Raw genomic sequence first — 56,622 nt, 5'->3', positions numbered from 1 at the left:
GGTGGGCGAGGGTCATGATGCGGGCTGTGTGGAATGGCACGGTGATCGCGGAAGCGCCGCGCACGGTGGTGGTGGAGGGCAACCACTACTTCCCGCCGGAATCGCTGCACGGGGAGTACTTCACCGAAACCCGGACCAGGTCATTGTGCTTCTGGAAGGGCGTCGCCCGTTACTACAGCCTGGAGGTCGGGGGCTGACCAATCCGGACGCCGCCTGGTACTACCCGAAACCCAGCCCGTTCGCCCGGAAGATCAAGGGCCATGTGGCGTTCTGGCAGGGGGTGCGGGTCGAGGGCACTCCCGAGACGGTGCGGGAGAGCGGTCCGAGCAGCCTGTGAGAGCGGTCGCTGGTCAGCGGCGCCGGAAGTGCCGCAGGGCAACGACGCCTTGCGTCGTGGCCGCCGGTCGCGCAACGTGAGCGCGCTCACCGATCTCCGGGCGGGTCGGCCGTAGCGTCACTCCTGGACGGCAGGATCAGCGCACCGGAGAGGGACTCGGAGATGACATGGCGGACGAAGCTGATGGCCGTGGCCGCGATGGGCGGCGGCGCTGCGGCCGGGTACCTCGGGCTGGTCAGCGGGGCGCTGCCCCTGGATGTGGGCGTCGGCCGTAGGACCCGCCTTCTGGGTCCCCAGGTCGTCGACATCCGGGCCCCTCGGGAAGCGGTCTTCGACGTGATCGCGCAGCCCTACCTCGGGCGGGCCACCCGGGCGATGCGGGAGAGGATCCGGGTGCTGGAGCGCGGCAGCGACATGGTGCTCGCCGCCCACTCCACACCGGTCGCGGGCGGGAGGCTGACGGCGGTGACGGTGGAGACCGTGCGCTTCACCCGGCCCGAGCGGGTGGATTTCCGGCTGGTGCGCGGACCGGTGCCCCACGTCGTGGAGTCGTTCACCCTCACCTCGTCCGGGGCGGGTACGCGTCTGGTGTACGAGGGAGAAATGGGCACGGACCTGTGGGCGCTCGGGGAACGCTGGGGTCATCTGGTGGCCGCACGCTGGGAACAGACGGTCGCCGCCTCCCTGGCGTCGGTCAAGCAAGAGGCAGAGAGGCGCACGACGCTGCGCTGAGCCGATGTCGGATACGCGGGCCGACAGCCGCGTCGGCTGCGGCTGAGCTGGTTCGCCCTGCTCCAGGACGCCCTGACCCTGCTCTGTGCGGGACTGCTGCTGCGTGCCGCCCGTACATCCGCCCGTCGTGGTGGCGATCCAGGGGTGGTACGCCGTGATCTCCGCACCCCGTGAGCGCTCCGGATCTCGTGGCACGGCGGCCGTCGTGGGCGCGGCACTGCTGATGGTGGTGTTCCGCGCGGCCCGGGCAGCCGTGGCGGACAGCGTCCTTGGGTACGCCTTGCTGATCGTGGAAAGGACATCCTCGCGACGCCTGATCCGAGCGCCGCTCCGCACGCCTCGGCGGTTGCGGGTGGAATCTTCAGGAGCCGCCCAGACGCGCCGACGGCCGCTGTGACCCATCCCGTTACCGCCTCTGCTCGTCACTTGGGTGGCAGGCCGGCTGCGAACGCGCGACCTTGGTCGATCCAGTCGGCCAGGGCCTCGTCCTCGGACACGGCGGACGCACCGACGACGACCCAGCCGCGCATCGGGCGGCCGGTGAAGTCGAAGGGCCTCGCCCCGGGCCGCGCGAGAGCGGCGTCGGTTGCGTCGGGACCGACCCGGACCATCAACTCGTCCCCGATCACGCCCACGGCCATGTTGCCGGCGTACAGGAACGCCAGGCCGCCGAACATCCGCTTCTCCCCGATGGCCGGATCCGCGCCCAGGTGCGCCCGGATCCGTTCCGCCAGTCCCTCGTCGAAGGTCATGACCGTCCTCGTGATCAGTCCTGTGGCGTACTCAGCCGCCGCTCCAGGTCCCGCAGGTCCTTGACCAGCGAGGAGCGCACCTTGCGCCCCATCAGGGGTGCCGCCAGCCCGTAGAGGCCGGACGCGTCACCCCGCACGCGGATCCGGGCGAGCGTGCCGCCGCCCGGGTGCGGGGCGAAGGTGTAGGTCACATGCATGGGCATCGGGCCCGCGACCGACGCCATGTCGAGCAGCCGCAGTGGCTCGTAGGCGGCTACGCGCAGCACGTAGTCGATCCGCTTGCCCAGGAAGTACGCGGTCCGCGTCACCTCGGCCCCGACCCCGAAACCGCCCGCCTCGGCCTGGCGCGTCAGCTCCGCCGTACGGATGCCCTGGGTCCATTCCGCGTCATGGCACCAGTCCATCGCGTACGCCGCCACCCGCTCGCATGGCAACGGGATCACCCGCTCCGCGGTTACGTCGATTCCCATCCGCTGCCCCATTTCCCGGTCCAGCCGGTGCCCGATTCCATGGACCCACCCCGGCCGAGCACCGGCAACCGGACCACATGCGGGTCTACCGGCGCGTAGGTAAGCGCGGTCACATATCTGCCCATGCCATGCGTCCTACCGTCGGCGGTGAAAGCGGCAGAACGAACCCACCTGACGGGGTGATCATTATGGCCACCGCCGCACACGTATCCCCCCAGATCGCCGAGATCCCCGTCCATGCCACGTGGGGCGCGGCGGCCGGACTCGTCGGCGGCATCGGCTTCGGCATCTGGATGTCCGTGTCCCGGCCGATCATGGACACCGCGGTGATCACGATGGTCGCCGGACTGCTCGGTTCCACCAACGCCTTCGCCGGCTGGCTGATCCACCTCGCGATCGCCCTCACGGCAGGCACCGTCTTCGGTGTCGTGTTCGGTCACCTCGCGCAGCGGCTCGCCCCCGCTGCTGTCCTCGGCCTGGTCTACGGCGCGGCGTGGTGGGCCCTCGGCGCCCTGTGGATCATGCCGGCCAACATGGGCATGCCCGTCTTCGAATGGAACGACGTCACCGCCTCCAGCCTCGGCGGCCACCTCGTCTTCGGCCTGCTGGCCGGACTCACCTTCCTCGGCATCGCGCAGACGGCGGGCAAGCGGGCCGGACGGACCGCGGTATGACGCAGATCCCGCCGGCGTCAACACCTGGTCCCGGCTCACCGCTCCGGGGTGCTGAACCCCGTTTCGGCGCCCCGGACGACCACTGTCCGGCCAGCAGCGCGAGAACGCTCGCCGGCCCGCCGTGCGGAGCCGCGCCCCCGCCCTGGGCACCGGGACGACGCGAGGAGCCCCACCACATGAACCACACCGGCGACGACGCCGAGAAGACCTGGTGCATCTCCGAGGTCGACATCTTCCGAACGCCGAAGCCCTCGACGACGTCACCGTCTGCGTCATGAGCCGCGCCGACGTGCACCGTTTCCTGCTCTCCGACGCCCGGATCTCCGCGCGCATCACCGAGATCCTCGGCCGACGGCTCACCGATCTCGAACAGCGCCTGTCCGACAGCGTGTTCAAATCGGTGCCGCAGCGCATCGCCACCACACTGCTCACCCTCGCCGCCGAGACTCGGCCCCGTATGCTCGCGGCCCGCAGCCCTCAGATCGCGCTCACCCCCAGCAGATCGCCGCCCTCGCCGGCACCTCACGCGAGACCACCACCAAGGTCCTGCGCGACCTCGCCGACCAGCACCTGATCCGCCTCGCACGGGGCCGCATCACCGTCCTCGACACGGAGCGGCTCACCGACCATGCGGGCTGACGTCGCCGAACCCCGAACAGCCGGCGAGAACCCGGACGCCGGCACCGGACGGGAAGCCCAGCCTGCCTGACGCATGCGCCGTCTTCACGGAGGCCTGGTCGGCCAGTCGAGGAGGCGCGCGCCGATGACCGCTGCCTGAAGGGTGTAGCGGTGGGCGGGGTCGCTGCCGGTCAGTGTGCGGACGCGCTCCAGGCGGTAGGTCAGTGCCCTGACGCTCAGCTTCAGTTGGCGTGCCGCCTCCGCGGCGACGCAGCCGCTGTCGAAGTAGGCGGTGAGCGTGTCGAGGAGTGGGCGGGCTGCGCCGCGGGCGTGTTCCAGCGGGCTGAGCGTGCTGCGGACCAGGTCCACCAGGGCCTGTGTCGCGGGACAGGACCGGGAAGACGAGCAAGTGCGCCCCGCGCAGCAGCGGTTCGTCGAACCCCGTCCGCTCGGCCACATCGAGTGCGTTGAGGGCTACTTCGTAGCTGTGGCCGATACCGACGGGCCGGCCGGTACTCCAGCCGGCCGGCGAGGAGGCCGACACGGTCGCGGAGTCCTGGGCGCCCCTCGGATCGCGGAACGTTCGCCGGCCTCACCAAAGACACCGTGTCCCGGCCGGCGACGGCCGCCCAGGTCTCGTCGCTCACGCCCGCCCGGTGGTGCCGTCGTCCACCGGCTCCAGTGTCTCGACGGCCGGTGCCTGCGCCTGTACGACCGGGTCGGCGGAAGAGCGTCGGCGGCTGGTGAGACAGGTGGCGATCGGTTCGGTGTAGCGGGCGGTGAGCGGCCCGACGATGACCAGGATCAGGACGTACGCGGTGGCGAGCGGACCGAGGGCGGGCTCGATGCCGGCGGTCACGGCGAGGCCGGCGATGACGATCGAGAACTCGCCACGCGCCACCAGAGTTCCGCCCGCCCGCCAGCGCCCCTTGGCGGAGATACCGGCGCGCCGCGCGGCCCAGTAACCGGTCGCGATCTTCGTGCCGGCGGTGACCACGGCCAGGGTGAGGGCGGGCAGGATCACGGGCGGGATGCTCGCCGGATCGGTGTGCAGGCCGAAGAAGACGAAGAACACCGCCGCGAACAGGTCCCGCAGCGGGCTCAGCAAGTTGTGCGCCCCCTCGGCAACCTCGCCTGAGAGGGCGATGCCCACCAGGAAGGCGCCGACGGCCGCCGAGACCTGGAGCTGCTGGGCGATACCGGCGACGAGGAGTGTCAGGCCGAGGACGACGAGCAGGAGCTTCTCGGGGTCGTCGCTGGAGACGAAGCGGGAGATGACCCGTCCGAAGCGGACCGCGACGAACAGCACGAGGCCGGCGACGCCGAGGGCGATGGCCAGGGTGATGCTGCCGGCGGCCAGGCTCACCCCCGCGAGCAGCGCGGTGATGATCGGCAGGTACACGGCCATGGCCAGGTCTTCGAGGACCAGGACGCTCAGGATGACCGGGGTCTCGCGGTTGCCGAGCCGCCCGAGGTCACCCATGACCTTGGCGATGACGCCGGAGGAAGAGATCCAGGTGACGCCCGCCAGGACCACGGCGGCCACCGGGCCCCACCCCAGCAGCAGAGCGATCGCGGCCCCGGGCAGCGCGTTGAGGACGCAGTCGACCAGGCCGGCCGGGTATTGGGTCTTGAGGTTGGAGACCAGGTCGCTGGCCGTGTACTCCAGGCCGAGCATCAGCAGGAGCAGGATGACGCCGATCTCGGCGCCGATGGCGACGAACTCCTCACTGGCACCGAGCGGGAGCAGCCCGCCCTCCCCGAAGGCGAGGCCGCCCAGAAGGTACAGGGGTATAGGGGAGAACCGAAAGCGTCCGGCGAGCCGGCCCAGCAGCCCCAACGCGAGGATGATCGCGCCGAACTCGATCAGGAAGACCGCGGAGGAGTGCACCCGTGCTCACTCCCTGCCGAGGATCGCGGCGGCGGCCTCGACGCCTTCGCGCGTGCCGATCACGATGAGGGTGTCCCCGCCCGCCAGCCGGAAGTCCGGCGTCGGCGACGGGATCGCCCCGGCCCGCCGAAGTACGGCGACGATGGACGCACCCGTCTCCGTGCGCATCCGGGTCTCGCCCAGCACCCGCCCGTTCCAGTGGGACTGCGCGGAGAGTTCGATCCGCTCGGCGACCAGCCCCAGGTCCGTGGTCGACAGCAGGCTGGAGCTGTGGTGCGCCGGCATCAGCGCGTCGATCAGCGCCTCGGCCTCCCCTGCCGTCAGCTTCGCCGACAGCGCGCACTCGTCGGGATCGTCCCTGCGGTAGGCGTTCAGCGTCCGGCTGCCGTCGCGGTGCGCGATCACCGAAAGGCGACGGTGCTCGCGCGTGGTGAGGTCGTAACGGACCCCGATCCCCGGTAGCGGAGTACTGCTCGTACGTGGAACCGGCACAGAAGGCCCCCAGACTGTGTGGCGAAACGGCAGTGGCGGGAACGCGGTCCCTGCTCAGCGGCAACCCTACTGGCAGACGGAAACACCCAATTCATGGCGAACTGCATGCTTTGTGCGCCCCGTTACAGTGACGACGGCGGCAGTCGGTTCGACCGCAGGAGGGCGGGAACCGCGTGAAGGAGGCTCTGCATGCTCGTGTGGAAGCGGATCAGCTCCGGCATCCGTCCCGTGCCCACCCCGGCCGCCACCTCGATCATCTGGGCCGTCACGGCCATCACCGCCTTCGCCCTGGTCACCGCCTTCAACCTCCTCGCAGAACAGGGCGACCCCACTCTCGACCTGGTCGCCCTCTCCCTCATCGTCGCCCTCGTCAGCACGGGAGCGCGCCTCACCGCGGCACCCGGAACAGCTCTGCTCTGCTGGCTCGTCCTCAACACCTTCGCCACCGCCCCCATCGGCGTGCTCACCTGGGAGACCGCGTACGACCTCGGCCGCCTCGTCTGCCTCCTGGCCGCTGCGGGCACAGGAACCGTCCTTGCCCGGCTCGCCCACGCCCGGGCCGCCTACCGGCGACTGACGCCGTAGGCGCGCACCGGAGTCGTAGAGGACCACGAGTACGACGCACACCACGACGACGTCGAGGGCGACGTAGGAGCAGACGGCACGCGCGTCGCCCGACGCACCGAGCAGGCACGGCACTTCGTCCATCAGCACCGCCGCGTACAGGGAAACCCGGCTGCTCCGAGCAATGGCTCCGTGCACGGTTCCAGAGGAGTCGTCCGGGACGCCGGCCGACGAGGAGGGCGACGCTCGGCACCAGGAAGGCAACGGCCTCGGCGAAAGACTGCCGGACTCCGGCAGTGAACCGAAGCGGGGATCGGTGGAACGATTCTCCCGGCGGCAGACAGCGCACAGCGGCCGAAGAGACAGGGGCATGACGTGGTTTCTCGGTCTCGGCATCGGCGGGCTCGTGCTTCTCGTCCTGAGCCTGGTCTTCGACGGGGTGCTTGAGGGCGTCCTCGACGGACTCGGCGGGGGGCTGGACGGGTTTCTGTCATTGCCGGTGATCGCCGGGTTCGTTTCCGCGCTCGGTTTCACGGGAGCGATCGTTCTCGGCACCACCGGTACGGGGGCGGGGGTCGCCACCGGTGCGGGCATGGCCGCGGGGGTCGTCGTGGCCTGGCTGACATGGATGTTCAGCCGGGCGTTGATGCGCGACGGTGCCGTGCCCGCACCGAGGGGCGATGACCTGACCGGCACTTCGGGTTCGGTCGTCACCGCCATTCCGGGGGACGGCTACGGCGAAGTTCTGCTGTACCTGGGCGGGCAGCCGGTGAAGTACGCGGCGAAGGCGTCCGGCCCACTTCCGCGTGGCGTCGAGGTCTGGGTCGAGTCGGTGCTCTCCCCCACGTCCGTCGTCGTGCGCCCCGTCGAGCGCTGACCGCTCTTCCACCCCATCGAATTTTTCGGCTCCACTCTCAAGGGATGTGCGTCATGAGCCCTGTCCTCACCGCTGTGGTGGGCATCGTCGTACTCGGCATCCTGCTCGGCCTCGTCGTCATCACCCGCTACAAGGTCGCCGGGCCGAGCGAGGCGTTCATCATCACCGGCCGACGGGGCAAGAAGGCCACCGACCCCGACACCGGGCGGGTGTACACGGACAACAGCGGCCAGAAGGTCGTGGTCGGCGGCGGTGTGTTCGTCGTCCCCTTCGTGCAGCAGAAGTTCACCCTCGACCTGTCCAGCCGGCACATCCCCGTCGCCGTCCGGGGCACCGTCACCCTGCGGGGCGTGAAGGCGAACCTGGAGGGCGTCGCGATCGTCAAGGTCGGCGGGAACGAGGACTCCATCCGAGCCGCGGCCCAGCGTTTCCTCATGCAGCAGGACGGCATCGTCGGATTCACCCAGGAGGTGCTGTCCGGCGCCCTGAGGTCCATCGTGGGCCGGATGTCGGTCGAGGACATCATCCGAGACCGGGCCGCGTTCGCCGGGCAGGTCGCCGAGGAGGCCGAGGCCAGCCTCTCCGGGCAGGGTCTGGTCCTGGACGCCTTCCAGATCCAGGACATCACCACCGAGGGCTCGTACCTTCAGGACCTGGGCCGGCCCGAGGCCGCCCGCGCCAAGCAGGAGGCCGACATCGCCGAGGCGGTCGCCCGGCGGGCGGCGGAGCAGGCCCGGCTCAAGGCGGAGGAGGAGATCGCGATCGCGCAGCGGACCCTCTACCTGAAGCAGGCAGAGATCAAGGCACAGACCGACGAAGCAGCCGCCCAGGCGAATGCGGCCGGCCCGCTCGCCGAGGCCGCCCGCCGGCAGGACATCCTCATCGAGCAGGAGAAGGTCGCCGAACGCCAGGCCGCGCTGACCGACCGTCAGCTCGACACCCAGGTACGCAAGCCTGCCGACGCAGCCCGCTACCAGGCCGAGCAGGAGGCCGAGTCCCGTCGTATCGCCCTGGTCAAGGAGGCCGAGGCAGCCGCCGAGCGGGCCCGGCTGACCGGTGAGGGCGAGAAGGCCCAGCGCGCGGCCCTCGCCGAGGCCGTACGCATCGAGGGCGAGGCCCAGGCCGCCGCCATCGGGGCCAGGGGTGCAGCCGAGGCCGAGGCCATGCAGAAGAAGGCCGACGCCTTTGCCCGGTACGGCGACGCCGCCGTCCTCCAGATGCTCGTCGAGGTCCTGCCCCAGGTCGTCGCCAAGGCCGCCGAACCCCTTGCCGCCGTCGACAAGATGACCGTCATCTCCACCGACGGAGCGAGCCAGTTGACCCGTACCGTGACCGACAACGTCGCCCAGGGCATGGAACTCCTCTCCTCCACCACCGGAGTCGACCTCACCGCCCTCCTCCAGCAGATCACCCGGAAGAACACGTCGCACGGGCCCGCGCCGACCGCCCCCAGTGCGCCGGTCGAGATCACGGACTGAACCACGAGTCCGACAGGGGGATGGTGTGAGAAAGAGCTTCAAGGTGCACGCGGGCCTGCAATTGGCCCTGGCCACGGTGGCGTTGTCCGCCGCCGCCCATGCCGCCGTCCCCTACCTTCCGCCCTTCGCCCACGAGGGGATACTGCTCGGAATCGGCTTCGCTCTGGGGCAGGGGCCGTCCTGCTCACCGGAGCGTGGTCGGACGACTCGGGCCTCCAGGCGACCGATGCCGTCCGGGGCCGCTACTACGCCGTCGACACCGCCGACCCGCACCGTCCGAGGATCGACACACCACGGATCCCGAGACGGTCCGCAGCCCTCGGCCCGAACTTCGACCAGACCTCATGCAGGCTTTCATTGGTGTCCCGTTGCTGACACACGTCGGCTGCGGGTCAGGCGAGCGTACGGAGTCGTCGGACCGAACTTGTCCAAAGTGCCAGCGGCGTCAGAAAGGCGATGGCACTGACCAGCCAGAGGGCCTCGCGGGCGCCTGCCCACGTGGCCACGGTACCTGCGACCAGGGCCCCGATCGGCACTGCGCCCCATGAGATGAAGCGGACGGTGGCCATCACCCGGGGGAGCAGCTCCGGCGGTGTCACGCTCTGTCGATGCGTGCGGGTGAGGATGCTCAGGACGACGACGCCGACGGTGAAGGTCGCGTTCCCCAGGCCGAACAGGATCAGCCCCGGCCCCGCGAAGCTCAGCGGCAGAAGCACGACCGCCGTTGCTGACAGGAGTGTTGCCCATCGGATCGCTCTGGCGCTGCCGAATCGGTCGGCGAGTCGGGTCGTCAGTGCTGCGCCGAGAAGACTGCCCAGGCCCTCGGTTGCGAAGAGCACGCCGACCAGGCTCACCGGAGCGCCGAGCGTGCGTACCAGGAACACAGGTGTGAGGGCAATCAGTGCCCCGCAGACGAAGTTCACCAGTGTTGCGGCGACGACGCACGGTCCGATCACCTTGTGACGGGTGACGTAGCGCCATCCCTCTTTGATCAAAGACCAGGTGGATCCGGCTGCCCCGGCAGCCTGCCGTTCCCTCGGGCGTGGCATGGTCCACAGTGTGACTGCCGAGACGAGGTAGCTGACGGCGTCGACCAGCAGGCTGGCTGCGGCGCCGCAGAACTGGACGAGCACGCCGCCGAGCGACGGACCGCCGAGCTGAGTCACCGCGCTGGAACCCGACAACAAACTGTTGCGCGCAGTCAACTCCTCCTTGCTCACGATCGAGGGGAGGAAGCTGGCGTTGCCGACGTCGAACACCACACCGGCCAGACCGATCACCAGGGTAACGACGATCAGTTGCCACAGGTGGAGGATCCCCAGTAGCGCGGCGACTGGTACCCATGCCACGGCGGCTGCCCGGATGAGGTCCATGGCGATCTGGGCGCCACGCAAGGGGAGTCGCTGGACGATGACCCCGGCGGGCAGCCCGATCACAAGCCAGGCGATGAAGCGGGCCGCCGGCAGGAGGCTGACCTCGAAGGGGGTGGCGTGGAGCGTCTCGATGGCTACCAATGGCAGCGCGACGGTGGTGACCGCGTCGCCGATACTGCTGGCCGTAGAAGCGGTCCAGTAGCGCCAGAACACCCCCGTACTCCTGGTCTTGACGTGCCGCGATTTTCCGCTCAGCTCGGTGCGAGCCATTGCCACCCCTGAACTACATGGATCGAAGAAATGCGCTGCGCCCTGTTCCTGCCTCTCGAAGCATGGCCATGGTTCCTGCCTCTCGAAGCATGGACATGAAAGACCGAAATGGATGCAGACAGAAAGCCGGCCATCGAGGGTCGCCATGGAATGCTGTATCCATCCGCAAAGCATCCACCCGGCGCCATGTCGGCTTCAGAGGCGAATACATCCCCTGGAAATTTCGACGTGACCCGCCGGCCGGCCGCCGAATGAAAGCTCTGTGAATACGGGACGGTAGTGGCTGTGGCGTGATCGCGGCGGAGCTCTGAGGTGATCTCAAGGGTAATTTCGGAGAGTTGGTGATGGGTTCATTCGGAGAGATCCGAGGCATCCGCCACGTGTTGTGCCAGTTGGTCGACGGATGCTCTCAACTCGGCTCCAGTGTCGTCTAGTTGCTCACGAACCTCCAGCCCACAGTGCATCAGGTCCCGTCGCACCGTGCAGTAACGTGCGTCACAGGACAAGGGAGATGTCCGAATTGCTTCGCTTTGGTCGGCGAAGGTGATGTTCTGTTCTTCACTCCGGCTCGGGGAGCGCCGGGCGGCCTCGTTCCATTCGAAATCAATTGCGGAGGCCTCCCTAGTGCTGCTAGCGTTCCGCCGGAGCGGGGCATGCGACCGTCAATGCGATGTGCGGCTCGGATGTAATCAGCGGCCTCGATGCCGGCTCCGGACGGCAGAGCCGGCCTCTTTTCGTTCGTTACTCCAGTCGTTCTGCCTCATACCCTTGCGATCGCCTGGGGCCGACATCCGGGCGTACGCCGATCCACTGAACCCCTCCCGGCATTGCCGTCGGCCAAAACCCTTCGACGGCGGGCCGGTTGTAGCCGAACAATGGCTTGGTTATGATCGGAAAATGATCAACGATCATGGTCTGGAGTAGCAGGGGCACCCGACTCGGGCAACGTTCGCCGGGAAACGGACACACCTGCTCGGATCGGGCTGAGAGACGTTTCAGAGGAAGTACCATGCCTGAAAGCCCAGTTGAAGAGACCCCTCCCACATTCGCGTGGCCGGCCAAAGGCCAGGTGCGTACGACACACCTGCTGGCGGCAAAGGCCGTTGGCCATCGTTGGGTCATGCTCACCAGCTACGACCAGTACACCGCCGGAATCTTCGATGCCGCGGGCGTACCAGTGCTGTTGGTCGGGGACTCGGCCGCCAACAACGTGTTCGGCCACGCCACGACGATTCCGGTGACGGTGGATGAGCTCCTGCCCCTGGTGAGGGCCGTGGCGCGCTCCGCACAGCGTTCTCTGGTCGTTGCCGACCTGCCTTTCGGCTCCTACGAGGCGGGCGGGAAGCAAGCACTGAAGACAGCCGTCCGCTTCCTGAAGGAGGGCGGCTGTCAGGCCGTCAAGCTGGAGGGCGGCCGCGACGTGGCGCCACAGATCTCACGACTCGTCCGAGCGGGCATCCCCGTGATGGCGCACATCGGCTTCACTCCGCAGAGCGAGCACCAACTGGGCGGCTACAAGGTCCAGGGACGAGACGAGGGCGCCGACGCACTGCTCGCCGACGCCCGGGCCGTGGCCGAAGCCGGAGCGTTCGCCGTGGTGCTCGAAATGGTCCCCGCGTACCTGGCGAAGCGGCTGACCGCCGAGCTGCCGATTCCGACCATCGGCATCGGCGCCGGCGTCGAGTGCGACGCCCAGGTCGTGATCTGGCAGGACGTGGCCGGCCTTCGGACGGGTCGGCCGCTCAGGTTCGTGAAGCGGTACGCCGACGTGGCCGGGGTCCTCGACCGTGCGGTCCGGGAGCTCAGCGCCGACGTCCACAGCGGCGCCTTCCCGGGGCCGGAGCACACGTTCGAGTGACCGGCGGGCCCGTCGACCGGGCTCCGGCGAGCGAAGTGGCGGCACGCGACCTTGCTTCGCGAAGCCCTGTCCGAGACCTGTCGGCAGGCCCTGCAGATCGAGGTGCCACGCACAGATGATGTGAGGAACACAATGCCCGTAGTCACCCTTGACCCCGACGACCTGCCCCCGGCCGGCCGGCGCAGTCCGATGTCGACCGAGGCCCCGCAGCCGGTCCGGCCGGGCGTCTTCCATGACGGGGCCTGGCGGTACGGTGAGTTGGCCCGCGAAGTGCGCAGCCCGTATGACGGCCGTCTCGTCGCCGTTGTGAGCCATGCTTCGGCGGAAACGGTTTCACAGGAGCGAAGGCCGGTGAGGGGCCTTGCCGCGGCCGATCGCTCACGGATCCTGCACGCCTGCGCCAAGGGGCTCGAGGCCCGACGCGTGGACCTCGCCACCTGCATCTCCGCCGAGATCGGCATGCCCGTCACAGACGCCGAGAAGGAGGTCGACCGGTCGGTGCGCTGGCTGAGCCTGGCGGCAGAGGCGGTACCCCACTTCGGTGGCACCTCGACGGTGCTGTCCGGCCCGGATGGTGACCGGCTGGCGGTGACCACGCCGCAGCCCTTCCGTCGGGTCCTGGCGATCACTCCGTACAACCGCCCGCTGGCCCAGCTGATCGTCAAAGTGGCTCCGGCGATGCTGGCGGGCACACCGATCGTCCTCAAGCCGTCGGAACGGGCAAGTGCCAGCGCCGTGCTGGCGGTTGAGGTTCTGCTTGAATCCGGGTACCCGCCGGAGTACATCTCGCTGTGGACCGGTGGCCCGGAGGTGGCCCAGGCACTGCTCGCCGACACCGGAATCGGTTTCGTGGCGTTCACCGGCAGCGAGCGGAGCGCGTGGGCCGTTGCCGCGGCGGCCGGACCACGACCCGGCTGCTACGAACTGGGCGATGTGGGAGCTCTGGTGGTCTGCGCGGACGCCGATCTTGCGGCTGCCGCGCGTGCGGCCGCACAAGGCGCCTTCAGCAATGCCGGCCAGTCCTGCCGCGGGGTCAAGCGCGTCCTGGTCGCGGACAGCGTCGTCGATGAGTTCGCCCAGCTTCTCGTCGGAGAGACCGCCGCCTGGCAGGTGGGCGATCCGTCCGCGCGCACCACCCGGATCGGTACGCTCATCGACTCGGCCGCGGTGGAGCGGGTGCGTTCGGCAGTGGGCGCGGCGGTGCAGGGCGGCGCCCGCGTCGTGGCGGGCGGAGGGCACCGAGGTGCGCAGTACTGGCCCACCGTCATCACCCACGTCGACCCCGGCGCCCAGTTGGTCACCGAGGAGTTCCTTGCGCCTGTGGCCCCCGTCGTCGCCATGGAAGACGCTCTCCTCGACGAGTTGCCTGCCCTCTACTCCGGCGGCCTCCAGGTAGGCGTCTTCACTCGTGACTTCCAGCGCTCCATGAACCTGGCCCAGAAACTGCCGGTCGGGACCGTGATCGTCAATGACGGCCCCCAGTACGACCATCCGCTGGCCCCCTTCGGAGGCGTGGGGCACAGCGGTCACGGGCGAGAGGGCGTGCTGGCCTCCGCGCGCAACATGTCTTTCTCGAAGACGATCGTCTTCCCCGCCACGACCGAAGGACCGCGATGACGACCGGTGTGACCATCAATCTGCTCACCGGTGGCGGTCTGGAGCGGCGGGAGCACCCCCTGCTGCCCCCACGGCAAGGTGGGGCGCTACTTGCCATCGAGCGGGCGAACGTGTGCGGCAGTGACGTCCACCTCTGGCGTGGCGGGCACCCGACCTTGCACGACTGCGTCCTTGGGCACGAGTTCGTGGGGAGGGTCGCCGACTCGGGGGACGCTGCGCTGTACGACGCCCGGGGCGAACGGCTCGCCGAAGGCGACCGGCTCGTCTGCTCCTACTTCCGGGTGTGCGGCAGCTGCGTGATGTGCCTTGCGGGCCGGTCTCACCTCTGCGAGCACGCCTACGATTCCTGGGGCCGCTCCAGCCTTGAGCAGCCGTACTTCCGTGGCGCGTTCGCGAGCCACTACCAACTGCACCCTCAGCAGTTCACGGTCAAGGTACCGGCCGAAGTCCCCAGCGCACTCGCGGCCCTGGCCAACTGCGCCGTGGCCCAGGGCATCGCTGTCATCGACGCGATCAGCCCCGAGCTGCTGGCAGGCCCATGCCTGCTCATCGGCGCCGGCGCGCTGGGCCTCTCGGTCATCGCGGGCGCACCGACCGGAACGGCCTGGGACGTTTATGACCGCGTTCCCGCAAGGCGTGGGAACGCCGAGCTGTTCCCGGCAGTCCGCGCGATCGACGACCTGCCCCCGGCGGAGGGAGCACTCAACGGCTTCTACGACGTCGTCGTGGTCGCGGCCGGCACGCCGGAGGCATTCGAAACCGCCTTGACGCAGGTACGTCCGGGCGGCCAGATCGTGATGATGGGCATCATCAACACGAGGCCCACCGATGTCGTGTCCATCCGACCCGGGGTGTTGACGCGCAAGGGCGTGACGGTCTCCAGTGTGATCCGCTACGACCGGCGGCATCTCATCGCCGCCGTCGACCTCCTGGCCCGGCCGACGCCACTGGCCCTGCTTCCGCTGGCCGAGTACGGGCTCGAGTCCGCCGGGGACGCGCTGGCGGCCGCCGAGCGCCACGAGAGCGGACGAGTGAGCCTCGTACCCGACCTGGACAGGAAAAGCCGCTGATGCGTCATATGGTGGAAGACCTGGCACGGGATTGTCACTCCCTTCTGACGGCTGAAATCGACGCTGGGCGGATCCAGGGCGGTGCCGCCTGTATACGCGACATCGCGGCAGGCGAGCAGCGAACGGTATTCGTCGGACGGAACTCGCCCGCCGGACCTCCGGTGACCTTGGACAGCGTCGTCCGCATCTATTCGATGACCAAGCCGATGCTCGCGACCGTGGTGCTGCGGCTGATCGACGCGGGACTCCTGCCCGGCCTCGACATGAGTGCGGCGGAGCTCGCGGCCGGCATCCGGGGACTGTCGGTACCCGCCGGGATGACGCTGCGTCAGCTGCTGTCGATGTCCTCCGGACTGGCCGGCTCCAAGGAACACGAGCGCATGCAGCAGGTGTACCGGGCCGCCGGTGTCCTGCCGTTCGACTACACCGACCGCGGGTACGACACGGACGAGATCGACTTCCTGCGCCGGATCTTCGGCTGCGAACTCTCATCCGCACCGGGCACCCAGTGGGAGTACGGGCGTTCGGCCGATGTGGCCGGCCTGCTGATCCAGCACTACCTCGGTACACCGATCGACATGCTCTTCAGCCGTCACCTCTTCGAACCACTTGCCATGGCGTCGAGCGGATTCTTCCTGCCACCGGGCGTCGCGACGGACTCGGTGCTCCAGCCACCGGCCGATCCGCCGACCGGCGAGTCGCTGAGCAGGCTCGACCGCACGGGAGGGTTCCGGTCGGCCGGCAGCGGTGGACTGGCAAGTCTGCGGGACTACCTGACCTTCCTCGAAGCCGTCTTCATCCCGCCAGCGGACTCCGACTTCCTCAGCGACGCTGCACGAGCCGAACTGCTCTCCGACCAGATAGTCGGGTTGCATGACACCGGGCCCGACTACATCCCCGGTCCCGACTGGGGATTCAGCCTGAACGTCGGCATCTCGCCGAGACACTGCGGGCCGGAGAACGCTCGCCGCGTCGCCTGGCTCGGTCGAGCCGGCACCAGTTTCATCATCGATCTGGAGGAAAAGCTGATCATGTTGTTCGCTGCGCCCTCATACGGGCAGACGAGAATCCTGCAGGCCGCGTTCGCTGAACTCACCTACAGGCACTCGCGCCAGACTGCGGGCACCCGATGAAGACGCCACCCATCGTCGCGTTCATCGGCCTGGACGGCGCCGGCAAGAGCACACAGATCGAGATGCTGAAGTCGGCCTACGAGGCCCGCGGCCTCTCGGTGTTCGTCCACCCCAATCCGAGTCTTCAGCAACTGTCGGCCCGGCTCGACCAGGTCGCCGCCGAGAACGGCTATGCCGACCGGTTCGCGATGCTCGGCCCCGACACCCACAAGGTCATGACCGCCGCGGTGAAGTGGATGGCCATGTCCTCGCTCGGATCCGCCCCCGAGGGCACGGATCTCATCATCGCCGACCGCTACGCGTACTGCCAGATCGCCGCCGCCGATGCGCTGGGGGCCAGTAACCGGTGGCTGATCGAGGGCATGTTCCGCGGACTGCCGGAGCCGAACCTCACGGTGATGATGGACCTCGACCCGACCCTCTCCGTCGCCCGCGTCAAGGCGCGAGACCCCGAGGAATGGATCGACCACGCCTTCCTCACACGCATGCGGGCCGCCTACGCCGCCCTGCCGCAGGCATCGCAGTGGGCGTGGATCGACGCCGACGCAACCACCGGGGACGTACACGACAGGATTGTCGCGGTGGTGGAGGCGAAACTGGGTGAACTCCTGTGAAGGTGGTCACCACAGCGCAGGAGCTGGCCACCGAGTGGGACGCCGCACGCAAGGTGGGTGCGGTCATCGGATATGTGCCAACCATGGGCGCCCTGCACGAGGGACACCTGAGCCTGGTCGACCTTGCCCGGGACGAATGCGACGTGGTGATATGCAGCATCTTCGTCAACCCGCTCCAGTTCGGTCTCGACGAGGACTTCGAGTCCTACCCCAGGCCCGTGGAACGCGACCTGGGCCTGCTGGAAGCACGAGGCACGAGCATCGCGTTCCTGCCCAGCTGGACGGAGATCTTCCCCGGTCGCGAACGCGTCCTTGAGGACTTCGGGACCCACGTCGCGGTACCCCGGCTGAGCCACCAGCTGTGCGGCCGATCGCGAGCGGGACACTTCGACGGCATGGTCACCGAGAGCCTCCTCTTCTTGAACCTCGTGCGCCCCGACCGCACGTACTGGGGAGAGAAGGACTTTCAGCAACTGCGCATCATCGAGACCCTGGTCCAGGACCTTCGTCTGCCGGTGACCGTCGTCCGGGGCGCCACCAGACGTGAGCCCGACGGTCTCGCGATGTCCTCGCGAAACAAGAACCTCACTCCCGAAGCGCGGGCTGTGAGCCCCAACCTGCGACGGGTCCTCCAGGAGGCTCGTGCCGAGCTGCTGGCCGGCCAGCCCTTGCCGGCGGTGCGGGCCACTGCACGCCAGGAGCTGACAGACCTGGGATTCGTCGTGGAGTACCTGGTGGCCTGCGAAGAAGGGTCGCTGTCCGAGGTATCGACGCTCGACACTCCGCTCGCCGTGCGCCTGTTCGCCGCCGCGATGCTGCAGGGAGTCCGCCTCCTCGACAGCATCCCTTTGACCGAGGCGAACCATGGCTGACCTGGCGACCGAACCGATCGTCTACTCCTTCACCGATCACCGTGTGTACCGGCGGGAGTCACCGTTGATCATTGCCGAGGGCGACGGCATCCGCATACGCGACACCGCAGGGAAGGAGTACATCGACGCGCTGTCGGGCCTTTGGCACGCCAACCTGGGCTTCTCCGACTCAGAGATGATCGAGGCCGCCACCGCGGCCTACTCCAAGCTGCCCGCCTTCGCCTGCGCCTTGGGCCGCACCAGCGCCGAGACGGAGCTGTTGGCAGGCGAGCTGCTCACGGCCGCCGGTGGACGCTTCAGTTCCGTGTACTTTTCCGCCTCCGGGTCCGAGGCGGTCGAGTCCGTACTCAAATTCCTCTGGCTGGCGAGCAATACGAACGGCGCCCCCTCCAGGAAGCTCGTCGTCACCAGGGACTCGGGCTTCCACGGCACAACCCTCGGAGCCGCCTCACTGGCCGGAATCCCGAACCAGCACGCCGGATTCGATCTGCCGCTCCCCTTCACGGTCCGTGTGCCCCGGGTGCACTTCTACCGCGACCACGTCGACGGCGAGACGGAGGACGAGTACGTCGACCGGGTCCTGCGGACCACGCGTCGGCGCATCGAGGAGGCCGGCCCGGAGAATGTGGCGGCCATGGTCGCCGAACCGGTCATGGCAGCCGGCGGCGTGCTGGTGCCGTCCGACGGATACTGGCCCGCCATGGCCCGGCTGCTGGCCGACCTCGGGATTCCCCTGGTGTCCGACGAAGTCGTCTGCGGGTTCGGCCGGATCGGCCCCCTCTTCGGCCATCAGCGGTTCGGCCTCGAACCCGCCGCGGTCACCGTCGCCAAGGGCATCACCGCAGGATACGCCCCGTTGGGCGCGGTCCTCCTGGGCCCCGATCTCACCGGGGCCCTCGCAGATGCAGCCGAGGAGCACGGCGTTCTCGGACACGGCTCGACATTCGGCGGCCACCCCGTCGCCGCGGCCGTCGCCCGGGCCAATCTGCGTGCCCTGCACGAGCGGGGCCTCCAAGGCCGTGTGGCAGAGCTGGAGATATCGCTTCGAACGTCGCTGGAGGGCCTCCTGGACCTGCCCGTCGTCGGGGAAGTGCGTTGCATCGGCGGTCTGGCGGCGGTGGAGCTCATGGCCGGCGCAGCCGCTCGGCGTCCCTTCGCCGCAGAGCGCCGAGTCGGGCGGCGGGTTGCCGCAAAGGCCCGTGAACTCGGTCTGATCGTCAGGGATCTGGGCGATGTCATCGCACTCTGCCCGCCACTGATCACCAGCGCGAGTGACGTCGCCGAGATCGTTTCGAGACTGCGGCAGGCCATCACGGCCACGCTGGAAGAGGAGGCGTGATGGACCTTCCCGTCAAGGCGAAGGCCTGGGACCTGGTCGGCCAGAGCTACTGGAACTCGGGATACTACGGTGGACCGGCACCCGAACATGCTCCGGTGTTCACCAGGTTGCTGCAGCCCGGTGTGAGAACGGCCGTGGTAGGCGCCAGCACCGTCTCGCTCTCCAAGGCCGCCCTGGAAGCCGGCTCGGAACTGCACGTCCTCGACTTCGCCCCCGGCATCCTGCGGGAGGCGGGCGATTGGCTCGGGCTGGCCCAGGACCGCCGACACCTCGTCGACGTCACCCGCACGATCCCCCCGCACCTGCGGCACGCCTACGCACTGCTCCTCGGCGATCGCCTGGTGAACCGTTTCAGCGCGACCGACCTGCCCAACGGCCTGCAAGGCCTGCGCGATCTCGTGACGCCGGGCGGAGCCTTGGCCCTCACCGTCCGGTTCGGCTGGTACGCGAGAGATCTGGAACTCCACGAGGCCCTTACCCCGGCCGAGCAGAAGCTGTTCTGGCGGCCGGACGCGGGCGAGGTCGACTACGCCGCCCTCCCCGACCGGGACATCCCCCTCCCGACCTGGGGAGGGATCTCCGGCGAGGTCATGCGCGAGCACATCCGCGGACGGGGCCGCGAAGCCCGGTTCAGCAAGGACGAACTGCTGCAGACGGTGTCCCGCTCGGGCGGTCTGGAATGTGAGGACGTCATCGGCGCCGCGGACGGAACCGCGCTCGTCATCCTTAGGAGAGTGGAACACCATGGCACTACCTGACATGCCACAGTCGATCCTCACCGAGCCGGTCACGGACGGCACGGCGTGGACGGCCGCCGATCTGTCGGTCCCCGAAGGCGTGGTGCACGAGCTGACGCCGCTGCACCTCGCCGAGGTGGCTGCCTTCATGAGCGCATGGCGAGCCGCCCCGCTGACGCTGGACGCCGAACGGGCCCTCTGGCGCTCTTTCGCATACGAAACGATGCCCGAGCTGTCCGACGTGGCCCACGCCGCGGCCCACCGCACCGAAACCCACATCGGTACAGCCGTCCTGCGCGGGCTTCCGGTGGACGACCTTTCGCCTGACGAGATCAGCCACCTCTACCGCGCCCTCGGCGCGGTGATGGGGAACGCGGTGTCACAGAACACCGCAGGCGAGTTCATCGCCGCCGTACGCGACTACGGCAATGGTGGTCTGGACAACAGCAACGTGCGTGGTCACCAGACCACCTCCGCACTGCGGTTCCACTCGGACGACGGTGACCTCGCCCTGCTGCTCTGCGTACGGCCTGCGGAAATCGGCGGTACCTCGCTGATCGCCAGTGCCATGACGATCTACAACGAGCTGCTGCGTCGAGCACCCCACCTGCTGGGCCTCTACTACAACGGCTTCGTCTATGAGAACCGCGACGAAGAAGACCCCCCGGCTTACCGCAACGCCGTATTCGGTTACTACCACGGGCAGCTGACCTGCCGGTACTTCCTGAGGGACTACGTGGACTCCGCCTGGACCCAGACGTCCGTACCGGTGAGCGACCTCGAGCGCCACGCCCTCGATCTCTTCGAAGCGCTCGCGGCGAGGCCCGGGGCGGCTACCGAATACGCGCTGCGAGCCGGTGATCTCCAACTGGTCAACAACAACGTCGTCGTCCACTCTCGTCGGTCGTTCACCGACGCCACCGCCGACGGCCGCAAGAGGCTCCTGCTGCGGCAGTGGGTCAACCTCGACGGCGGGCGGCAATTCCCGGCGACCCTCTGCCGCCACCGGTACGGCATGCGAAAGCGCAGCGATGCCCGCACCTGATCAGCGCCTGTTGCTCACAGCCGATCTGCCCGGGATCCCGGCCGTCCTGCCGTCGGGACTGACCCCAGCCCGGTGGCCGGGCGGCGACCGCGCCGGCCTGCTGCGGGCGGCCGCCGGTAGTGTCGCGCTACTGGTGACCGCCAACGAGCCCGTTGACGAGCCATTGCTCCGGGCTGCGGGCGGAGCACTGCGTGTGGTGGGTACCTACTCCACGGGGGTCGACCACATCGACATGGAGGCGTGTGAGCGTGCCGGAGTACGCGTCGTCACGGCTGAGGGCGCACTGGCTTCGGCCGTCGCCGAACACGCATTCGGCCTCCTGCTGTCCTGCGCTCGGCGGATCGTCGAGGCGGACCGGTTCGTGAGATCCGGTGCAGCCTGGCGCTGGGAGGCTGATGCCTTCCTCGGCGCACAGCTCGCCGGGCGACGACTCGGCGTGTTGGGACTGGGCGCCATCGGCGGGGAGGTGGCCCGACGGGCGCAGGCCTTCGGCATGGAGGTGCACGGCCTGTTGCACCGTCCCGGCGCACTGCCGCCGGGCGTGACACCTCACCCGGCATTGGTCGATCTGATGCGGGTGAGCGACTTCCTGACGATCCACGTTCCGCTCACCCCCAGAACCGAGCGTATGGTCGACAAGTCGATGCTCTCGGAGATGCCGCCCGGAGCGGTGGTCGTGAACACCTCGCGCGGCCGGGTGATGGATCAGAGGGGGCTCATCGAACTGCTGGAGACAGGCCGTCTCGGCGGGGCCGCGCTCGACGTCTTCGAGGACGAACCCTTCGTCCCCGCCGAACTGCGCCGCAGTCCGCGTACGGTGCTCACCCCGCACATCGGCAGCGCCACCACGATGGCTCGGCAGAGCATGACGGCCGCGGTCCTCAGGCGGATCGGCCAGGCTCTGCACGAGTAGGCGGCCGTTCGGCAGATGCGTTCGGCCTGCCTGCCGCGGCCCCGGTGCGCCGTCCCGGGGCCGCCGGTCAGTCACCCAGCTCTTCCAGAAGAGCGAAGCCACTGCGGTCGAGTTGGTAGAAGACCTGGCCGCCGAGACGCTGACGCCAGACGACTCCGGCCGCAGTCAGCACCGCCAGGTGCTGGGAGACCGTGCTCTTCGCAAAACCGAGGGATTCGGCGACCACGGTGGTGGTCTTGGGCACTTGCAGTGCCCTGATCACCCTTGCCCGACCGCCGCCTATGAGCAGCGCCAGCCGGTCGGTGGTCGGCTCGGTGGGCCTTCCGTCTCCGACGAAGTGGAAGAAACCGGTGGCCCTGGCCTGGTACGACATGGCCGTGACGTGCTCGTTCGAAGTGAAGATGCGAGTGGCTGCGGAGAAGACGCTGGGAACGAAAACCAACTTGGATCGGTGAACGGTACGGGTGAGGTCCAGATGGTAGGGGGCGGTCAGTCGGGGCTTTTCCCACAGAACCCGACCGCCCAGTTCCGCGAGCATCGCCTCCGGGCCGTGGACGGCCAGGGTCCGCCCTCTGAAGAGGACCTCCTCCTCCAACGCGGAGCGGATGGAGGTCCAGTGGGGACCGATCGCCCGGTTCCAGTACTCCTCCATCAGACCGGCGAGACGCTCGTCACCCCGCTCATCTCCCTGCTGCCGCAGGCAGTCGAGCTCGACCTGGAGCGAGGAACGCGAGGGGTCGGGCACGTATCCGAGAGCCCGTTTCAGGAATGGCGCCTCCTGCCGGACAACCAGGTCCATGAGCTCGGGAGGCACCGATCGCCGGGCTCGGTGTACCCAGCCCGCGTACGGCGACGGAACGGCTCCCCGGTATCGCGCGAGGAGGGCCAGGCTACCGAGCGTCTCCCAGAGCGGGCTCAGCGCCAGCCTGATCGAACGCAGGCTCTCCTGGTCGAGGTCAAGCCGGATCATGACGACCGAAGGAGAACGGCGCTGGACATCACCATGTGAAGACGCCGTTGGCGGCCAGGTCCACGAGGAACTCGGTGACATCGCCCAGGGTCTCCGCCCGGTCGATGCCGTATTCCGCGGCGACTTCGTCGGCGATGTCCGCCACCGTCCGATGCCCGTCGACGGAACGGTAGATGAACTCCGCGGAGTCGGACAGCAGGAGTGCTTCGTCCCTAAACCCGAGCATCAAGCCGTCCTCGACCCGGCGTATCCGAATGCCGAGGCTCCGGCGCGGCACGTCGAGGGGGCCGGGAGGCGGCAGGGCGCTCACGAGACCTCCACGCGCATGGAGATGTCCTGGCATATCGTCAGGACCTGATTGATCCAGGGGCGGGGGTCCTCGGGGTCGTAGCCCCGCATGATCTCCAGGGCCCAGTAGTCCTCGAACGAGAGGGCCGGCGGGCAAGCGGCCCTGAACCGATTGGGCCGCCACTTGGGCGATTGGCTGCCGTACTGGCCGTGCCCTTCGAGGAGCGCGTCGACGGCGAATCCCAGTGCGGCGCGTGCGGAGAGGGTGGCGCTTTCCAGGTTGCCGGAATCCATCTGACCGAGTGCGTCCTCGACGCAGTCGTCGGCAGCACCGAGCGAACGGGCGACCACGAAGGAGCGGAAGGCCGATTCGGCCAGCTGTTTGCGGCGGGCCTCGAACCACGGCGCGCCGAGGAGAACCAGGCAGCCTTCCAGGCGGCCCAGGGCCAGCTCCTCCCGGGGGGCCAGAACACGCACCGGCGCGACGCCCCTGTTGAACTCGTCCCGCGAGACCTTGGCGAGCATCTGCTCGTACTGGCTGTCGAGCCAGTACGTCACCTCCCAACGCCGGTCGCCCACGTAGAACATCTCGGTGCGTACGTGAGGAGGATTGAGCGGCATCGTGATGCTGGAGCGGCCAGGGGAAGCCGACTCGCCCGACGTCACGACGTAGATGTCGAAGTCGCTCTGGTCGTTGTGCCAGCCGTGCGCCACAGAGCCGACGACGGAGACGGCGAGGTGGTCCTCCGGAATCAGCTGTCGTTCCCGAAGAACCTCTAGCCAATTCGCCGTGTTGATTTCGTTCACCCGAGCCCCCTTCGATTGCTGCCTCAGCCCCTTCATACCCCGGGGCTCGATTACTATAGATGATTCTCTGTCGTCTCAGACATCCTCGTAATCGCGTGGAAGAAGTAGCCGTCGCCACACTCCACGCTGACGCAGGTAGGGTCTGGCCCGCATTCCGGATATGCCTGAATTGAACGGCTTCGCCGTGCGTTCCGGGCATGCACGGTCATCCGCCGCCGTCGCGCGGAATCTCATCGCGCAGGCATCACCGCAGGTAGAAGCTTGATCACGACACTGTTCGGTAGCTGCCGAATCTGTAGGACCTTCGGCTCGACTCGGCTAATGTGAGCGTCAGCCGGCCTGGGTCGGCCCCGTCAAGGGTCGCTTCCCAAGAATTATCCGGTGAATCCGATGAACCGTCCCGGGGGAGGTGGATCAGAATGCAGAAGTACAGCAAGCCGACGACGAAGAACGTTACGCAGCGTTCCGCTCTGACGCGCGTCGCCTGAAAATCCGGAACATGGGCGGGGGCTCCTGATCGGGGCCCCCGCTTTCGCCCGGCCCTCTTGCGGCACAGGGCGGTGGCTGGGGGATGAATATGTGTGGAATCGCGGGAATCGCTCGTCTGGACCGCCAGGAGCTCGGCGCCGAAACGGACGCCGTGCTCAACCATCTGGCCGACATCCTCGACCATCGAGGACCGGACGAACGGGACATCCTCCGTGACGGCGGGGTGGGACTCGCCTTCACCAGGCTGGCGCTCGTCAATCCCGAGGACGGCAGCCAGCCGCTGACAAGCGACGACGGCTCTCTCGTGCTCGTCGTCAACGGCGAGATCTACAACCATCGGGAGCTCGCTGCCTCGCTGCCCGGCGGTGTGAAGCTCAGCACGGGATCCGACTGCGAGGTTCTGCTCTACCTCTACCGCCACTACGGACTCGAGTTCCTGCGTGACGTCCGGGGCATGTTCGCTCTGATCCTGTGGGACCGGGCCAACAACAAGCTCGTGCTCGCCCGGGACCGCTTCGGCATCAAGCCGCTCTACTATCACCGCAACGACGAGCGCATCGTCCTTTCCTCGGAGATCAAAGGCCTCTTCGCCGACGGCTCCACCCCCCGGCGCTTCGACTGGGAGCAAGCTCTCGCCAACCCCCTGCTGGCAGCCGCCGGCACCTTCAACGATGGACCCGTGACCACGTGGTTCGAGGGAATCGAGCTGGTCCCGGCCGCCACGATCCTGCGTGTCGACCTCCACGACGGACGCACCTCGGAGCACCGATACTGGGAACTGCCCACCGATGCGGATGAGTCCGCCGACGCAGGGGACTTCGTGCGGCGCTACTCCGAGTTGCTCCAGGACTCCGTCCGGGAGTGCGTCACGGCCGACACCGAGCTCGGACTGTTCCTCTCGGGCGGCATCGACTCGTCGGCCGTCCTGGCCCTGGCAGGCGACAAGCGCCAGGGCATGCACACGTTCACAGCGCTCACCGGCGGCACCCTCGACAACGGGGACGCCGACAACGCCGCGTGGATCGCACGTGAGCTGGGTGTGCCCAACCATCAGGTGGTCTTCCCGCAGGACCACGTACCCACCCCGCAGGAGTGGCTGCGGCTCCTGTGGCTCGCCGAGACCCCCATGTGCGGTCCCGAGGTCTACTACAAGCACGAACTCCACCGGTATGCGCGTGAGGCGCGACCCGGACTGCGGGGCATGCTCCTCGGCGCGGCAAGCGATGAGTTCAACGGCGGCTACGCCGGAGAACTGGGCGGCGACTGGCAGTCCTTCATGGAGAGCCTCTCCCTGATGGACCGTGACACCCGGATCGGGCGGCGCGCGGATCTGAGGCATTGGTGGGCGGAAGGACCGTCCTTCATCTCCCAGCAGGCACTCGACGGCCGGGCCTCCGACAGCGATGGCATCTACCGTGCCTATCTCCAGTCCGAGTACCTCCAGGTGCAGCAGTACAACGTCTGGCACGAGGACCGCACGGCAGCCGGCAGCGGCGTCGAGGCACGGGTGCCGTTCCTGGACCACCGCCTGGTCGAGCTGTGTGCGCGGATCCCGGAACGGCTGCGTCCGACACTCCTCTGGGACAAGCGAATCCTGCGTGAGGCGGTCAAGCTGCACCTGCCGCAGCGGATCGCCGAACGGCCCAAGGCCCCCTTCTTCTACGGGACCGGGACTTACCACGCCTACCGAATGCTGGCACGCCTGATGCGCGCCGATTCATACGCGCTCGTCGAGCGGGCCCTCGCCGCTCCAGGAGCTTCGGACTTCATCGACGCGGACCGCGTGCGCGCTCACCTGGCGCTGATCGGCGAGGGGGGCACGGATGCCCCGTCCGTGGAACTGCTGATGCGCGTTCTCAACATGGGCCTCCTCGCGGACCTGGCCTCGAATCCGCCGCGGCTGGAGGACACATCGGCCGGGCCGGTTCTCCGGGAGCTCGCCCGCGATCAGATCTCACCGTCCGCCTCCGCCGCCGGCTTCCGCGCACAACAGTTGGACGGCAAAGGTGTGCCCGCGTTCGCGGAAGGCCTGTTGCTGCTCACCGATCCGGTCGGGTCCAACTGGTACCTGCTCAAGGACGGAGAGATCGAGTTCGTGTTGGAGGCAGACACGCCGACACTCGCGGCCCTGCGGGCAGTCGACGGCAAGACCAGCCTGGCCGACATCCTGGCCATCGAGGATGCCGGAGACGAGGAGGTGCACGGCGACCTGTGCAATCTGCTCGATCTCGGTCTTCTGACGTGGAGCGATTGATGTACCGGGAACGGGCGACCGAACTGCTCGTCGCTGCGAAGGCGGAGGCGAACGAAGGGGGCGGTGCGTACACCAGCCGGTTCGGCCGCTGGGACAGTCTCGCCGGCGTGCGCAGCCGGCCCCAACGGTCGTTCGAGGCCTCGGGATCCCTTTACTTCCCTCCCGAGCTCCATCCCGTCGTGACGCATCCTCTGGTCGCGGCCTGCGGCAGCGAACAAGTGGAGTGGCTGCTGTTGCGTCGTCTCCATGACTATTTGGACTTCACTTCCGAACTCGAATCCCTCGGGGTGATACCCGTTGCGACTGCGATCAGCAGGGGGCGGTCAGGTCTGCACCTGCCCGATGGGATGAGAGCGGACGCCTTCAAGATCGTCACGGACGAGGCGTGGCACGCCCAGGGGTCCTACGACTTCGCGCAACAGCTGCAGAGGGCCTCCGGAGTGGCTCCGGGTCGGCCGGATGGCAGTCCTCCCGCGTTCGCGGAACGTCTTGACGCCATCCGGGAAGGGCTTCCCCACGAGGTCAGAGGGGTCGAAGCGATCCTCTTCGCGATCGTGAGCGAGACGCTGATCTCCGGAGTCCTGTCCGCGATTCCCCGCGACGACCGGCTGCCCCGGTCGGTGCGTGACCACGTGCGGGATCATGCCGAGGACGAGGGGCGTCACCACGTCTACTTCCGGTCCGTGCTCCGTCATCTCTGGGCCGCCCTGACACCGAAGGAACGCAAAACCGTCGGGCCGCACGTTCCGGCGGCGATCTACGCGTTCCTCGAACCCGACTACACCCGGGCGATCGAGGACCTGCGCCTGCTCGGACTGCCGGACCGGATCATCGAGCAGGTCGTCGAAGAATCCTGGCCCAGGCAGCAGGTGGTACACGACGTGTCCGAGGCTTCCCGTTCCCTCGTCCGCTATTTCGCCGAGGTGAGGGCTTTCGACGAACCGGGCACCCGGAATGCTTTCGAAGAAGCCGGGCTGCTGTCCGATGCCGAGAGGTGAGGGAAGCGGCGGGAGATTCGGATTGTATGGATTGGTCAGTTCCGTTCGGCGAGGGGACCGGCCGTGACGTACGTCTCTGTCGTTCCCGGGTGCGACCGTCGATCTTGACAGGGGGTGTGCCGGCGTGATGCTCTCGTGATGTGATGTTGCGTCAAGAGGCCATCTCGGCCTATCTGATGAGCGTGCGAACCCCGGGCCCACAAACCGGGTGATCCGCCCTTGTCGGGCCCGGATGTGAGTTCCTTCAACGTCCCGTGGTGCTGTAGTTGATATCTGATCGGTGAAGTTCCTTGCGTGTGGCGGCCACTGGATAAAGGAAGTCGCTCGGCGCTGCCCTTTGACCGCCCTCGGCGGCCGGTACGGGGTCCGGGCGCGGCGACTTCCTCACGGGCGGCATCCCGAGGCCGTCCAACCGACCGACCATGCAAAGGACAGGGAGCAGCCGCGTGCCACCGAAAGATGGTTTCGCACGGCGCGCAGGTGCGCTGTTGCGCGCCGGCGCCAACGATCTCAAGCGCGACGACGAGAACGCCGAGCGTGAGCTCGGACTGGAAAAGGGAACCTTCGCACAGTACGTCGACGGCACCCGACCGGTCGACTGGGAGCTGATACGCCGAGCTGCTGAGGTGTGGCCGCTCAACGAGCGGGACCTCCTGCCGATCCACGACGACAGCCCGCTCGGTGTGCACATCATGCGCGATGAGGAGTCCCGGGCCAGCTCGCGGGTGCTCAGCCGGGCCGGGGAGCCCTACTACGAGTACCGGGACACCGCCATGTCCCGGATCGCGTCCTACCGCCCCGAGTGGATCCGCATGCTTCGGGTGGTCGACGACAACGAGGCGGACAACCCCCTCGTTCAGTGGAACCACGGCCACCTGCTGTACCAGTTCACCTACTTCCTCGGCCCGGTCAACTACTACTACCGGTGGGACGGGGTCTCGCACTGCGTTCCCATGGGGACCGGCGACTCCGTATGGGGCCTGCCCTTCGCGCCACACTCCTTCGCGGCACGGACCGACACCGAACCCGCCTGCATCCTCGCACTGACCTACGGCGGCGCCCTGGTCGGCGACGCGCAGCGGGAGTTGGCCGTCCTGGGCAGGCCGGCGGCCCACGCCCTGGCGGTCCCACTGACCGATGGAGCCCGGGGACCGGGCGCACTGCTCCGGTCGTTCATGGACGCAGGCGCGGTAACCGCGGCCGAACTCGCGGCCAGGACCGGACTCTCGCTGCGCCGCACCGGAGAGCTGATCGACGGCTCGGACAGTCCCACCGCGGAAGAGCTGGCTTCGCTGGCGACCGGGCTGGGCGTCTCGGTGCGCGACCTGCTGCTTCCCCGCAGCGAAGCGGTCGATGGCGTCTCCGTGCAGCACGCCCGCGACGCGCGGAGCTGGGAGTTGCCCGGTGTCGGCGCCGCGTCCTACCGGATCACCAGACTCGCCGGTGATCCACTGCATCCCCATACGTCGGCCCTCCAGATCGACGTCCTGCTCGACGACTTCGAGCGCACGGCCCAACTGAGCACCTACCAGCACCAGTACCTGTACGTGCTCGGCGACGACCCAGTCAGCATCCGTTGGGAGTTCGCGGGCGAGCGATACGAGGAAACCCTCGCACCGGGCGACTCGGCGTACGTCCGTCCGCAAGTGCCGATCGCCTTCGCGATCGCCCACGGTGGCCACCCGCAGGTGCTGCTGCTGCGGATCGCCGGGGCGGTCACTCCGGAGGTGCGCCACGCGGTGGGCACCCTGGCGCCCGGCGGCATCGATCGCTACGTGGCCGAGGACCGGCTTTGGTACAGCAAGGAAGGAAACTGATGTCGGAGCGTCTTTCGAGGGGCGGGCAAGTGCCACCGGCGTCCAAAGTCGACCGCCTGCGGGACCTGCTGGCAGGGCCGTCGCCGGTACGCGCGGTCGGAGCGCACGACGGGCTCACGGCCAAGCTGGTGGAGCAGGCCGGCTTTGACGCGGTGTGGGCGTCGAGCTTCGAGATCTCCGCCAGCCACGGCCTGCCGGACGCCAGCCTCGTGACCATGACGCAGTACCTGGACGCGGCCACCGCGATGGACGAGGTCACCGACATCCCGGTCATCGCGGACTGCGACACCGGCTTCGGCGGACCGATGAACGTGGCCTACGCGGTACAGCGCTACGCGCGTATCGGCATCGCCGCCATGTGTATCGAGGACAAGCTGTTCCCGAAGATCAACAGCTTCGCGGACATCGCACAGGACCTGCTTCCCGCCGAGGACTTCGCTCTGAAGATCAAGGCGGCCCGAGAAGCGCTCGGCGACGAAGACATGGTGTTGATCGCCCGCACCGAGTCACTGATCGCCGGGCATGGCCTGGAGGAGGCCCTGGGCCGCGGACGGCTGTACGCCTCTGCGGGCGCTGACGCCGTGCTGGTGCACAGCAAGAGCCGCCGGCCCGACGAGGTGCTCGAGTTCGCCTCGAAATGGGACGTCGACGTACCGCTGGTGGCAGTGCCCACCACGTACGGAACGGTGAGCGAGCAGGAGTTGCACGAGTCCGGGTTCCGTCTGGTGATCTACGCCAACCAGGGGCTGCGCGCGGCGGTCCGGGGCGTGCAAGAAGTGCTCCGGGAACTGAACGCGGCCGGCACCGCGCGTTCCGTCGACGAGCGCATCGCGTCCATGTCCGAGGTGTTCGCGCTCCAAGGCATGCCCTCCGGCTACCGAACGACGCCATGACGTCAGCGCCGCACTTCGTTTCCGCACTGGAGCAGGCGGGCGTGAGCCTGGTTTCCGGCGTGCCCTGCTCCTACTTCGCGGAGCCGATCCAACTGCTCCAGGACCACCCCCGCATTCGGTACGTGCCGGCGGCGAACGAGGGTTCCGCGCTGGCCGTCGCCGCAGGGGCACGGCTGTCGGGCGAGCCCAGCGCGGTCCTGGCCCAGAACTCGGGCTTCGGCAACCTGGTCAATCCGCTCACCTCGCTCGTGCTCCCGTACCGGATCCCGGTGCTGGTCCTTGTGAGCATGCGCGGCTGGCCGACGGCGGGTGCCGGAGAGCCGCAGCACCACTGGATGGGCAAGGTCGTGCCCCAATGGCTGGACTCGCTGGAGCTGCCGCACTGGATGCTGCGGACAGGCGGGCCCGCACTGGACACGGTGCTCGAGGAGGCCCGACCGGTGCTGGAATCAGGCCGGCCGGTCTTCGTCCTGCTTGCCAAGGGAGCCCTGAAGGACAACCCCGCGGCGACTGCGGCAGCGGATCTCCCGGACCGGGCCCGCCCCAACCGTGACGACCTCGTGAATGCCGTGCTCGCGGAAGTGCGGGGAGAGCACCTGCTGGCGACCACCGGCTACCTCTCCCGCGCCCTGTACAACCGTGGCGACCGGGCGCGCAACTTCTACATGCAGGGGTCCATGGGCCACGCGTCCGCCATCGCGCTCGGGGCCGCCCTGAGCCGGCCGGCGGAGAGATTCGTGGTCTTGGATGGCGACGGCGCGGCGCTGATGCACATGGGCGCCTTTGCCACGATCGGGCACCATGCTCCCGCGAACCTGGTCCACATCGTCTTCGACAACGGCGCCTACGAATCGACGGGCGGTCAGCCGACGAGTTCGCCGGCGGTCCGGTTCGACGAGGTGGCCCGGGGCACGGGCTACCGCTACGTCGACCGGGTCTCGTCGGTGGAGCGGCTTCCCTCCGCTGTCCGCGCAGCTCTGGACGCCGGTGGACCGGCACTGCTGGTGGTGGACGGCCGTGTCGGCGGCTCCGCCGGTGAGCGGGCCTCCAGTGCGCTCTCCGTGACCGAGATCGCGACCCGGTTCGGGCGTGGCCTCGCCGAAGGCCGGGAGAACCACTGATGGGTGTGTCCTCACCCGCCCTCCACGACCACGACCGGCTCCAACCGCGTCCGCGGGCTTGCGGACGCCTGACGGAGCAAGTGGTGGGCGCGCCCTCACCGTCTCTGTATGCGGATCTGCAGCCGCTGGCCGGCCATTCCGCCGCCTATCTGGGGGAGGGCGCGGCCGGCCGGCTCGGCGGAGCGGTCGAGGCACTCGGCGGTCGTCGGGTGCTGCTCGTGCACGGCCGCACGTCATACCTGCGCTCCGGTGCCGCAACCCTGGTCGACCGGTGGGCGCGCCGCTACCGGATCTCGCACTTCGACGGTGTGCGGCCCAACCCGGACATCGGGCAGGTGCGGGAAGGCGTGGCCATGGCCCGCAGGTTCCGCCCGGACGTGGTGGTCGGGATCGGCGGCGGCAGCAGCCTGGACGTGGCCAAGGCGGTCGCCGTGCTGAGCGCCCAGCCCGTGGCCGACCCACTCGACTGTCTCCGGCAGCCGGAGCTGATCACCGAGCCGCGTCGAACCGCGCTCGTACTGCTGCCCACCACCGCCGGATCCGGCAGCGAGATGACCAGATTCGCCACCGTGTACGTCGACGGCCGCAAGCACTCCCTGGACCTCCCTGCGGTTCGGGCCGACTTGGTACTGGTCGATCCGGCGCTCACCTCCTCGCTGCCCCGGCCGGAGTCCATCGCCGGCGGCCTGGACGCGCTGGCGCAGGCCATCGAGTCGCACTGGTCGGTATCGGCAGACGAGGCATCCCGCACGCTGGCCGTGGAAGCCCTGGAACGGCTGCTGCCCGCGCTCGCCCGTGCTGCCGACACGGGATCCTTCGCGGACCCGAAGGTGCGCGCCGACATGGCGCACGGAGCCGCGCTGGCCGGCACTGCCATCGACCTCACCAGGACCACCTCGGCCCACGCGTTGTCGTACGAACTGACCGCGCGCCTGGGTCTGGCCCATGGAACCGCCGTCGCACTCCACCTGGACTGGCTCCTGGGCCGTCACGCGGCGTTGGACGAGAGTGAATGCCGGCACCCCGATGGAGCCGCGGCAGTGAGGCGGCGAGTCGAGGTCGCGCAGAACCTCTCCTGCGAGAGCACCGGTGGCAGCGTGGAACAGCTGGTGCGGCGGCTCCTGGGCGCAGCAGGGCAGCCGGTCGCGCTGCACGAGCTGTCACTTCCAGCAGACACCTGGAAGCAGCCGCTGACCGCGGCGCTCTCCTCGACGAGGGCATGGAACAACCCGTGCGTCCTCACCGAGGAAGACATTCTTCGCTTTCTCGTCTGATCCCTGGTCGAACCCGACTCTTTCCGCCGCCAAGGAGGCATCCCTGTGACCCGACCCCGAGTGCTTTACACCGACCCGCCGTGGCTCGTCGAAGAGGGACGCCTCGACGTATCGCTGGCCACGGTGGAGCGCGAAGTCCTCGGCCAGGACGTGGAGCTGCGCTTCGGGCCCCATCGGGACGGGCGCTACCAAATCACCAGCCAGGAGATGCTCGAGAGGGCAGCCGGGTGCGACGTCCTCGTGGTCTACCGCACGCAGGTCACCGAAGAGCTCCTCGACGCGGCCGGTGAAAGCCTGCGCTCGGTGGTCCGGCAGGGGGTGGGCGTCGACAACCTCAACACCGATCTACTGGCGCAGCGCGGACTGCCCGCATACAACGTCCCCGACTATTGCGTGGACGAGGTGTCCACCCACACGTCCGCCCTGGCGCTCGCCCTGGAGCGACAGCTGGTCCCGCAACACCAGACCCTGGTCGGCGGAAAGTTCGACATCTACGCCGGCGGCACGCCCCACCGGACCAACCGCCGCACCCTCGGCATCGTCGGCTTCGGCCGGATCGGCCGCGCCGTGGCCCGACGGCTGGGCGCCTTCTACGGGCAAGTCCTGGTACACGACCCGTACGTGGGCCGAGACCTCGCGGAAGGCTACGGAGCCCGGTCCGTCGACACCCTGGAGGAGTTGCTCGCGCAGTCCGACATGGTGACCCTGCACTGCCCCCTGAACCCGGAGACCGACGAGCTGCTCGACGAGTCAGCCCTGAGCCGGATGAAGCCCGGCTCCTACCTGGTCAACGCGGCCCGAGGACGCCTCGTGGAGCCGGAAGGCCTGCACCGGGCCCTTCGGGAGGGCTGGATCGCCGGAGCCGGCCTGGACGTCTTCTCACCCGAGAACCCGCATCAGGACCCCCGTTGGCACCCGGTCCTGGCGCACCCTTCAGTGGTCGTGACCAGCCACCGGGCGTTCCTGTCAGCCGAAGCGGAGGCAAGCAGCCGGCGACGAGTCGCGGAACTGGTCGGCGCCGCACTGGACGGGCGCACGCACGGACTGGTCGGGAGGGTGACCGCACCGGACCCGGTCCGGTGAATCCCGCTGGTGTGCCAGGCCCGACGACAACGGGCCCGGCACGACCAGCGGGAGCGGCTTACGCGGCGGCCGGCAGGGGCCAGGTGCCGTAGGCCCTGGCAGTACAGCAGTGGGTCGCGAGGGAAAACGGTCCCGCCGTCGACCCGCGCGATGATCAGCCAGTGGTCGCCGGCCTCGATCATCTGCTCCGTACGGCACTCGGCGACGGCCAGCGCGACATCGGTCAACACGGGAGCACCCTCCGCCACCGGGGAGGGCTCCCAGCCGAAGCCGGCGAACTTGTCGTGTCCCTTGCCCGCGAAGACCTGCGATGCCTCGGCACCCGAAGCGGCGAGGAAGTTCACCGCGAAGGAACGGGAGGCCCGGATCGCGGGAAGGGTCTGGGACTTCTTGTCCACCCCGATCAGCAGCAACGGCGGCGAAGCGGAGACGGCGCATACGGTGTTGCAGGTGAATCCGCGGGGCTCGCCGTCCTCGTCCATCGCTGTGATGACGGCGACGGCAGTCGGGAAAGAGCCGAAGATCTCGCGGAACTGCTGGGAAGTGACGGGCATGTGACTCACCGCGTTTCATAGGTTGGGTACCGCAACGGGCGTACGAAACTCAGAGGAGCTCGTGCTCCATCGCGCGCAGCGCCCGGTAGGCGCGTTCGATCTCGGCGTCGTCGCGGTGCACGAGGAAGACCGCGCCGGGAGAGGAATTGAGGTCGACAGTTCGCCCGGTGAGCGCGCCGTCACCCTTGCGGAAACGGACGCTCTCGAACGCCGGGAGCTTCTCCAACGCCTCCCGGATGGCCTGCTCCGGCAACGGAACCGATCGGTGGGCGATGAGGTTTACGCAGCGCGCCGACTCCTGCCGCGTGTAGCGCAGCGGGCGACCGGTCAGCTCGGGCGCGTCGGCGGTGTGACAGTCCAGTGTCAGGGTCACCTGGTCGGCACCGGTGCACCGCTGCAGGGCGGGAGGGTTGGCGAGTCCGGAGATCCGGGCACCCGTTTCCAGCAGCACGGGACCATCCGACGTGAGGATCAATTCGGTGTGGGCCGGGCCGTTGTCGATGCCGAGTGCTCCGAGGACGTCGCAGACGTACGGCAGGATCTCCTCTAGGCGCGGGTCACCCGGCGCCAGCAGATCCTCGTAGTCGTAGATCTTCCGCTGCTCGTCCACCACGGCCTTGCGGCTGATCCAGACGTCGGTGAACCGGTGCGTGCCGTCCCGGCTGACCGAGTTGATGATGTACTCGTCGCCTGCCAGGTACTCCTGTCCCAGGACGGCCTTGTTCTCTCGCAGCATGAGGTTGGTCTTGCCGACTATGGCCTCGACAGCATCCTTCACCTCTTGGTCGGTGTCGCAGGTGAAGACGTCCTCCGAACCGGCACTGTCCAGCGGCTTGACGACGATCCTGTGGAGCCCCTGCTCACGCCGCCAGGCCGACAGCTTGCCCGGGTCCGTCCCCTGCAGCTGGCGGGGCGTGCGTACGCCCGCCGCCGCCAGCGCCTCCATCATCAGGGCCTTGTCCCGCCGGGCGGCCGAAAGCGCCGGGTCGTTCCCCCGCAGACCCAGCGCCGCGGCGATCTCGTCGGCGGTCTCCACACCGAACTCGCTCGCCGAGATGACGGCGGCTGGACCAGCCTTGGCGAGACGACGCAGCACGTCCTCGGCATCGCCCGGGTAGGTGAGGTCCTCATCGAACAGCCCGGCCGGCAGGCTGGCGGCAAAGGTTGCCGGAACCTCGCGGCGCGATCGGACGTGGATGAGGCGGTAGCGGCCGGCAGCCTGGTGCGCCAGCAGGGCTCCGCTGGAGAACGCGTCCACCATCACGACGACAGGCTGGTCGGGTACTTCTTGAGTCACTGGTGTTCGTCTCGCCAACTGATAGGGAATGAGCGGTTGAGTCACGTCTCGGCCAGCGCCGCAGCGCGGTCGTAGCGGTTGGCGACGTGATTGAGCATTGCGTGGAGACGGTCGGAACCGAAGTCGTCGAATCCGGCATCCTCGGAGGTACCGGGCAGCGGCAAGTTGCCGCGCGATCCCCAGGTCAGAGCGCCACGGCCGTCGATGACACTGGTCACCGCGCCCGCGTTGTCCGGGTGCAGGCCGAACGGGATGTCGAGAATTCCCCGTTCGAACGCCTTCGTCAGGGCGGTGCCGACATCAGGATCAAGACCGAGCACCGTTTCCACGAGGATCCGAGCCTCCGCCAGCACCTCGTCGTAGAAGGCGTTCTCCAGCCCGGTCGGCACGGCCGGCGTCCCGCTCGACGCCTCTGCGGACATCCGCAGCGCGGCAAGGTTCTCCGCAACAGTCGGAATCTGCCACGCCTCGGAGACCGTTTTCACGATCATCCGCTCGCACCCGGTGTCGCGGGCGAGCCGGCCGCTCTCGCGGATCAAGGCGGAGGCGCCGTCCGGCGTCTTGGGAAACAGGCCCATGTAGGTGTACAGCACGACGTGCCAGCTCATCCTGGGCAGGTGCTCGGCGGCAAGCGTGCGCAACGCCCGGAGGGCGCCGCGGTCCTGCTCGGCGAGTACCCCCTGGGCGAAGCTCAGCGAGATGTGGCGCAGCCCGTGCTGTCGGAAGAAACAGCCCTCCAGCACCGCGGTGGCCACCAGGAGCGAGGGCGGGCAGAGCTGGCCGAGCAGGCACCCGCCGAAGCTCTCGATGTGGCCGTACTCGGTCTCGCCGGCCAGGAACCGGGTGGCCTCCGCCCAGGCCTCGACCGCCTGGGCGAGCGGCAGCCGACTGTAGGGGAGACAGTAGGAGACCGGGCCGCCCTCGGTGGCATCGAGACCGACCTCGACCAGCTTCTGGAAGACGCGAAGTGGAAGTGCGGTGCCGTGTCGTACCTGGACGGGGAACCCCGGGCCGTGGAGGCCCTCAAGCAGGGTCCGGGTCGCCTCGGCCGGGTGGGAGACCAGCGGGTACCCGTTCAGTTCCTCGCCCGCGCTCAGCCGCTCCAGGGGTGTGGTGTAGTCGCCGACTCGGGTGTAGCTGTCGAGCGTGAGCGTGCCGACGGTCGGCAGTCCGAGCGAAGCGACCTGGGACAGACCGTCCCGCATCGCCCGGAGACTGCCGAAGCCCATCCTCGGCTGTACCACCACCGTGCCCTGCTCGCGGCTCTGGGCCACCAACCGGTCAAAGTGTCCGGCCATGTCACCGACCTGATATCAGTTCGAGGACGGGCAGTCCGGTGCCCGGATCAACCGTCTTCACCTGGGCCTTGTGCGGGTCGCCGGCACGTACCCGCGACATCAGCGACGCCTGCGCGCCGAAGTCCACCAGCGTGCTGCGGTAGAGCGTGCGCAGATCGGTCATGGAGAGCGCGGAGACGGTCTCCAGCCACCCGGCCGCCTTGTCGGTGCCCGCGTCGCCGCGCAGCGCCGCGTGCAGGTCGGCAGTCCTGCCGGCCATCTCCGGATGGCAGGCCTCGACGAAGGCCTGCAAGCGGGCGCCCTCGTTCGTGAAGGGAGAGAACACCATCGCGGTGAGGGCGGCCTCGCTCAGGCCGAACACGTCGCGCGCGTAGGCTGCGGCCAGTTCTCGTCGCTCGACCTGTTTCGCCGGCGAGTCGTAGCGGCTCAGCGCGAGCCGGATGAGATTTTCAGGCATCTCCTTCTTGCGCATCATCGTCTCCGCGAGCTCCAGGTACTCGCCGATGCCCGCCTCGTAGCTGCGGCCCTCCACGTACTCGGCGCGAAGACCCCGCAGATGGGCCATCAGGGTCGGATTGGCACAGTCCGACTCGGTGAAGCTGAAGGCGAGGTCGTCGAACTGGAAGCCGAGGAAGTCGACGATCAGATCCCAGTGGTCGTGGACGCGGTAGCTGACCATGTCGTAGATCGAGACGAACTCGGGCTGCATCGAGCGGTCTCCGGTGGAAACGGAGCGCTCGGCCACCTCGGCCTCGCGGTCGGCGCCGAAAAGCTCCCGGAAGTACGCGTCACCGATGCCGCGCAGCGCCGTCAGCAATCCCTGGAAGCCCATCCGGCGGCATTCGTCCACATCGATGCCGCTTGCCTTGGCAAGGCGCAGGATCCAGGCGGAGTAGAGCGCCTGCTCGCGTCGGGAGTCGCCGGTCATGATCACGTCGACACCGTCCTGCCACCAGGCGGCACGGCCGTAGAAATCGGCCACCGCCAGGTTGCAGCTGTTGCAGAAGGTCGGCCGGCCGTCCCCTGCCGACCGGTGACCGTTCATCAGCACGTCGAGTCGGTTGAGGTCGACCAGACGCTTCGGCAGCGGGAGGTCGACGCGGAACCGGCGGATCTCCGTGTGGTCGATGGTGAGCAGTTCGGCCCGCTCGTCGTCGAGCAGGCCCAGGGCGTCGTACACCCTGTGGATGTTCTCCATCACGGCGAGCGGTACGCCGGCATGCCGCATGTTGGCGACGCGCATGACGAACGTGTGGCCGTGGGTGAGCTGGAGGTGCAGCTGTACAGCCCGGACGAAGGCCACCACGTAGGTGCTGTCCTTGCCGCCTCCGTAAGCCACCATCACTTTGCGTTCGGGCAGCCGGTCGGAGCCTCCGACGGCTTCGACCAATCGGTCGCCGACGGCGACGATGCCCTTCAGCTCGATGTCACTGAGTAAAGCCGCCAACTGCTCGTAGCGTTCGCGGTCGCTGAGGCGCGGGTCATGGTTCGGACGGTCGTTCACAGTGCAGTTACCTCGAATTCGAAAGTCTCGATGATGCGGTGGATGTCGGCCTCCACCTGGTCCTGGTCGTGGTGCAGCAGGATGAACCGGCCGGCGTGCAGGGCGTCGTAGGCCCCGCCTGGCTCCAGGACCTCGCCCTCGGCGGGCAGCAGTTCGCGCCACACGGTCGGCACTTGTTCCCGCACGGAGGACGCCTTCCGGACCACTGCCGGCAGGTCCGCCGGCTTGGGTACGACCAGCCAGCCGCCGGACGGGTCACCCGATCGGGGCGGAAGCACCGCCTGCTCCCCGCAGAAGGAACGCAGCCAGATCTCGAAAAGATTGACCCCGAACAACTTGTTGAGAAGGTGGGGGACCTCGCTGCCGCCGACCCGACCGCCGATCTCCAGGAAGACGAGTTCGTCCTCGGGCGTGACGAAGAGCTCCAGGTGGAACGGTGTGCCGGACATCCCGAGGGCGCGGACGCACTCGCGGGTGAACTCCTCGATCCGGCTTCTCCACGCGGAGCGCTGGAGGACGACCGATCCCAGCGGTTCACCGGTTCCGAAGGACAGGCAGTCGTTCACGTACCGCGACACGACCTGGAATCCGACCTCGGCCTCCGCCCCGGCGAAGCCGTCCACATGGTGGATGGCGCCCGTGACGAACTCCTCGATCTCATAGCGCGTCAAGTCGACGGAGGCCAGAAGCTCGGCCAGTGTTGCTTCGTCGTCCACTCGGTGGACGCCGATGCTCGCGGCCCCGTCCACGGGCTTGAGGATGACCGGGTAGCCGTGCGAGCCGGCGAAGGCGAGCCCGTCCTCGATGTTGGTGCACGCGGCGAAGCGGGGGACCCGGACACCGGCGGCGGCCAGGATCTCCTTCATCCGCACCTTGTCCCGGTAGACCGCGACCTCGGCCGTGGTCGGACCGGGCAGGCCGAGGTCCTCGCGAACCTGGGCGGCGATTTCCAGGGTGAACTCCGACAGGGCGATCAACTGGTCGACGGGGCCGACCTTCTCGGTCACCTCGACGACGGCCGAGCGCAGTGCGTCGACGTCGTTGACGTCTCCGATCTGCACCAGATGTGCGATCTTCGCCGGTTCGGTGAGCACACCCTCGGCACCGAGCCCGTCGACGATGTAGCTGACCTGGTGGGCGTCGTGGTCGATGAACTCCTCGTAGCGGGTGAGTTCGTTGTCCCACCGGACGTCGTCTTCGCTGAACCGGGGCCACCGGTTGACGATCACAATGTGCATCAGCGCACCTCCGTGGTGCTGAGCCCGGCCAGGTCCCACGGCGGGATGACCGCCGCGTCGGCCTGCCAGGCGGAGAAGCCTTCGGACTTGCCGAAGTGAAGGAAAGCGAGGAAGCGGTCGATGGCGTCCTCACCGGTGAACACGTCGGTGTAGCCGTGGTCGAGCAGTGCGCGACGGGTGCTGTCGTTGTCCGACTCGGCAGTGGTCAACTTGCCGCCGACCACACTCGGAACCTCGAGCCGTCGCTCCCGCAGGGCGGAAAGCAGCACTCGTGCCCCGTGGAGGCCGTGACCGTTGACACTCGACACGACCAGCAGATCGGGCCGGTTCTCGGAGACCGCCTGTACGACATCGTCGACGGGAGTGCACGCGCCCAGGTTTTGCACCTGGGCGCCGTTTTCCTCCAGGAGCTTCTGGAGGTAGACGAGGTTCCAGATGTGGGAATCCGATTCGACGGTGCTCAGCAGGCACCGTAAAGCTGCACTCATGCCGAGACTCCTAGAGCGACTTCGTCCTTGCGGGCGGCCAGCGCCTTGGTGAAGCTGCGGATCGTCAGCGGCAGGAAGACGGCGCCGAAGAGGCACAGCAGCACCGAGAGCACGACGACAAGCTGCTGCGGTCCCACTGCGCCCGCGACGCCCGCGACGAGCAGGCCGGCGATGGGGAATGACAGCAGGTTGAGGAGGTAGAAGGGGCCCATGATCTTCCCCAGGTGCTCCTCGGGGATCACCTTCAGCCGCTGGGTCCGGTTGAAGACGTTGTAGTAGGCGTCTCCGATGAGGATGGCCACGAAGGCCGGGCCGTAGACGGCGAAGGACGGGGCGAACCCTGCAGTCAGCAGCGCGCCGCACATCACACAGAAGCCGATGACTCCCAGGGACCCGACGCCGAGCCGACGCAGGAGGAGCGGGATCACCATCAGGTTGAGGATGCCGGTGATGCCAACGAACGTGTTCAGCCAACCGAACGACGAGTCGGGAGCATTGAAGACGTCGGTGACCAACGCCGCGTTGACGCTCAGCACGCTCGCCAAGACCAGGTTGATGGCGAAGTTGAGGATCCCCAGCAACAGGACGGGCTTGTTCCCGATCAGCAGCCGCCAGCCGAGCCCGAGTTGGGAGAGGACACGTCCGACGGCGCCCGGACCACCCGTACTCGGAAGACGCAGTCCGCGAGGCAAGGGAAGCCAGGTCGCCGACGCCAGTGCGAAGGCTCCAGCGGCGATCATGAGCAGCCACACCTTGCCCAAGGCAGAGGCGGCCAGGATGGCCAGCGCGGGGCCGAGCGCCATCGCCAGCAGCTCCATGTTCTGGACGAGCGACTGGGTACTCGCCACCTTGTCGCCCTTGGCCAGCTGCGGGACCATCTTCTCCACGGCCATCCGGGTCGGCGCCATGAAGACCGAGAGGAAGGCTCCACCGGTCATGAGGGCGCCGGTCGTCCAAGACGGCTGGGTCAGGCAGACGACCAGTACGCCCACCAACACGACGGCGCGGGCCGCGGTCACACGGGAGAACAGTCGGGCGCCGCCGTCCCGGTCGGCGAGCAGTCCGGCGAACGGGTAGGCGATCAGGCCGGGAAGCCATTCGAGTGCAAATGCGAAACCGAGGCTTGCCACCTCGTGGGTGTCCTGGTAGATCAGCAGCGGGACGGCGAACAACACCACCTGTTCCGCGATGAGTCCAAGCAGGACACCAGAAGCGAAAAGACTCCGGTGCAGCCGATTTCCCGTCATGCCGCCGACCGATCGTCGTCTTCATGTTTGCGGATCAGCGGGAGCACACGCGTGTAGAAGGTCCGCATCTCGTCGCGGGTCGGCCAGCCGGAGAAGATGAACTCACTGACGCCGGCCGCCTTGTATGAGTGCAGGTATGTAGCTACCTCTTGGTAACTTCCGACCACGCACAGAGCGGGGCCGCCGCGATACGCAACGGCACCGGAGTAGAGAACAGGAGAGAGCCAGTCTCCATCGGCCTTCTCGGCCAGTCGGAAGGAGTTCTTCACAGCTTCGGAGTCCGAGGCGGCAACGAACTTGGCGACCCATTCGCGGTGGTCCTCGTCCGGGTCACGCATCATCTCTGCGAGGTCTGCGAGCGCCTCGTCCCGCGTCTCGCGAGCCAGGACGTGCATGCGGATCCCGACCCGGCCACCCTTGGCCAGCACCGGCGCGGCGGCCTCGGCGATGCCCTCCGGGGTGTCTCCGTAGCGCAGCCAGCAATCGCCGTGCTGGAGGGCGGTCTCCTGGGCCGGACCCGAGGCTCCGCTGATGTACACCTCCGGACGCCCTCCGCCGAGGTATCCGAGCCCGAGCTGGGCCTCTTCGATGCGGTAGTGCTCGCCGCTGTAGGAAAGCGGGGTTTCCCCGCCCCACATGCGGTGGACTATGTCGAGGAATTCATTCATTCGAGCATATCGGCCGTCGTGTGCGACGAAGTCGCCGTAGTAGGCCTGCTCGGCCGGAGAAATACCGGCGACCAGATTCAGCGATATACGGCCGTCCGACATCCAGGAGACCGTGTTGACGATTTGCGCAAAGAGCGTCGGAGAAAGAAGTCCGGGCCGATAGGCGAGGATGAATTTCACGCGCTCGGTCTCTCGGACCAGAGCGCCGATCATCGGCAGCGGGTCGGGCATGTGATAGCTGATTCCCATCAGCAGGGAATCCACGCCGAGCCGATCGGCTTCCTTGGCGAAATCGACGATTCCATCGAAGTTCAGTTGGCCGACCTGGTACTTCTCGGTGGCCTTCTGCTGGCCGCTGTCCAGCGGGGAGCACCAGTGGAACCGCAGCTCGTCCGAGTCACGTTCGCGCTGATGGGAAGGGCTGCTCAGACCCATGGGGTCAACCTCCGGTCGTGTGATGTGCCTTACTGTTCGGCACACGGAAGGCCGGTCGGCGCAGAGACGTCACCGTCTCCCGGTCAGCGTTTACGTTGTTTCGCTCGCGCTGCTCCTGGGGAATTTGATGCTTGTCCGGTTGAGGTGGTCGAGTAACGGACATAACAATCCCGGGGCCATTGCTCCGTGCATTGGGGATCTTGACACGGAAGCTCCATATGAGTCAAGATCCACTTGGGCTGCACTGACTTGCGGAGTGGCGGTGAAGTGGGCGTTGAAGAGTTGTCCACTTACGTGATCTCGGCCACACGCCTCCAGTTGTCGATATGGAATTCTGAATTCCGATTGCCTTGGAGCATCGCCAGAATTGCCCGGCCTGGGGCGCAGCCCTGGAGCATCGCATCCTTCTATCAACCGGTTCGCCACAGCACCCGAACGGAACGAGAGATTGTCCGCTGAGAACACGGGGGCCGTACTCCCGGCCCCCCGCGCCCATCTGACCTCGGAGCGCACCCGCGCCGCTCTGCTCGTGCAGAACCGGTTCCTGGCCGGAGCTCGTGACTTCCTCACCGGTGAGGGCTTCATCGAGCTGCTGCCGCCCACCATCGGCCCGGTGACGGACCCGGGCGCGCGCGGCGCCAAGCAGGTCGACATCGACTACTACGGTCACCGCTACAAGCTGATGACGAGCGGCATCCTCTACAAGCAGGCCTCCCTGCTCAGCTTCCCCAAGATCTTCCACGTCGCACCGAACGTGCGACTTGAGCCCCTCGAAACCACGGTTACCCACCGTCACCTCACCGAGTTCCATCAGCTGGACGTCGAGATCGCCGGTGGCTCGCGCGAGGACGCGATGCGAGTCGCGGAGGGATTGACCCGGCACTGCGTCGAGCACGTTCTGGGCACCGCCCAGCGGGAACTGGAGATCCTCGGTCGTGACCTGGACGGGCTCAAGCGCGTCTTGGACGCTCCGTACGGCCGCACCAAGCACTCCCAGGCCGTGGCGGAACTGATCGCCGGCGGGTACGGCCAGGACGAGAACACGGAGATCGAGTGGGAGGGCGAGGAGATCATCTCCGCAGCGGCCCGACAACCGTTCTTCATCACCGACTACCCCAAGGGCTCGCGGGGCTTCTACGACAAGGAGAACGCCGAAGAGCCGGGCGTCCTGCGCAACTTCGACCTCATCTTCCCGGGCGGCTTCGGCGAGATGATGAGTGGCAGCGAGCGCGAGTCCGACTACCGCAACCTGATGATGCGGATCCGCGAGACCGGGGAGAACCCGGCAAAGTACGAGTGGTACCTCACCCTGGCACGCGAGGGGCTCCCGCCCAGCGCCGGCTTCGGATTGGGCGTCGAACGGTTCACTCGCTTCCTGGGCGGACTCGACGCGGTCTGGCAGGCGACGGCCTACCCGAAGCTGCCCGGGGAACTGCGCCCGTGAGCGGGCTCACGGCCCCCGGATTCCCGGAGCGTCAGGTACGGGCCCGCGCCCGGCACGGCGCGGCCGAGGCCTTCCCCGAGAGCGGGAGCTACGGGACCGCCCTGTACGGCGAGCACGGCGAGCAGGCCTGCGAGCCGATGGACGCGATCGATCGAGCCCGGCTCGTGCCACCTGTCTTCGTGCCGCGCCGCATGGAGAAGCTGATCGACCTCGGTCACGAACCCGTCAGTGGCGACGTGGACCTGACCACCGTGATCGGCGGGTTCAGATCCGCCCTACCGGTTTTCATCGCGGCGTTCGGCTCCACCAGGGTGGCCAGCGGTGACCTTGGCGAGAGTGTCGCCCGGCAGGCCGGAAGCCTCGGTATTCCCATGGTGATCGGCGAAAACATCGTCCCCGTGTCCGGGTACGGTCGAATGGCCGACGAGACGGGAAGCTCACTGTTGCGCCGGATCGCCGAGTACACCTCGGCCGTACCGGACGGACTCGGTGGCGTGGTCATCCAGCAAAGCACCGAGGACGCCGACGCAGAGGTCTGGAACCTGGTGTACAGCGACCCCGCGGCCCGCCCCCTCATGGAGAGCGGCCGGCTGGCCTTCGAACTGAAGGTGGGACAGGGCGCGAAGCCGGGCGTGGGCGGTATGACGCTGGTCCCGCGCGCGCGAGCAGCAGAATTGGCAGCGCAGTACGACATCCTGGACATCTACGACTCTGCCGAGGATTCGGTACTGCGCTGCAGCAGTCCGGGCACCTTCACGGAGGAGATCCTGCGCCAGCAGATCCGGCTGATGCGCAACAACTACCCGCGCTGCCGAGTATGGGTGAAACTACCGCCCACGCGTGACGTCCATCGGGCCGCAGCAGTCGCCTGGGCGGCCGGCGCGGACTCCGTCACCGTGGACGGAGCGGAGGGCGGCACCGGCTGGGCCCCCCGCGCCTTCCTCCACCAGGTGGGACTCCCTCTGGCGGAGTGCCTGGACAGGCTCGACCCGAAGGACAACACCCTGCTGGTCAGTGGCCGCATATGGGAGGGCGCCCGTGCCGTCAAGTGCCTGGCGCTCGGAGCATCCGCCGTGGGTCTCGGTCGAGCCGCTCTCGTCGCCTCGGACGAGGACCCGGAAGCAGGCCTGACCAATTTCGTCGAATGCCTGGCACTTGAGATGCGCCTGCTGATCAGCGCTCTGGGAAAGTACCAGGTCGCGGAGGTGAGCGCGGAAGACATCTGGGCGGGGGCGCGGTCCAAAGACGGTTCCTTCCCTCAGAACGCCTGACCGACCGACAGGGCCGGTGCCACCGGACAACCGTCTGGTGGCACCGGCCCGCCGAGCATTCCGGTACTGCGATCCTCAGCGGCCGTGCCGACCGATCTCATCCAGCAGGTTCGCCGCAAGCGGCACGGCCACCGCATGGCGCTCAGCAGCGCGCAGCACCGCCCCTCCGATGGCGTCCGTCTCCAGCGGCCGCCCGTCCTCCGCATCGCGCTGCATCGACGACTTCGCCTCGGCGGGGAAGGCGTCGTACAGCCGCACCGATGCGGCGGTGTCCGTCGGTGCGCCGCAGGCACGGCTCACCGCGGCCACTTCCTCGACCAGTGCCAGCAGTTCGTGACGGTACTCCGTCCGGATCCGGCCGATCGGGGCCCCGTAGCGTGTGGTGAGCAGCGCGAAGGGCGCCAGGAAAGCCAGCTTTGCCCACAGTGCGCCCGACTCGTCGTCGCGCACCCGGGTCGTGACTCCAGCCTCCGTGAGCACGAGGGCCAACGCCTCGAGACGCCCGCGATCCGTGGTACTGCTCGCCAGGTCGATCTCCACGAACGGGCTGCCGTGCACGATCCGACCCGGTGCCCGCCGACTCGACTCAACGCGGATGACCCCTGGCGCCACGAGCTCCGGCCGATAGCGCTCGCGGAGCGAGGCAGGGTGCTCGATGCCGTTCAGCAGCGGCACCACGAGTCCATCGCCCAGAGCGCCCGACGGCACCCGGTCGAGCGCCACCTGGAGTGCCGTTTGCTTCACGGTCACCAGGCACAGGTCGACCGGCTGCCGCAGAACGGTGTCCGCATCGACCTCCGCGGCGAATTCACCGAACTGGGTGCTGCTCACCTGGATGCCGTCGCTGCGCAGCGCTTGCACCGTCTCCTCGCCCGCCAGGCATGTCACCCGGTGTCCGGCGCGCGCCATCAGTGCGGCGAGCAGACCGCCAACGCCCCCGGGGCCGAGTACGGCCACGTTCAGGGAACGGCTCTCGGTCATCGTCTTGCCTTTCGTTCGGGCAGTGCGGACCGACCGCGAATCATGGCGGATGCGCTGCGTGGAGGGTGTCACGGGCGTGCGGTCAGGAGGGGAAGGACCGTGTGCACAGTCGTGGCCGAGCGGAGCCGTCGCCTCGTGTCTTCTGGGTGAGCCGCAACTCACAGGTCAACAGTCGGATAGCCGATTTGCCGACCCGTGGACCGTCCGGTGTTGTGCCGGGAGGTGGGAGCCGGTACCCGGCCCCGCTCCCTAAACGATCTTAAAATGGAGGCCGGGTACTGCGGCGGCCGCAAGGTGTGAGTTGTGCTACAGGAGACGCTCGCACCCTGGTTGAGGGGCAGGCAGCGTACAGCGGGTGTCGACAAGGATGACGGCGCCGGGGCGGAGTGCGCCGTCGCCTCAGCCAACGCCTGCACGAGGAGCGCACGTTCGGTGTACCAGGCGAGGTCGGGATACACCGCCGCGCTTGAGTGAGGCTCAGTTCGCCGATGTGGGTGCCTAGTTGGCCAGGTGGGCCGGTGCCGCACGGCTGGCCGGATCAGCGATGGATCTCGGCCCGGGTGAAGATCCTCATCGGCCGGCGCTTCCACAAGAGCTACACCGTCCAGGGCATGCGAAAGCCGCTGATCCGACACGGCTTCTTTCCTGCCAGATCCCGGCCAGACGAGCCATCGAACGCAACGAAGAGCCGATCTATGGAGACCTGACCGCAGGTGGAAGCACCGCGGCGGCGCTCGATGCCTGGATCGTCTTCGAAGACGAGTCCGGAACTCCAGGGCGGCGTAAGGCACTCAATGGCAGCCTCCTGATAACCGGGCCATCAGTGAAGGCATGCAGAGGCAGAACGCCAGCGCCCGTAACGCCTACACCGGACACCGGAAATACCGCAGGTCAGGAGCCCTTCGCGACCGGTTCGAGGATCGCGACGCACTCCACGTGATGCGTCATCGGAAACATGTCCGGATTGTTCAGCTGGGGAAAACCGCAGGTCAGGGTGCCTTTCGCCGGCACCGGAACGGTCCGTCCCGGGCCGGAGCGTCACTTGAGCGTCACGGCCCCGCCCCGCTGACGCCGGTATTCGCGCATGTCTGTGACTGGCCCGCCAGCGACATGCGAGATACGGGCCTCAGGTCTGCTCCAGCAGCTCCGCGCTGATCCGGTCCCAGCTCGGTGGGGGGCCATCGACCGGGCATACGGCTGTGAGCCGGCGGCCGTCGAGGAACGTATCGAGCCGATCGCTGGCCAGGGTGGCCAGCCGCTCGCGTTGAGCACGGCGGTTCACCTCTATTCGCTCGCCCAGAACTCCGAGCAGCACCTCGTGACGCGCCTCGCCGAGGATGTCGCCGCGGATCCACCGTCCTCGGACCGGTACGCCGTGGAGTGTGCCAAGCTGATGCTCCTCGCGGCTGAAGGCCCGGTCCATCGCCTCCTCGGCCTTCGGTCCCACTCGGCTGATCACTTCCCGGCTGGCAGCCCCCTCACCGCTGATCTCCGGATGCGGAAGGTCGACCATGTGCCCGTGTTGCTGCGCCACGTTCACCACTCGGCGGGGATCGGGCCGGGAAACACGGAATTGCCAAGGCTTCGCGCCTCCGGGCACGTCGATCCATCCAGTCTTGAGACCCGTCAGGGCGGCGGAGCCGTCGGGCAGGAAGACATCGACGTAGACACCGCCCGCGCCGAGCCAGACCCAGCTCATGAAGTAGGCATGATCACCGTGGTCAACGGACCACTGCGCGAGCTTCTCCAATCGCTTCCTCTGCTCCGGGGTGCCCTTGCCCGGCGGGAACATCTTCTTGGCGCGCCGTCGCCGCCCTCGCGCCTCTCCGGCAACCGGCCCCGCGGCCAGGTCGTACAGCAGATCGGGCCGCACACCCGTCTTGGCGTAGACCCCAGAGAGTTTGCCCGGAAGCACGTCGAAGCTGCTCAGTCCGCTGGCGCCGGGCTTCCAGTCGAACAGTGCCTCGCTGGCGGCGGTCATCACGCCGAGCCCGGTGCACTCACTGACGAAGCGCTGGATGTGGCCGGCGCTGGAGTCGAGGGCGGAGCACTCAACTCCGAGCGGCCCTTTTCCCTGGCCGCCGATGATGTAACTGAGGAGGAGGCTGATCTCGTAATCGCGCACGCGCTGGTCGACCGTCTTGCGCAGGTCACAGGCGAGGGCGTTGATGTTGACCATGGCGGCCAGGGAGACCGGCAGCTGGCCCTGTCCGATCTCGACCGCCTGGACGGCCTCCGCGCCGGCCTTCCCCTTCTCGATCGTGAAGCGCCACACCCGGGCGCGCACCGTGCTCATCGGAGAAGCCTAAGGTCTTCCTTGCGTCAATGTGCGCGTCAGAACTAGGTCTGGGGCCGCGAGAGCCTCCAGCGTAACGCCGTTTCCGCTCGCGTTGATTCTTCGGCCACAGGGCGGTTCCACCTGGCCTCGATGGTGCCACTGCAGGATATTCGCCTAGCTGGTGAGAGGAGAAGACCGGAGGCAAGGTCCGCGGACTCGGCCGCGCATCGCCCAAGAGCAGATCAGCCTGCTGTAACCCGCACCTGCAACGGCCAGGGCCGCCGGGTGACTACGCGCCCTTCGACCTATGTCGCCAAATGGCGTGTTCCAGTCCGCCCTTGTCGTGCCCGAGAAGCGCGGCGGCTTCCTCATACACAGCGCGCAACTGGTCGTACGGGAGGTCCGGAACACCAGCATCAACGGCGAAGGCGCGCAGATGTACATCAACGGCCACGTGCGAACGGCCAACGAGATTGCCGATGTAGTCGATGCTCTTCGGCCCCACCCCCTTCACCGTGCGCAGAGCGGCGCGATTGGCCTGATGATCGAGCCACGCGTGGAGGTCCTCGCGGGTGCCGACCCCATGGGCAGCGAGGAGGTCCGTGATGGCGTGGGCCGTCGCGACCTTCTGGGCGTGGTTGAACCTCATGGCCACGGCAAGCTCCTCCGTGGCGAGCCGGCGCTGGAAGCCGCGGACTGTTTTCGCATCAGGCCAGTACAACTGCAGATGGAGGAGCCGCGGTCGGAGAGTCCTCTCGTACTTGCACCGGGGCTGGAAGCTGACGTCGCAGATGACAGCACCCATGTGGGTCCATCCGCCGGGCTGGGGAAACGGACCGCTGCCGAGTAGATGTTGAACGTGGTCGGCGAGCCGCCGGGCAGGGCTGGATGTGGGCATGGGCCAATGATGGCGCTGGCGTCTGACAATCTGGTTGGAAAGTGCAAAAGTCTGGAATGGATGGGGCGATGGAGGTGTCGTTCCATCGCGCAGCCCCCTCCATGACGGGAAGCCTTCCCAATTCGGCTAACGGGCCTCCGTCGAGACCGGGGCGAGGCGGAAGACGCACTGGACCGTGTTGAACTCGATCACCTCTGCGACGAAGCGGAACGTGTCGCCAACTGCAACGGTGGCAGGGGCCTGCTGACCAGTCAGGTGCAGGTCGCCAGTGTTGACGTCCTCGTACTTGAAGTTTGGGCCGTCCGTCGTCTGCGGTCCCTTGTCGCCTGGGCCGAGAAGGAAGTCGTAGCGGGTCTGATCATTCCCATAGGACGCCATGTGCCTGATTGACCCGTCGAAGGCGATCGTCTGCCCCTCGTGCTTGCTTGCGAAGTCCACGTTCGCTTCGCTGCACGGGTCCGCCTTCAACAACGCTGCGAACTCGCGATTGTTTTGCGCCGTGATCACCCCAGCGGCAGTCGGCCCATCTGCGAGGGGCGTAGCGGAAGGCTTCTCACCGATGGCCGTCGAACTGGCTGACGCGCCCTTCTCCTCGCCTCCGTCTCCGAGCGCAACGCCAGTGACGATGATGGCGGCCAAAACCACGAGGACGGCAGCCCCCGCCCCGATCAGACGCCACGGTAGTGGCCTCTTCGGCCGACGAAAGTTGAGGGTGGCGCGAAGTCTGCCTGGGAGCTGTTCCACGAGCTCCCAGCCGTCCTTCTGCATCTTCGAGATGACCAAACCGTCGGTGCCCCGAACCGTCTGCACGACCTTGTACTCATACTTGATCTCATCGGCCATGCGGCTCCCCGCCCCTGAAGCAATCATTCCAACTGGGGGCGAGCATAGATGACTACGCGCGTAGCCCGGCATCGGGAACTTTCCGCTCACCAACGGCATTTGCAGCACGCCGTGAGGCGGGCGTGGCCTGCTTTCAAACGCCTCCACCCCCGTCCTGCACGGACAGGGGTGGAGGAACGTTCATGCAGCTACAGTGAGCGGGGCTTCCATTCGCTCCCAGGCTCCCAGGACTGCCTTGTGAGCGTCCGGCTGCAGGTGGGCGTAGCGCTGCGTGGTCTGGAAGCTTTCGTGGCCGAGGAGGTGCTGGACCTCGTAGAGCGAGACTCCCTGCTGCACCAGCCACGAGGCGCAGGTGTGACGCATGGAGTGCGGCGGGTAGTGCGGGACGAGCTGCTGCTCACCGTCGCCGTCAAAGTAGTAGGCGCCTTCTACAGCCGGCCACCAGGTCTGCCTCCGCCAGTTGCCGTCATCGAGAAGTCGTCCGGCCCTGCCCTTGGTGATGGTGGTAAATACCACCGCGTCACGGTCTAGCCCGTAGATGTGGCGCTCAAGTGCCCCCAGGACATGGGATGGCAGCGGTACTTCCCGGCGGCTCTTGGAACTCTTCGGGTACTCCTTGATGCCGCTCTTAGTGTTGACCTCCACCACGAACAGTCGCGAGCGACGCTGGTCGATGCGGTGTCGGTGAAGGCCGGAAAGTTCACCCCATCGCAGTCCCGTGTAGAAGCCGAGCAGGCACATCGTCCGCCAGGGGGACGGCAGTTCGTCCAGGACGCTCTGCGCCTGATCGAGTGTGAACCACTGCGGCGGTTTAACTGCGATCTTGGGCAGGTCGATGCTGCGGCAAGGACTCACCGTGATCACGTCGTCGTCGACGGCCGCGCGCATGATCGAGGACGTCAGGTTGTAGGCCCGCTTGATCGCGGCAGCACCCGCGCCCTTTTCGACCAGGGAGCGGATCCAACTCTGGACGTCCATTCGGGTGATGGCGTGCATCTCCCAGTCCGCCCAGTAGGGCATGACGTGGTTCTTGATGCAGGAGGCGTCGCCTCGCATGGTGTGGCGCTCGACCACGCGGGCGCTCCACCAACGGTCGTGCCACTCACGGAACGCCATTTCGCCGGCCCTCGGATCGCGCATGCCTCCGCGGGCGAACTGGGTTTCCATCTCGATGCCCCAAGCTCGCGCCTGAGCCTTGAGAGGGAATGACTCACTGAACCGGTCTCCTGTCCGGTTGCGTACGGTCGCCTGCCACTTGCCGGACTTCAACTTGCGCAGGTACGCGGCACTACTCCTTTGTTCCAGGGACGGTGAGGACCAGGCTGACAGCGAAGGTCAGCGGCGGGCGCGCGGGGAAGGGACTGATCTGCTGGTAATGAACTCCTCCAAGCCGGATGCGGGGACACGGACGCGCGAGCGGCCCGTTCCGGTGCGCAGGTCGACGACCGGAAGTTCCCCGGCCGCAATGAAGCGGTAGACAGTGCGGCGATCGACGTCCAAGGCGGCGGCGACAGCGGGAATGGACAGCAGACGGGCAGGCATGGTGAGTCCTTGAGAGTGGGATGCGAAAGGAGCCGACGCATCGGTTCAGCTGGCCTGTTGAGCAGGAAGAGGCATTGCCACCCCTCAGCGAAGGCGTGCTGTTGATGCCAGAAGGTCACAGGCCAGCGACGCTCTCGCTCTCCTCTCAGGCCCAAGCGCTGTCCTGCGTTCGCTGCGGCTCCACCGCCAAGCAAAGCCGCCCGCGAACACCCTCAATGGTCGCCACGATCGCCGGTTTGGCTAACCGGCGATCGTGGTCTATGTTCCGGTCGTGCCGGGCAAGAAGCCGACCATCGGCTGACGCTCACGGCACCTACTGCACGTCTTGAAGATGTTCCTGCTCTCCTGGTCTTTGACCACTTGCTGTGTTCGCAGCGCCGCTGAACCTTCCCCAAACAACATGACCCTCGCCGCCGGCCTGAGCTGCGGTGACTCGGCCTGTCGATCCGAGATTCTTACCCAACGGCCGGGACTCAGAGGAAGAAGGCGATACTCGCGCTGCAATAGATCTTTCCCGAATTGGCCAGCTAGCTATCTCACCACACAAAGAGATGGCCCCTTAGACGCCCCGGCACCGGGACCTCTTGGGTATAATCCAAGCGGTAGGCAACAAAAGGAGAGGTGGACGGGATGGTCAACCAAAATGACATGGGCTAGCACGTCTGAGAAGAAGCTCCTCACCTCGTAACCGGTGGGCCATTCACGTGCCCACATGCTTTCGGGACTTGTAGATTGACATAGCTCCGCGTGGTGTTCCAGCCTTTGGGCGTGCTTTCGCGTCTGCCATGAGCGAATACTGAAAGCCGCAGGCCCCTTTATGCCCGGATGCACTTACCAGGTCGGGCTGTGGACCCTTTCTGGGGTGTTCTCGCCGCTGGCTACGATTTTCCCCAGTACGGGCAAAATGACCGCCCGGCCGTAGATTGACCCGGCCGAGGGAGTAGGACCGTCGCAGCCCGTCTTGTCACCGACCTCATGCAAATAGTTTGCGTGTAATCGGCGAAGCGATGCAGGGAGGCAACGGCACGCACTTCCTTGGTTACGGCCCGGATGCCGTAGGTCATGAAGGGGTGCACGGCGCTTAGCTCGTGCCCACCATCCCACACCCCAGATGCAGGCGTACGGAAGGGAACCACGCTTATCCCGTGAGCGGTGAAGGGGACCACACAGAGGTAGCGTGTACCGCCGGTACCGCAGATGTAGCTCCGGGCCTGGGTTACCGCTGCCAGGTCGGCGAGTCGCTGCTACCGCTCAGAGCGGGCGGGCAAACGACTGCTGTACAGGATGCGGCCCTTCCATCCCATCAGTCCGAGGAGCATCCGCGTGGATGCCTCGGCCACATCAGCAGTTTTGTCCGTTCGCCAGAACTCGTCGAGCACGGAGTCCAATTCCTGCCGGAAGAGCGGCCAGTCAGTGGAGCCGCCGTAGTGCTGCGCCAGCATGTGCATGACTCGTCGACGCGAGCGTTCCGGGTCGACCAGCAGAGCATCCCGGATGAGGGTCGACCGACCATGAGGAAGGTGGGTAGGGATCGAGAGCCATTGACGTCGGCATGGGTGGGACATGCTGGCCAGCCGGGCACGGTGTTGGTAGTCGCGGCGGGCAAACTGGACGTCGTCGAGCACGATCCAGTAATCCGCCGCGAACAGCCTGGCCAGAGTGTTCAGTCGCGGCAGGAAGATCGGCTGATGGATGGCGCACAGCCCACCGGGCGCGGGGAGGTCATGCGGCGATGAGTCTGCTGGTGAATCCGGCGCGGATAAGGGACTCGTACGCGGCATGTACGTCCTCCGGGACATGCTGCTCGATGGCGAACCCGAGCTTCGGGTACTCGATAACGCGCTGGAGGTCGCCGACGAGCATGTCGATGACGAGCTTCTCGTCGCCGATGCTCTTGAGGTAGTCGTCGAACTCCAGGGCTCCGAGGCGCAGGTCACCTCGACCTGGGGCCAGAGTTTGCGGGCGGTGGCGAAGGAGCGGCGCTCCATGTAGGGCTTGGAGACAAGCAGCATGGACTTCGGCGTGATGCCGGCGGATGCGAGGACCTCGCGGGACAGGGTGATGTTCTGGCCGGTATTGCCGGCGTTCGGCTCCACGAGGATTGCGCTATCCGGCACACCGAGGGCGAGCGCGTGCTCGCGGAAGTGCACGGCTTCCCCACGAGGGAACACCTTGGCTGTGGTCGGGCTGTTGCCACCAGTGAACACGAGAGTGGGGAACAGGCCGGCACGGTACAGCTCGGCGCTGAAGGCGGCCACGCCGAGATCGTGACTGCCGAGCCCGATCGCGACGTCGACGGGGCCCACGTCGTGATGCATCTGGTGGAAGTGCCAGACCAGCTTGGCCTTGCTGATCTGCTCCTCGGTGATGGCCGGCTGGTTGTCGGTCACTCGCTTGTCTCCCTGGTCACCGTCGTGTGGGGCGGGCTGCCCCGTCGGCCGTCCTCCGGATGTCCGTGATGCTGCGGAGCTGGTGGCTCAGCCCGTACTGGGCCGCCTCCGTGGCAGCGTCGTCGAGGACGTGTAGCCCATCATCCAGGGTGGCGGGATCGGAGAGCAGGATGTGGCCATATGCGGTGTCCAGGCGTACCCGCTGCATGGGCCATTCCGTGACGCCCGTACTGCGTGCAAGGTCGATGAGGCGTAGGGCGGCATCGAGGTTTCCGGAACCGCGGTGAGCGAGGGCCAGCTTCTGTTGCGCGACCGACCAGTCCTCCTGTTCGGCGAGGTCCTCGAAGACGTGGACCGCTGTTTCCATCACGCTGACCGCATAGTCGTGGTTGCCGTCCTTGCTCAGAGCCGTGCCCACCCACAGACGAGCGCGGGCACGGTCACGAGGGGACAGTCGATCGTCGGCTGCCAGGTCCTCGTACTGGCGCGCCGCTGTCTCAAGTTCGCCGACCATCTCCGTGACGACGGCTAGGGAGAGATCGAGCTGAGCTACGCGGCGCGGGATCTCCAACTGCGTATAAAGCGAACGAGCGTTGGCGTATGCGCGCTGGGCCGAGAGAGGGCCTACGACGGCCCCTTGGTCTCGCATCAGGTCTCCCTGCAGCGCGGTGGAACGTGCCAGCAAGGACAAGCCCCGTTCATCCAGTTCCGAGGCTTTGTAGCGAGAGGTCCAGCGGTGCAGAAGTGATTCTGCGAAGGAAAAGTTCTGGCGGACAAGGGCCACTACTGCGCGCTCCAAGTCGTCGGCCCACGTCTCGTAGTCCCAGGCTCGTGGGCGTCGTCACTCTTGTGGATCAAAGGGCATTTCACGGAGATCAGTAGCGTCTGACACATTCGTTCCGGTAAAGAGGATCTCGCCCGCCACTGAGGGGAACGCGTGGACGTCTCATGATGCAGATCGACGCTCTCTGGGTATACGGGATCGGCGCGGGCTTCGCCCTGGCGGATGCGCCCCGTGGCCGGGACGGGATGCGGTCGTCCCCGGCGCTCACTGCCGCCGTGGGCCATCTCGCGGTGTTCTTCACCCCGTGCGGTCTATGGCTGCTAGTACTCCAGCTGTAGATCGTGATCTTGCTGGCGGGGCCGGTGCGGAGATGGGTGCGGCCACCGTTGATCATCGTGAGTTGTGTGGACTGACGATGAGACGGTGGCCGCTGGTCACAGCATAGATCCCGCCCGATGGCGGGAGGCGTTCGAGGTGGCCATGGGCCGGATCGCGGGACGGTTCGCCCGCTACGAACCCCGCCTGCGGGCCGGGCGGTTGGTGCTGGGCCTGCTGTCGGACCTGCCGCGCAAGAACTGCTGGACGATCGCGGAGTGGGCCGGGGAGGCCAGCCCGCACGGGATGCAGCATCTGCTCTGCCGCGCCTCCTGGGATGCCGACGCCGTCCGCGACGACGTGCGCGAATACGTCGTCGAGCACCTCCACGACCACGCCGCGGTGCTGGTCGTCGACGAGACCGGCGACCTGAAGAAGGGCACCCACACGGTCGGGGTCCAGCGCCAGTACACCGGCACGGCCGGGCGGATCGAGAACTCCCAGGTCGCCGTCTATCTCGTCTACGCAGGCGCCCGGGGACACGCGGCGGTGGACCGCGAGCTGTACATCCCGCGCTCCTGGACCTGCGACCCGGACCGCTGCCGGGCAGCGGGGCTCGGCGAGGACACGACCTTCGCGACCAAGCCGGAACTGGCCCGCACGATGATCGAACGGTTCCTGGACGCCGGACACCACGTGGGCTGGGTCACGGGTGACGAGGTCTACGGCGGCAACCCGAAACTGCGGGAGGCCCTGGAGGAACGCGGCATCGGCTATGTCCTCGCGGTGGCCTGTTCGGCCGAAGTGGCCACCGGTGCGGGCACGTTCCGCGCCGATGCCCTGGTGAAGAAGGTTCCGAAGCGGGCCTGGCAGAAGCTCTCAGCCGGACGCGGTGCGAAGGGACAGCGGTTCTACGACTGGGCTGTCATCGATCTCGCCGAACCGGCGCCGGGCAGGCGCCAGCTCCTGATCCGCCGCAACCGCACCACCGGCGAACTCGCCTACTACCGCTGTCATTCCACCGAGCCGGCGCCACTGGCCGCCCTGGTCAAGGTCGCCGGCTCCAGATGGCGGGTGGAAGAGACTTTCCAGGCCGAGAAGGGACTGGCGGGACTCGATGAGCACCAGGTCCGCCGCTACCCCTCCTGGGCCCGCTGGGTCACCCTGGCCATGCTCGCCCACGCCTTCCTCGCAGTCGTCCGTGCCGACGAACACGCCCACCGTCCTGGGCCGGCCGACCTGATCCCGCTGTCCTGCAACGAGATCCAGCGCCTGTTCATCACGGTCGTCGTCCAGCCTCTCCACGACATGGCCCACCGACTCGGCTGGTCCGACTGGCGACGCCGCCACCAGGAGCGATCACGCACCAGCCACTACCAGCGACAAGCTGCATGTCAGACATGAAGATCACGATCTACAGCTGGAGT

General features: G+C 67.6%; 52 protein-coding genes and 5 pseudogenes. 31 read left to right on the top strand and 26 right to left on the bottom strand.

Annotation, left to right across the window (positions count from 1 at the left end; all coding sequences use genetic code 11):
• Positions 1-14 precede the first annotated feature (14 nt).
• The 3 genes from J7E88_RS37255 (at position 15) to J7E88_RS01225 (ending at position 1,069) form a co-directional block, all read left to right on the top strand.
• Positions 15-197, top strand: a complete 183-nt coding sequence (locus tag J7E88_RS37255; RefSeq protein ID WP_374196203.1) for a DUF427 domain-containing protein — start codon at positions 15-17, stop codon at positions 195-197.
• Positions 146-337 (top strand): DUF427 domain-containing protein, encoded by a 192-nt coding sequence (locus tag J7E88_RS37250; RefSeq protein ID WP_374196202.1) that lies wholly within the window; start codon positions 146-148, stop codon positions 335-337. The genes J7E88_RS37255 and J7E88_RS37250 overlap by 52 nt, the downstream gene beginning before the upstream one ends.
• 162 nt (positions 338-499) lie before the next feature.
• Entirely contained in the window at positions 500-1,069 is a 570-nt protein-coding gene (locus J7E88_RS01225; protein ID WP_215176307.1) for an SRPBCC family protein, read from the top strand.
• 422 nt (positions 1,070-1,491) lie between these two features.
• On the opposite strand, the gene J7E88_RS01220 is transcribed toward J7E88_RS01225, so the two are convergent.
• Positions 1,492-1,821: a TfoX/Sxy family protein gene (locus J7E88_RS01220; RefSeq protein WP_215176305.1), complete on the bottom strand. Its 330-nt coding sequence runs from the start codon at positions 1,819-1,821 to the stop codon at positions 1,492-1,494.
• Positions 1,822-1,835: 14 nt separating this feature from the next.
• Positions 1,836-2,291 carry an SRPBCC family protein gene (locus J7E88_RS01215; protein ID WP_215176303.1) on the bottom strand — a complete coding sequence of 152 codons (456 nt, stop codon included), beginning with the start codon at positions 2,289-2,291 and terminating at the stop codon, positions 1,836-1,838.
• Positions 2,292-2,479: 188 nt separating this feature from the next.
• On the opposite strand from J7E88_RS01215, the gene J7E88_RS01210 reads away from it, so the two are divergent.
• The 3 genes from J7E88_RS01210 to J7E88_RS35420 all read left to right on the top strand — a co-directional run bounded on the left by J7E88_RS01210 (position 2,480) and on the right by J7E88_RS35420 (position 3,604).
• Complete coding sequence (locus J7E88_RS01210; RefSeq protein ID WP_215176301.1) at positions 2,480-2,965, top strand: hypothetical protein; 486 nt, start codon at positions 2,480-2,482, stop codon at positions 2,963-2,965.
• Positions 2,966-3,239: 274 nt separating this feature from the next.
• Positions 3,240-3,539 (top strand): hypothetical protein, encoded by a 300-nt coding sequence (locus J7E88_RS35425; RefSeq protein ID WP_251021985.1) that lies wholly within the window; start codon positions 3,240-3,242, stop codon positions 3,537-3,539.
• On the top strand, positions 3,512-3,604 hold the full coding sequence (locus J7E88_RS35420) for a hypothetical protein (protein WP_251022044.1): 93 nt from the start codon (positions 3,512-3,514) through the stop codon (positions 3,602-3,604). The genes J7E88_RS35425 and J7E88_RS35420 overlap by 28 nt, the downstream gene beginning before the upstream one ends.
• A gap of 84 nt (positions 3,605-3,688) precedes the next feature.
• Here J7E88_RS35420 and J7E88_RS01200 read toward each other — a convergent pair.
• The 3 genes and pseudogenes from J7E88_RS01200 to J7E88_RS01190 all read right to left on the bottom strand — a co-directional run.
• Positions 3,689-4,088, bottom strand: a pseudogene (locus tag J7E88_RS01200) (PucR family transcriptional regulator); the annotation flags it as partial.
• 138 nt (positions 4,089-4,226) lie between these two features.
• Positions 4,227-5,474: a cation:proton antiporter gene (locus J7E88_RS01195; protein WP_215176299.1), complete on the bottom strand. Its 1,248-nt coding sequence runs from the start codon at positions 5,472-5,474 to the stop codon at positions 4,227-4,229.
• Between the two features lie 6 nt (positions 5,475-5,480).
• A complete protein-coding gene (locus J7E88_RS01190; protein WP_215176298.1) occupies positions 5,481-5,966 on the bottom strand; it encodes a TrkA C-terminal domain-containing protein in 486 nt (161 codons plus the stop codon).
• Between the two features lie 189 nt (positions 5,967-6,155).
• Here J7E88_RS01190 and J7E88_RS01185 point away from each other — a divergent pair, with 189 nt between their 5' ends.
• The 3 genes from J7E88_RS01185 to J7E88_RS01175 all read left to right on the top strand — a co-directional run bounded on the left by J7E88_RS01185 (position 6,156) and on the right by J7E88_RS01175 (position 8,885).
• Positions 6,156-6,551, top strand: a complete 396-nt coding sequence (locus J7E88_RS01185) for a hypothetical protein (RefSeq protein ID WP_215176297.1) — start codon at positions 6,156-6,158, stop codon at positions 6,549-6,551.
• Positions 6,552-6,900: 349 nt separating this feature from the next.
• A complete protein-coding gene (locus tag J7E88_RS01180; protein ID WP_215176295.1) occupies positions 6,901-7,407 on the top strand; it encodes a hypothetical protein in 507 nt (168 codons plus the stop codon).
• Positions 7,408-7,460: 53 nt separating this feature from the next.
• The gene (locus J7E88_RS01175; RefSeq protein WP_215176293.1) at positions 7,461-8,885 is read left to right on the top strand and encodes a flotillin family protein; all 1,425 of its coding nucleotides are present in this window, start codon (positions 7,461-7,463) and stop codon (positions 8,883-8,885) included.
• Between the two features lie 392 nt (positions 8,886-9,277).
• Here the strand turns inward: J7E88_RS01175 and J7E88_RS01170 are convergent, their stop codons facing one another.
• Positions 9,278-10,471 (bottom strand): MFS transporter, encoded by a 1,194-nt coding sequence (locus J7E88_RS01170; RefSeq protein WP_308307223.1) that lies wholly within the window; start codon positions 10,469-10,471, stop codon positions 9,278-9,280.
• A gap of 1,066 nt (positions 10,472-11,537) precedes the next feature.
• Here J7E88_RS01170 and panB point away from each other — a divergent pair.
• The 10 genes from panB (at position 11,538) to J7E88_RS01120 (ending at position 21,726) form a co-directional block, all read left to right on the top strand.
• Positions 11,538-12,386, top strand: coding sequence for a 3-methyl-2-oxobutanoate hydroxymethyltransferase (gene panB, locus J7E88_RS01165; protein WP_215176291.1), 849 nt, complete (start codon positions 11,538-11,540; stop codon positions 12,384-12,386).
• 132 nt (positions 12,387-12,518) lie between these two features.
• Positions 12,519-14,003 (top strand): aldehyde dehydrogenase family protein, encoded by a 1,485-nt coding sequence (locus tag J7E88_RS01160; protein ID WP_215176288.1) that lies wholly within the window; start codon positions 12,519-12,521, stop codon positions 14,001-14,003.
• Entirely contained in the window at positions 14,000-15,073 is a 1,074-nt protein-coding gene (locus tag J7E88_RS01155; protein WP_215176286.1) for an alcohol dehydrogenase catalytic domain-containing protein, read from the top strand. Before J7E88_RS01160 ends, J7E88_RS01155 begins: the two co-directional genes overlap by 4 nt.
• A complete protein-coding gene (locus J7E88_RS01150; RefSeq protein WP_215176276.1) occupies positions 15,073-16,206 on the top strand; it encodes a serine hydrolase in 1,134 nt (377 codons plus the stop codon). Before J7E88_RS01155 ends, J7E88_RS01150 begins: the two co-directional genes overlap by 1 nt.
• Positions 16,203-16,820: a hypothetical protein gene (locus J7E88_RS01145; protein WP_215176275.1), complete on the top strand. Its 618-nt coding sequence runs from the start codon at positions 16,203-16,205 to the stop codon at positions 16,818-16,820. Before J7E88_RS01150 ends, J7E88_RS01145 begins: the two co-directional genes overlap by 4 nt.
• A gap of 2 nt (positions 16,821-16,822) precedes the next feature.
• Complete coding sequence (gene panC / locus J7E88_RS01140) at positions 16,823-17,692, top strand: pantoate--beta-alanine ligase (RefSeq protein WP_215176274.1); 870 nt, start codon at positions 16,823-16,825, stop codon at positions 17,690-17,692.
• Complete coding sequence (locus J7E88_RS01135; protein ID WP_215176269.1) at positions 17,685-19,031, top strand: aspartate aminotransferase family protein; 1,347 nt, start codon at positions 17,685-17,687, stop codon at positions 19,029-19,031. Before panC ends, J7E88_RS01135 begins: the two co-directional genes overlap by 8 nt.
• The gene (locus J7E88_RS01130; protein WP_215176268.1) at positions 19,031-19,789 is read left to right on the top strand and encodes a hypothetical protein; all 759 of its coding nucleotides are present in this window, start codon (positions 19,031-19,033) and stop codon (positions 19,787-19,789) included. Before J7E88_RS01135 ends, J7E88_RS01130 begins: the two co-directional genes overlap by 1 nt.
• The gene (locus tag J7E88_RS01125) at positions 19,776-20,813 is read left to right on the top strand and encodes a TauD/TfdA family dioxygenase (protein ID WP_215176267.1); all 1,038 of its coding nucleotides are present in this window, start codon (positions 19,776-19,778) and stop codon (positions 20,811-20,813) included. The genes J7E88_RS01130 and J7E88_RS01125 overlap by 14 nt, the downstream gene beginning before the upstream one ends.
• Positions 20,800-21,726: a 2-hydroxyacid dehydrogenase gene (locus J7E88_RS01120; protein WP_215176266.1), complete on the top strand. Its 927-nt coding sequence runs from the start codon at positions 20,800-20,802 to the stop codon at positions 21,724-21,726. Before J7E88_RS01125 ends, J7E88_RS01120 begins: the two co-directional genes overlap by 14 nt.
• Positions 21,727-21,793: 67 nt before the next feature.
• On the opposite strand, the gene J7E88_RS01115 is transcribed toward J7E88_RS01120, so the two are convergent.
• The 3 genes from J7E88_RS01115 to J7E88_RS01105 form a co-directional block, all read right to left on the bottom strand.
• Positions 21,794-22,696: a helix-turn-helix transcriptional regulator gene (locus tag J7E88_RS01115; protein ID WP_215176265.1), complete on the bottom strand. Its 903-nt coding sequence runs from the start codon at positions 22,694-22,696 to the stop codon at positions 21,794-21,796.
• Positions 22,697-22,724: 28 nt separating this feature from the next.
• Positions 22,725-22,922: a PqqD family protein gene (locus J7E88_RS01110; protein ID WP_215176263.1), complete on the bottom strand. Its 198-nt coding sequence runs from the start codon at positions 22,920-22,922 to the stop codon at positions 22,725-22,727.
• Between the two features lie 80 nt (positions 22,923-23,002).
• Positions 23,003-23,791: a hypothetical protein gene (locus J7E88_RS01105; RefSeq protein WP_215176260.1), complete on the bottom strand. Its 789-nt coding sequence runs from the start codon at positions 23,789-23,791 to the stop codon at positions 23,003-23,005.
• 571 nt (positions 23,792-24,362) lie between these two features.
• Between J7E88_RS01105 and asnB the strand changes: the two genes are divergently transcribed.
• The 7 genes from asnB (at position 24,363) to J7E88_RS01070 (ending at position 33,720) form a co-directional block, all read left to right on the top strand.
• Positions 24,363-26,534 carry an asparagine synthase (glutamine-hydrolyzing) gene (gene asnB, locus J7E88_RS01100; RefSeq protein WP_215176258.1) on the top strand — a complete coding sequence of 724 codons (2,172 nt, stop codon included), beginning with the start codon at positions 24,363-24,365 and terminating at the stop codon, positions 26,532-26,534.
• A 107-nt stretch (positions 26,535-26,641) separates the two neighbouring features.
• Positions 26,642-27,532, top strand: coding sequence for a diiron oxygenase (locus J7E88_RS01095; RefSeq protein WP_215176256.1), 891 nt, complete (start codon positions 26,642-26,644; stop codon positions 27,530-27,532).
• A 446-nt stretch (positions 27,533-27,978) separates the two neighbouring features.
• Complete coding sequence (locus J7E88_RS01090) at positions 27,979-29,349, top strand: hypothetical protein (RefSeq protein ID WP_215176254.1); 1,371 nt, start codon at positions 27,979-27,981, stop codon at positions 29,347-29,349.
• Positions 29,349-30,242 (top strand): isocitrate lyase/phosphoenolpyruvate mutase family protein, encoded by an 894-nt coding sequence (locus tag J7E88_RS01085; protein WP_215176252.1) that lies wholly within the window; start codon positions 29,349-29,351, stop codon positions 30,240-30,242. Before J7E88_RS01090 ends, J7E88_RS01085 begins: the two co-directional genes overlap by 1 nt.
• The gene (aepY, locus tag J7E88_RS01080; protein WP_215176251.1) at positions 30,239-31,363 is read left to right on the top strand and encodes a phosphonopyruvate decarboxylase; all 1,125 of its coding nucleotides are present in this window, start codon (positions 30,239-30,241) and stop codon (positions 31,361-31,363) included. The genes J7E88_RS01085 and aepY overlap by 4 nt, the downstream gene beginning before the upstream one ends.
• 83 nt (positions 31,364-31,446) lie before the next feature.
• Positions 31,447-32,637: a phosphonoacetaldehyde reductase gene (locus J7E88_RS01075; RefSeq protein ID WP_215176246.1), complete on the top strand. Its 1,191-nt coding sequence runs from the start codon at positions 31,447-31,449 to the stop codon at positions 32,635-32,637.
• A 45-nt stretch (positions 32,638-32,682) separates the two neighbouring features.
• Entirely contained in the window at positions 32,683-33,720 is a 1,038-nt protein-coding gene (locus J7E88_RS01070) for a C-terminal binding protein (RefSeq protein WP_215176245.1), read from the top strand.
• 152 nt (positions 33,721-33,872) lie between these two features.
• Here J7E88_RS01070 and J7E88_RS37245 read toward each other — a convergent pair.
• From J7E88_RS37245 to J7E88_RS01030, 8 genes and pseudogenes are all read right to left on the bottom strand, one after another.
• A pseudogene (locus J7E88_RS37245) lies at positions 33,873-34,202 on the bottom strand (flavin reductase family protein); the annotation flags it as partial.
• 121 nt (positions 34,203-34,323) lie between these two features.
• Entirely contained in the window at positions 34,324-35,571 is a 1,248-nt protein-coding gene (locus J7E88_RS01060; RefSeq protein WP_215176244.1) for an ATP-grasp domain-containing protein, read from the bottom strand.
• A gap of 41 nt (positions 35,572-35,612) precedes the next feature.
• Positions 35,613-36,869 carry a methylaspartate mutase gene (locus J7E88_RS01055; protein ID WP_215176243.1) on the bottom strand — a complete coding sequence of 419 codons (1,257 nt, stop codon included), beginning with the start codon at positions 36,867-36,869 and terminating at the stop codon, positions 35,613-35,615.
• A 1-nt stretch (position 36,870) separates the two neighbouring features.
• Positions 36,871-38,373 carry a PqqD family protein gene (locus J7E88_RS01050; RefSeq protein WP_215176242.1) on the bottom strand — a complete coding sequence of 501 codons (1,503 nt, stop codon included), beginning with the start codon at positions 38,371-38,373 and terminating at the stop codon, positions 36,871-36,873.
• Positions 38,370-39,611, bottom strand: a complete 1,242-nt coding sequence (locus J7E88_RS01045) for an acetyl-CoA carboxylase biotin carboxylase subunit family protein (RefSeq protein ID WP_215176241.1) — start codon at positions 39,609-39,611, stop codon at positions 38,370-38,372. Before J7E88_RS01045 ends, J7E88_RS01050 begins: the two co-directional genes overlap by 4 nt.
• A complete protein-coding gene (locus J7E88_RS01040) occupies positions 39,611-40,099 on the bottom strand; it encodes a cobalamin B12-binding domain-containing protein (protein WP_215176240.1) in 489 nt (162 codons plus the stop codon). Before J7E88_RS01040 ends, J7E88_RS01045 begins: the two co-directional genes overlap by 1 nt.
• A complete protein-coding gene (locus J7E88_RS01035) occupies positions 40,096-41,346 on the bottom strand; it encodes an MFS transporter (protein ID WP_215176237.1) in 1,251 nt (416 codons plus the stop codon). The genes J7E88_RS01040 and J7E88_RS01035 overlap by 4 nt, the downstream gene beginning before the upstream one ends.
• The gene (locus tag J7E88_RS01030) at positions 41,343-42,449 is read right to left on the bottom strand and encodes an LLM class flavin-dependent oxidoreductase (protein ID WP_215176235.1); all 1,107 of its coding nucleotides are present in this window, start codon (positions 42,447-42,449) and stop codon (positions 41,343-41,345) included. The genes J7E88_RS01035 and J7E88_RS01030 overlap by 4 nt, the downstream gene beginning before the upstream one ends.
• A 367-nt stretch (positions 42,450-42,816) precedes the next feature.
• Between J7E88_RS01030 and J7E88_RS01025 the strand changes: the two genes are divergently transcribed.
• Together J7E88_RS01025 and J7E88_RS01020 are read left to right on the top strand one after the other, a co-directional pair.
• Positions 42,817-43,893, top strand: a complete 1,077-nt coding sequence (locus tag J7E88_RS01025) for an asparagine synthetase A (RefSeq protein WP_285427495.1) — start codon at positions 42,817-42,819, stop codon at positions 43,891-43,893.
• Entirely contained in the window at positions 43,890-45,164 is a 1,275-nt protein-coding gene (locus J7E88_RS01020) for a glutamate synthase-related protein (protein ID WP_215176233.1), read from the top strand. The genes J7E88_RS01025 and J7E88_RS01020 overlap by 4 nt, the downstream gene beginning before the upstream one ends.
• A gap of 75 nt (positions 45,165-45,239) precedes the next feature.
• On the opposite strand, the gene J7E88_RS01015 is transcribed toward J7E88_RS01020, so the two are convergent.
• Positions 45,240-46,145 (bottom strand): ketopantoate reductase family protein, encoded by a 906-nt coding sequence (locus tag J7E88_RS01015; RefSeq protein WP_215176231.1) that lies wholly within the window; start codon positions 46,143-46,145, stop codon positions 45,240-45,242.
• Positions 46,146-46,633: 488 nt separating this feature from the next.
• On the opposite strand from J7E88_RS01015, the gene J7E88_RS01010 reads away from it, so the two are divergent.
• Positions 46,634-46,852, top strand: coding sequence for a winged helix-turn-helix domain-containing protein (locus J7E88_RS01010; RefSeq protein ID WP_251021980.1), 219 nt, complete (start codon positions 46,634-46,636; stop codon positions 46,850-46,852).
• Positions 46,853-47,271: 419 nt separating this feature from the next.
• Here the strand turns inward: J7E88_RS01010 and J7E88_RS01005 are convergent, their stop codons facing one another.
• The 8 genes and pseudogenes from J7E88_RS01005 to J7E88_RS00970 all read right to left on the bottom strand — a co-directional run.
• The gene (locus J7E88_RS01005) at positions 47,272-48,432 is read right to left on the bottom strand and encodes a hypothetical protein (RefSeq protein ID WP_215176227.1); all 1,161 of its coding nucleotides are present in this window, start codon (positions 48,430-48,432) and stop codon (positions 47,272-47,274) included.
• Positions 48,433-48,712: 280 nt separating this feature from the next.
• A complete protein-coding gene (locus J7E88_RS01000; protein WP_215176225.1) occupies positions 48,713-49,321 on the bottom strand; it encodes a hypothetical protein in 609 nt (202 codons plus the stop codon).
• Between the two features lie 126 nt (positions 49,322-49,447).
• Positions 49,448-50,164: a DUF4839 domain-containing protein gene (locus J7E88_RS00995; protein ID WP_215176223.1), complete on the bottom strand. Its 717-nt coding sequence runs from the start codon at positions 50,162-50,164 to the stop codon at positions 49,448-49,450.
• Positions 50,165-50,344: 180 nt separating this feature from the next.
• Positions 50,345-51,331 carry a site-specific integrase gene (locus tag J7E88_RS00990; protein ID WP_251021979.1) on the bottom strand — a complete coding sequence of 329 codons (987 nt, stop codon included), beginning with the start codon at positions 51,329-51,331 and terminating at the stop codon, positions 50,345-50,347.
• Positions 51,332-51,499: 168 nt separating this feature from the next.
• Positions 51,500-51,706, bottom strand: a complete 207-nt coding sequence (locus J7E88_RS00985) for a helix-turn-helix domain-containing protein (protein ID WP_215176221.1) — start codon at positions 51,704-51,706, stop codon at positions 51,500-51,502.
• Between the two features lie 1,244 nt (positions 51,707-52,950).
• Positions 52,951-53,382: pseudogene (locus tag J7E88_RS35415) on the bottom strand (WbqC family protein); the annotation flags it as partial.
• Between the two features lie 46 nt (positions 53,383-53,428).
• Positions 53,429-54,096 (bottom strand): annotated as a pseudogene (locus tag J7E88_RS00975) (YdcF family protein).
• A 16-nt stretch (positions 54,097-54,112) separates the two neighbouring features.
• A pseudogene (locus tag J7E88_RS00970) lies at positions 54,113-54,931 on the bottom strand (hypothetical protein); the annotation flags it as partial.
• Positions 54,932-55,044: 113 nt separating this feature from the next.
• Here J7E88_RS00970 and J7E88_RS00965 point away from each other — a divergent pair.
• The gene (locus J7E88_RS00965; RefSeq protein WP_215176220.1) at positions 55,045-55,218 is read left to right on the top strand and encodes a hypothetical protein; all 174 of its coding nucleotides are present in this window, start codon (positions 55,045-55,047) and stop codon (positions 55,216-55,218) included.
• A gap of 142 nt (positions 55,219-55,360) precedes the next feature.
• Positions 55,361-56,599: an IS701 family transposase gene (locus tag J7E88_RS00960; protein ID WP_215177330.1), complete on the top strand. Its 1,239-nt coding sequence runs from the start codon at positions 55,361-55,363 to the stop codon at positions 56,597-56,599.
• The last annotated feature ends 23 nt before the right edge of the window (positions 56,600-56,622 follow it).

It is taken from the genome of Streptomyces sp. ISL-10 (assembly GCF_018614575.1).
Lineage (GTDB): Bacteria > Actinomycetota > Actinomycetes > Streptomycetales > Streptomycetaceae > Streptomyces.
The sequence above is the reverse complement of the archived record's forward strand: the minus strand, read 5'-3'. Positions and strand labels throughout refer to the sequence as shown.

What these genes read in the sequence shown, in the direction of transcription:
- J7E88_RS37255 (WP_374196203.1), top strand. Translation starts at nt 15, where the DNA reads ATGATGCGGGCTGTGTGGAATGGCACGGTGATCGCGGAAGCGCCGCGC.
- J7E88_RS01225 (WP_215176307.1), top strand. Translation starts at nt 500, where the DNA reads ATGACATGGCGGACGAAGCTGATGGCCGTGGCCGCGATGGGCGGCGGC.
- J7E88_RS01220 (WP_215176305.1), bottom strand. Translation starts at nt 1,821, where the DNA reads ATGACCTTCGACGAGGGACTGGCGGAACGGATCCGGGCGCACCTGGGC.
- J7E88_RS01215 (WP_215176303.1), bottom strand. Translation starts at nt 2,291, where the DNA reads ATGGGAATCGACGTAACCGCGGAGCGGGTGATCCCGTTGCCATGCGAG.
- J7E88_RS01210 (WP_215176301.1), top strand. Translation starts at nt 2,480, where the DNA reads ATGGCCACCGCCGCACACGTATCCCCCCAGATCGCCGAGATCCCCGTC.
- J7E88_RS35425 (WP_251021985.1), top strand. Translation starts at nt 3,240, where the DNA reads ATGAGCCGCGCCGACGTGCACCGTTTCCTGCTCTCCGACGCCCGGATC.
- J7E88_RS01185 (WP_215176297.1), top strand. Translation starts at nt 6,156, where the DNA reads ATGCTCGTGTGGAAGCGGATCAGCTCCGGCATCCGTCCCGTGCCCACC.
- J7E88_RS01180 (WP_215176295.1), top strand. Translation starts at nt 6,901, where the DNA reads ATGACGTGGTTTCTCGGTCTCGGCATCGGCGGGCTCGTGCTTCTCGTC.
- J7E88_RS01175 (WP_215176293.1), top strand. Translation starts at nt 7,461, where the DNA reads ATGAGCCCTGTCCTCACCGCTGTGGTGGGCATCGTCGTACTCGGCATC.
- panB (WP_215176291.1), top strand. Translation starts at nt 11,538, where the DNA reads ATGCCTGAAAGCCCAGTTGAAGAGACCCCTCCCACATTCGCGTGGCCG.
- J7E88_RS01160 (WP_215176288.1), top strand. Translation starts at nt 12,519, where the DNA reads ATGCCCGTAGTCACCCTTGACCCCGACGACCTGCCCCCGGCCGGCCGG.
- J7E88_RS01155 (WP_215176286.1), top strand. Translation starts at nt 14,000, where the DNA reads ATGACGACCGGTGTGACCATCAATCTGCTCACCGGTGGCGGTCTGGAG.
- J7E88_RS01150 (WP_215176276.1), top strand. Translation starts at nt 15,073, where the DNA reads ATGCGTCATATGGTGGAAGACCTGGCACGGGATTGTCACTCCCTTCTG.
- J7E88_RS01145 (WP_215176275.1), top strand. Translation starts at nt 16,203, where the DNA reads ATGAAGACGCCACCCATCGTCGCGTTCATCGGCCTGGACGGCGCCGGC.
- J7E88_RS01135 (WP_215176269.1), top strand. Translation starts at nt 17,685, where the DNA reads ATGGCTGACCTGGCGACCGAACCGATCGTCTACTCCTTCACCGATCAC.
- J7E88_RS01130 (WP_215176268.1), top strand. Translation starts at nt 19,031, where the DNA reads ATGGACCTTCCCGTCAAGGCGAAGGCCTGGGACCTGGTCGGCCAGAGC.
- J7E88_RS01125 (WP_215176267.1), top strand. Translation starts at nt 19,776, where the DNA reads ATGGCACTACCTGACATGCCACAGTCGATCCTCACCGAGCCGGTCACG.
- J7E88_RS01120 (WP_215176266.1), top strand. Translation starts at nt 20,800, where the DNA reads ATGCCCGCACCTGATCAGCGCCTGTTGCTCACAGCCGATCTGCCCGGG.
- J7E88_RS01115 (WP_215176265.1), bottom strand. Translation starts at nt 22,696, where the DNA reads ATGATCCGGCTTGACCTCGACCAGGAGAGCCTGCGTTCGATCAGGCTG.
- J7E88_RS01110 (WP_215176263.1), bottom strand. Translation starts at nt 22,922, where the DNA reads ATGCTCGGGTTTAGGGACGAAGCACTCCTGCTGTCCGACTCCGCGGAG.
- asnB (WP_215176258.1), top strand. Translation starts at nt 24,363, where the DNA reads ATGAATATGTGTGGAATCGCGGGAATCGCTCGTCTGGACCGCCAGGAG.
- J7E88_RS01085 (WP_215176252.1), top strand. Translation starts at nt 29,349, where the DNA reads ATGTCGGAGCGTCTTTCGAGGGGCGGGCAAGTGCCACCGGCGTCCAAA.
- aepY (WP_215176251.1), top strand. Translation starts at nt 30,239, where the DNA reads ATGACGTCAGCGCCGCACTTCGTTTCCGCACTGGAGCAGGCGGGCGTG.
- J7E88_RS01055 (WP_215176243.1), bottom strand. Translation starts at nt 36,869, where the DNA reads ATGGCCGGACACTTTGACCGGTTGGTGGCCCAGAGCCGCGAGCAGGGC.
- J7E88_RS01045 (WP_215176241.1), bottom strand. Translation starts at nt 39,611, where the DNA reads ATGCACATTGTGATCGTCAACCGGTGGCCCCGGTTCAGCGAAGACGAC.
- J7E88_RS01040 (WP_215176240.1), bottom strand. Translation starts at nt 40,099, where the DNA reads ATGAGTGCAGCTTTACGGTGCCTGCTGAGCACCGTCGAATCGGATTCC.
- J7E88_RS01035 (WP_215176237.1), bottom strand. Translation starts at nt 41,346, where the DNA reads ATGACGGGAAATCGGCTGCACCGGAGTCTTTTCGCTTCTGGTGTCCTG.
- J7E88_RS01030 (WP_215176235.1), bottom strand. Translation starts at nt 42,449, where the DNA reads ATGGGTCTGAGCAGCCCTTCCCATCAGCGCGAACGTGACTCGGACGAG.
- J7E88_RS01015 (WP_215176231.1), bottom strand. Translation starts at nt 46,145, where the DNA reads ATGACCGAGAGCCGTTCCCTGAACGTGGCCGTACTCGGCCCCGGGGGC.
- J7E88_RS01010 (WP_251021980.1), top strand. Translation starts at nt 46,634, where the DNA reads ATGTGGGTGCCTAGTTGGCCAGGTGGGCCGGTGCCGCACGGCTGGCCG.
- J7E88_RS01000 (WP_215176225.1), bottom strand. Translation starts at nt 49,321, where the DNA reads ATGCCCACATCCAGCCCTGCCCGGCGGCTCGCCGACCACGTTCAACAT.
- J7E88_RS00995 (WP_215176223.1), bottom strand. Translation starts at nt 50,164, where the DNA reads ATGGCCGATGAGATCAAGTATGAGTACAAGGTCGTGCAGACGGTTCGG.
- J7E88_RS00990 (WP_251021979.1), bottom strand. Translation starts at nt 51,331, where the DNA reads ATGGAAACCCAGTTCGCCCGCGGAGGCATGCGCGATCCGAGGGCCGGC.
- J7E88_RS00985 (WP_215176221.1), bottom strand. Translation starts at nt 51,706, where the DNA reads ATGCCTGCCCGTCTGCTGTCCATTCCCGCTGTCGCCGCCGCCTTGGAC.
- J7E88_RS00965 (WP_215176220.1), top strand. Translation starts at nt 55,045, where the DNA reads ATGATGCAGATCGACGCTCTCTGGGTATACGGGATCGGCGCGGGCTTC.
- J7E88_RS00960 (WP_215177330.1), top strand. Translation starts at nt 55,361, where the DNA reads ATGGGCCGGATCGCGGGACGGTTCGCCCGCTACGAACCCCGCCTGCGG.